This window comes from Aquamicrobium defluvii (assembly GCF_004363725.1).
In the GTDB taxonomy this organism is placed as follows: domain Bacteria; phylum Pseudomonadota; class Alphaproteobacteria; order Rhizobiales; family Rhizobiaceae; genus Mesorhizobium; species Mesorhizobium defluvii.
Window position 1 is genome coordinate 55,415 of sequence record NZ_SNZF01000014.1, and the last position, 52,701, is coordinate 108,115.

The window sequence follows — 52,701 nt, forward strand, 5'->3', positions numbered from 1 at the left end:
CTCTATGCCTATTACGGCATTCTCGTCGCTGCCCGTTCGGACTTCGGATCAGTAATCGCGGAGCGTAACCTGACGGCGCTGTGGACGCGCATGGAAGGCCAGTTGCGCGCTTCGCTCAACGTGCAACCGTGGATCATCTCCAACGGCAACGAGTCGAGCGCCTTCTTCCCCTCCCATCTGGCGACCATGGGGTTCAACCTCTTGCAGGTGCGCTCCAACATCGTGGAACTCCGCTCGATCCTCGACAGGTAAGGCAGGCGGGGCGCGTCGCCGCCCTGTCGTTTTCTGTTTATTGCGCGCCTGTTTTGGAATGGCGAAAGCCGGCTCTCGCGGGTTTCTATCCATGCTCCGGGCAGCCGGTCTCGGTGAGAAGAGAAAACGGGGACACATTTATGGCCGAAGTGAAATCCGACATTCAGATCGCGCGCACCGCAAACAAGAAGCCGATCCAGGAGGTGGGCGCGAAGATCGGCATCCCGGCCGGGGACCTGCTTCCCTTCGGGCACGACAAGGCCAAGATTTCGGCCGGGTTCATCAAGTCCATTCAGGGCAACCAGACTGGCAAGCTGGTCCTCGTCACCGCCATCAACCCCACTCCAGCGGGAGAAGGCAAGACCACGACCACCGTCGGCCTCGGCGATGGCCTCAACCGCATCGGCAAGAAGGCGATCGTCTGCATCCGCGAGGCTTCGCTCGGCCCCAATTTCGGCATGAAGGGCGGCGCCGCCGGCGGCGGCTATGCGCAGGTCGTGCCCATGGACGACATGAACCTGCACTTCACCGGCGATTTCCACGCCATCACCTCGGCCCACAACCTCCTGTCGGCATTGATCGACAACCATATCTACTGGGGCAACGAACTCGGCATCGACACCCGCCGCGTGGCCTGGCGGCGCGTCATGGACATGAACGACCGGGCGCTGCGCCAGATCGTGGTGTCGCTGGGCGGCGTGGCCAACGGCTACCCGCGCGAAGCGGGCTTCGACATCACCGTCGCTTCGGAGGTGATGGCGATCCTGTGCCTGGCGCGCGACCTGAGGGATCTCGAGCAGCGGCTGGGCGACATCATCATCGCCTACCGCCGCGACAAGAGCCCGGTCTTCGCCCGCGACCTGAAAGCCCACCGGCCCATGGCCGTGCTGCTCAAGGACGCGATCCAGCCCAACCTCGTGCAGACGCTCGAGAACAACCCTGCCTTCGTGCATGGCGGCCCCTTCGCCAACATTGCCCATGGCTGCAACTCGGTGATGGCGACCTCGACCGCGCTCAGGCTCGCCGACTATGTGGTGACGGAGGCCGGCTTCGGCGCGGATCTCGGCGCGGAAAAATTCTTCGACATCAAGTGCCGCAAGGCAGGGCTGAAGCCGGCGGCTGCCGTGATCGTGGCCACGGTGCGCGCCCTGAAGATGAACGGCGGGGTGAAGAAGGAGGATCTCGGCGCCGAGAACATCGAGGCGGTCGTCAGGGGCTGCGCCAATCTCGGCCGCCATATCGAGAATGTGAAGCAGTTCGGCGTGCCGGCCATCGTTGCGATCAACCACTTCCACACCGACACCGACGCAGAGATTCAGGCAGTGAAGGATTTCGTCGAGACGATGGGCGAGGAAGCGGTGCTGTGCAGGCACTGGGCGCAGGGCTCGGCCGGCATAGAGGAGCTGGCGCACAAGGTCGTGGAACTGGCCGAATCCGGGCGCTCCCAGTTTGCGCCGCTTTACGCCGACGATCTCGGCCTGTTCGACAAGATCGACACCATCGTCAAGCGCATCTATCGCGGCTCCGGCGCAATCGCAGACAAGTCGGTGCGCGACCAGCTCCACCTGTGGGAAAGCCAGGGCTACGGCAGCCTGCCCGTATGTATGGCCAAGACGCAGTATTCCTTCTCGACCGACCCAAATCTTCGCGGTGCGCCGACCGGACATACGGTTGCGGTGCGCGAGGTTCGCTTGTCGGCCGGGGCCGGTTTCGTCGTGGCGATCTGCGGCGAGATCATGACCATGCCCGGCCTGCCCTCGAAGCCATCGTCCGACAATATCTACCTGAATGAGGATGGCGAGATCGAGGGCCTGAGCTGAGGTTCCTGCGCCCGCTTCATAACCGCATCAGGCAAGGTTCCGGAGCCGGTGCCATCAGGCGCCGGCTTTCTTTCGATGGAGACGATACATGCGCAAGTCGATCGAACGGATAGAGGCGGACACGGAAGGGGTATCCTACGATTTCCCGGTCTATCGGTTCGAGGGTTCGGCACGGCATGCGCCTTCCGCCTATCTTCAGGCCGCCCTTCATGCTGGCGAACTGCCCGGCACCGTCGCCATTGATGCGCTGATGCCTCTGCTCTCAGCCGCGGAAAAAGAGGGCCGCATTCGCGGTGCGATCACCCTCGTGCCATGGGCCAACCCCGTCGGCCGCGCGCAATATCACTTCGCCGCCCATGAGGGACGGTTTCATCTCGGCACCCGCACCAACTTCAACCGGGATTTCCTGCTGCTGGAGAAACCGGACCCGGCGCTTTTGCCGGATGAGTCGACGCTTTCGACCACCGACCAGCGGCTGAAGGCACGGCTGCTGAAGCTCTCGCTCGGTCACGACATCGTGCTCGACCTGCACTGCGACGACGAAGGCGTGCCCTATCTCTACGTGCCCGAACCGCTATGGCCGGCAATGGCGGACTGCGCCGCCACCATGGGCGTGGAGGCCGTGCTTCTGTGGCAGGACGAGTGCGGCTCGGCTTTCGATGAAGCCTCGATCAATCCCTATCTTGGCGGCAACAGGGCCGAGTTGCAACGCAAGGTCGTCGCAACGGTCGAGTATCGGGGCATGGCCGATGTCGATGCCGGTCTTGCCCGGCAGGATGCCGGGGGCCTCTACCGCCTGCTCGTCGCACGCGGTGTGATCGAGGACGCGTCGCTCCCGCCTCCCGGTCCGTTCGGGGGCATCGTCGCACCTCTGGAAAACGTCGAGATGACGGCTGCGCCGAAGGCCGGCGCGGTCCTGTATCACGTGAGGCCCGGCGACCGGGTGGAGCGCGGCGCAAGGCTCGCCACCATCGTGCACGCGCCGGGCGAACCGGATGGCCGCACGGAAGTGATTGCACCGCAGGCGGGCTATATCCTCACCCGGCGCGGCCATCGCATCACGCGCAGCGGCGAAGACCTGCTCAAGCTCATTGGCAGCGAGCGCAGCGCCGACGCCCGCTCCGGAACCCTTGAAGCCTGAACCATCGCGAATCCGCTTGCCGGGCTCCGCGAAGGCCGCTATGGAATGCGCATGAACACGCACTTCTCGACCTTTGCTTGGTGGTGGGCCTGCTGAAAGCGGCCTTCTGAGCGCGTGCGCGTGAAAATGGTGGGTGGCCGCAACGGAAGTCCGGGCGGCCATTTTACGTTTCAGCCCCCGAGGTCCGTTGCCAGACAACAAACGGAGAAGGCAATGACGGTGGAAATTCTCGAGAACGGGGCAGAGCGCTTCACCACGGCAGGGGGTATCGCAATCACCCACCAGCGGCATGAACGGCCCTATGCCGGCGCGATCGAAGCTTATATCGACGGGCTCAATTCACGGCGCGGCGCGGTCTTCTCCTCGAACTACGAATATCCGGGCCGCTACACACGCTGGGACACCGCCATCATCGACCCGCCGCTGGTCATTTCCGCGCGCGGCCGCGCCATGCGCATCGAGGCGCTGAACAAGCGGGGCGAGGCTTTGCTGCCGGTCCTCCAGGCTGCCGTTTCCGGGCTTTCCGATGTCCGGATCACGCGGTCGACCGGCGATCTCATCCTCATCGAGGTGAACAAGCCGGATCGTATTTTCACCGAGGAAGAGCGCAGCCGCGCACCTTCCGTGTTCACCGTTCTGCGTGCCGTCACCGCCCTTTTCCATACGGCCGACGACAGCAGTCTCGGCCTCTACGGTGCCTTCGGCTACGATCTCGCCTTCCAGTTCGATCCGGTCGAGTACAAACTTAAGCGGTCGGAAAGCCAGCGCGATCTCGTGCTATTCCTGCCGGACGAAATCCTCGTCGTCGACCATCATGCAGCCAGGGCATGGACCGACCGCTACGACTACGCAGGCAATGGATTCTCGACCGAGGGCCTGCCGCGCGAGACGCCGGACGCGCCTTTCGTACCTTCCGACCGTATTCCGCCGCGCGGCGACCACCAGCCCGGCGAATATGCGTCTCTGGTTCGCGGCGCCATGGCGAGCTTCAAGCGCGGTGACCTGTTCGAGGTGGTGCCGGGCCAGACCTTCTACGAGCGCTGCGAAACGCAGCCATCCGACATCGCCCGCCGGCTCAAGACCATCAACCCCTCCCCCTATTCCTTCTTCATCAATCTGGGCGAAGGGGAATATCTTGTCGGCGCTTCGCCGGAAATGTTCGTTCGCGTCAGCGGCCGGCGTGTCGAGACCTGCCCGATCTCGGGCACCATCAGGCGCGGCAAGGACGCCATCGAGGATGCGGAGCAGATCATCAGCCTGCTCAACTCCAAGAAGGACGAAAGCGAGCTGACCATGTGCTCGGACGTCGACCGCAACGACAAGAGCCGGGTCTGCGAGCCGGGTTCGGTGCGCGTCATCGGCCGGCGCCAGATCGAGATGTATTCGCGCCTCATCCATACGGTCGACCATATCGAGGGCCGGCTGCGTGAGGGTATGGACGCTTTCGATGCGTTTCTCAGCCATGCATGGGCCGTTACCGTCACCGGTGCGCCGAAATTGTGGGCTATGCGCTTCATCGAGAACAACGAGAAGAGCCCCCGCGCCTGGTATGGCGGGGCCATCGGCATGGTGCATTTCAACGGCGCCCTCAATACCGGCCTTACCCTGCGCACCATCCGCATCAAGGACGGCATCGCCGAAGTGCGCGCCGGGGCCACGCTGCTGTTCGATTCCGTCCCCGAGGACGAGGAAGCCGAAACCGAACTGAAGGCATCCGCCATGCTCTCCGCCATCCGCGACGCAAAAGCCGGCAACGCCACCGCGACCGAACGGACCACCGCCCGCGTCGGCGAGGGACTGAACATCCTGCTGGTCGACCATGAGGACAGCTTCGTCCATACGCTGGCCAATTATTTCCGCCAGACCGGCGCCAATGTCTCCACGGTGCGCACGCCTGTGGCCGATACGCTCTTCGATGAGCTGAAGCCGGATCTGGTGGTGCTGTCGCCCGGCCCCGGCATGCCGAAGGATTTCGATTGCGCCTCCACCATAAAAAAGGCGCGCCAGCGCAAGCTGCCGATCTTCGGCGTCTGCCTTGGCCTTCAGGCGCTTGCCGAAGCCTATGGCGGCGAGTTGCGCCAGCTCGCCGTCCCCGTTCACGGCAAGCCGTCCCGCATCCGCGTATCGAAACCGGGCATCATCTTCTCCGGCCTGCCGAAGGAGGTGACGGTCGGGCGCTATCATTCGATCTTCGCCGATCCGGCCCGCCTGCCGCGCGAATTCGAGGTGACGGCGACCAGCGAGGACGGCACCATCATGGCCTTCGAGCACAGCAAGGAGCCGGTCGCGGCCGTTCAGTTCCACCCCGAATCGATCATGACGCTGGGTGGCGATGCCGGCATGCGCATGATCGAGAACGTTGTGGCCCACCTTCCCCGCAAGGCCCGCGAAAAAGCGGCCTGACCCGCACCGAAGGCCGCCGGAATGGAGATGGAACGCGTGCATCACGACACGAAAGCTTCAAAGCGCAGGGTGCAGACCCTCGCCTTCTGGTCGATCGTGGTCGCGCTCGGCGTCATGGGACTGAAATTCGTCGCATGGCGCATGACCGGCTCCGTCGCACTTTATTCCGACTCCCTGGAATCGATCGTCAACGTCATCACCGCGGGGGCGACGCTGTGGGCCATCCGCGTCAGCCACAAGCCGGCCGACAGCGACCATCCCTTCGGCCACCACAAGGCGGAATATTTCTCCGCCGTGCTGGAGGGCGTCCTCATCGTCGTGGCCGCCCTGCTCATCGTGGCGCAGGTCTGGGAATCGATCCGCGCGCCGCAACCCATGGAGCAGCCGTGGGAGGGTCTTGCGGTAAATGGCGGCGCCGCCGCCATCAACGCGGCCTGGGCGATGCTCCTGATCCGATCCGGCCGCAAGGCCAGATCGCCCGCGCTCGTGGCGGACGGCCAGCACATCATGACCGATGTCGTCACCTCGGTCGGCGTCATCGCCGGCCTTGTGGCCTCGGTCTTCACCGGATGGCATGTGCTCGACCCGCTGCTGGCTCTGATCGTGGCGCTCAACATCCTCTATCAGGGCTGGAAGGTGATGGGGGATTCGCTGAACGGCCTCATGGATCGCAGCGTCGACATGGAGGAGCAGATGCGCATCCGCGACATCATCTCGGTCAATTCGAAAGGCGCACTTGAGGTTCACGACCTCAAGACCCGCATCGCCGGACGGGCGACGTTCATCGAGTTCCATATGGTGGTGGACGCTGACATGCCGGTTGGCGATGCACATGTCATCTGCGACCGCATCGAGGATGCGCTGAAGGCAGAAAACCCCTCCGTACGCGTCACCATCCATGTCGAGCCGGATGACGAGGCGAAGCTGCCAAAGGGCAGCGTTGCGGTTCCCTTCGCCTGAATCGTCTTCCCCGCCGGAACCGGCGGAGCCCTGCAAGGTTATGTCTGGCAAGGGTTATGCTTGCGCATTCCGTCAGGCTGCACGATCCTGTGACGAGCGGGGCATGGCAGGAGAGTGGACCGGCTGAGGAGGCTTCCATGTATGGACTGATCGGGAAATTGCGGGCGGCACCCGGCAAGCGCGAGCAGCTTCTTGAACTCATTCTTCAGGCCACCGGCGCCATGCCGGGATGCCTCAGCTACGTCGTTGCCCGTGACCCGGCGGACACCTCGGCCCTGTGGGTGACGGAAGTCTGGACGGACGCGGAAAGCCACAAGGCGTCACTGCAACTGCCCCATGTTCAGGAAACGATCGCCAGGGCACGGCCGCTGGTGACGGGGTTCGAATTCCAGATCGAGACGGAACCGGCGGGCGGCGTCGGCCTTACCTGAAGCCGCCCACCATTACGGGTTCGCTTTCGCAGCGAAAAGATTCTATCACCGTTTCGCCAACCGGAACCGGCTGACAATCGCGCGGACGCGGCCTGTCGCCACGTCCTTTTATCTCGTTGCCCGCAATCGATTATGGATCAGGTCACCAGACGATCGCAGGATGAAACCGGAACGCCGCGCATGGCGCGGGCGAAACCGGCCACGCAATGGGTGATCATCCTGATCCCCTCGGCCATTGTGGCCATTGTCCTCGAACTTGCAGGCATTCCTGCCGCGCTGTTGATCGGGCCGATGCTGGCCGCGATAGCGGCGGGTGTGAGCGGGTCAACCGTGCGGGTGCCGAGGCCGGCCTTCGGCATCGCGCAGGGGGTTATCGGCTGCCTGATCGCCAACTCCATTTCCGCCGACATTTTCGGACTGCTGTACACACACTGGCTGCCGATCCTGAGCGCGGTGATGGCTACCCTCGCCGCATCGGTCTTTCTCGGCTGGCTGATCAGCCGCTGGCGTATCCTGCCCGGAACGACCGCGCTCTGGGGCTCCGCCCCCGGCGCGGCGGCGGCAATGGTGCTTATGGCCGGCGCTTTCGGAGCCGACCAGCGCCTCGTCGCCGTCATGCAATATCTGCGTGTGATCATCATTTCCGTATCGGCCTCACTCGTCGCCAGTCTGTGGATCGACACCTCGCAGATGGCCGCGCCGGATGTCATCTGGTTTCCGACGCCAGGTCCAACCCTTCTCGCGGCGTTGGCGGTGGCGGCTGTCGGTTCGAGTCTCGGCCAGATTTTGCGCCTGCCCTCTCCGTTCTTCCTTGGCCCGCTGATCATCGGCATGGCGCTTCATCTCGGCGCAGGGCTGGTGTTCGATCTTCCGCCCTGGCTGCTTGGCCTCAGCTATGCGCTGATCGGCTTGCATATCGGGCTGGGCTTCACCAGACAGGCGCTTCAGCACGCCATGCGCGCCTTGCCGCAGATACTCGCTTCGATAGCCGTGTTGCTTGCCTTCTGCGGAGCGCTTGGATGGCTGATGAGCCGCGCCCTCGGCATCGATCCAATGACGGCCTATCTCGCCACCAGCCCCGGCGCCATGGAAACCATCGCCATCATCGCCGCAACCACCGACAATGTCGACGTGGCCTTCGTCATGGCACTCCAGACGACACGGTTCATGATCGTGCTTCTTGCGGGCCCTCCCTTGACACGGCTGTTCGCCCGAAGAATGACGACGTAAACCTGCGGCCGCGCAGGGCCAGACGATGTCACATGCCAGCAAAACGCTTGCCTCTGGCGAACGGCTCCTGTAAGAGATCGCACATGAACAGGCGCTCTGCATCCGCTTCCAACCGTCCGGCCGGGATCTCCGGCGAGACGTTGCGCGCGCTTGCCTCCACTGTCCTTCTTCTCGGCCTTATCGGCGATCGCCGGGTCCGCTGAAGGAGCGCCCGGCGGTCGATAGAGCCGTCCGGCAAGATGCTCCTTGGCAAACCTGTATCCGACGACCCGATTTTTTTAGTAAGGCACCCCTGATCTGATGACAGCCGCGAGGCACGGTCAGCGGGCACCGGAGAAGAAGACAATGAACGCAAGACAGGACATCCGCGCAACTTCCGCCCGCAAGGGCATGCCTGACGCGGCACGCAAATATCAATCCTTTCCGGTTCCGGCCCTGCCGGATCGCACCTGGCCCTCGAAGCGCATCGAGAAGGCCCCCATCTGGTGTTCGGTCGACCTGCGCGATGGCAATCAGGCACTGATTGACCCGATGGGACACGACCGCAAGGCGCGCATGTTCCAGCTGCTGCTGGACATGGGCTTTCCCGAAATCGAGATCGGCTTTCCCTCCGCCTCGCAGACGGATTTCGATTTCTGCCGTTGGGCCATCGAGGAAGGCAACGTGCCGGACGACGTCGATCTGCAGGTGCTGGTCCAGTGCCGGCCCGAGCTGATCGCCCGTACCTTCGAGGCGCTGGAAGGCGCGAAGACCCCCATCATCCATTTCTACAATTCGACCAGCGAGTTGCAGCGCCGGGTCGTGTTCGCCAAGGATGTCGCCGGCATCAAGCAGATTGCCACCGACGCGGCGAAGATGATCATGGACATGGCCGCCAGGGCGGGCGGCGGTTACCGTTTCCAGTATTCTCCCGAGAGCTTCACCGGCACCGAGCTGGAGGTGGCGCTGGAGATCTGCAACGCCGTGATCGAGATCGTCGATCCGACCCCGGACAACAGGCTGATCGTCAACCTGCCGTCCACGGTGGAGATGAACACGCCCAACATCTATGCCGATCAGATCGAATGGATGTGCCGCAACCTCGACCGCCGCGACAGTCTGATCGTGTCTCTGCATCCGCATAACGATCGCGGCACCGGCATCGCCGCCACCGAGCTCGGCCTGATGGCCGGCGCCGACCGTGTCGAAGGTACCCTCTTCGGCAATGGCGAGCGCACCGGCAATGTCGACATCGTGACGCTGGCGCTCAACATGTACACGCAAGGCGTCGATCCGGAGCTGGACTGCACCGACATCAACCGGATGAAGGACGTCTACGAATATTCGAACCAGCTCCGGATTCCAGAGCGCCACCCCTATGTCGGCGAACTGGTCTACACCGCCTTCTCCGGCTCGCATCAGGATGCGATCAACAAGGGCATGAAGGCGCTCAAGACGGCCAATTCCCCCGTCTGGGAAGTGCCCTACCTGCTGATCGATCCGCAGGATGTCGGCCGTTCCTACGAGGCCATCATCCGCATCAACTCGCAGTCGGGCAAGGGCGGCATCGCCTACATCATGCAGACCGACTACGGCATCAACCTGCCGCGCAACCTCCAGGTCGAGTTCCGCGACGTGATTCAGGAGATCACCGACGAGGAAGGCAAGGAACTGCCCTCCAAGCGGATTCACGACGAGTTCCGGCGCATCTATGTCGACCAGCCCGGCGGCCGCTTCAGGTTCGTCGACCATCACACCTACCCCGACACCGAGGTGAAGGGCCGGCGCATCCTCGAGGCGACAATCGACGACAACGGCGTGGAGACGAAGATCGAGGGCGTCGGCACCGGGCCGATCGACGGATTCGTCGATGCGCTCTCGCGCCATGTCGGCGTGGAGATGTCGGTGCTCGACTATTCCGAGCATTCCCTGCAGAGCGGTTCCAACGCCTCCGCCATTTCCTATGTCGAGATGGAGCATCCCGGAGGACGCCTGTTCGGAGTCGGGATAAACACGAACATCGTCGCTGCCTCGCTCGAAGCGATCGTATCGGCCGCAAATCGTATCGTGGCGGGTAAGTAACCGTTAACCAACCGGCCGGTTACCACTGGGTAACCGGCCGCCTTTCCTGCCGTGTCTCGTTAGCCAGTGCTTGTCCGAACTGGCCGGAACTCTATATGATCGACCTTCTCGCCGGCCGATGAGAGGTTCGACATTTGCAATCCGAAACGCCTGCCGCCCCCGCAGTGCGCAAGACGCTTGAACGGGTGCTAGCCAGCAACGCGTTCAGCCGCTCGGAGCGCGCGCGCGACCTTCTTCGCTATCTCGTCGAACGTGAGCAGGCCGGTCAGGCAGATCGCCTGAAAGGTTTCGCCATTGCCGTCGACGTCTTCGGCAAGGATGCTGATTTCGATCCCTCGACCGATGCGGTGGTTCGTGTTCAGGCAGGGCGCCTGCGCGACCTCCTCCAGCAATATTCCGTATCCGAGGGCGCATCCGACCCGTTGCGCATCGTCATTCCGCGCGGCAGCTACATACCCGAATATGTGCCGAACGGAGCCGAACCGTGCCCGGCCGACCCGGAAGAGGAGCAGGTTTCGAACCCGGAACCAGCCGCGGCAGCCGGCTCTGGCCCCTCCCTTTCGCGCCAGATGAATTTCATGTGGGCGGCGATCGGCCTGGTCGTGGTCTTGCTGGCGGCGCTGTATCTGCGCCAGACACAGCCGGCAGGCACGCAGCCGGAGGTGCCGTTGACAGGCAGCATCGGCACGCGGGCGCCGGACACGCTTCCTGTGATCTACATCAGCACGACCGGTGACGAACCCGAGCAGGCGGCCATGCTGGCGACACTGCGCAGCGGCCTGTCCGGCTTCGACACCATCGACTTCATCGGCCGCGATTTCGAAGGCAAATCCGATCCGGTGTCACAGGCGATGAGCTTCGTGTTCAGGATCGGGCCCGCGCGCCAGCCAGGCGGCGTCACCGTGGAGCTGCAGAACATCGGAAACGACCGCGTGCTGCTTTCCCATACATTCGATGCCGACGAGATCAGTTCCTCACGCATAGAGGACAGCGTTGCGGCCCTGCTCAGCACCACCACGACGGCTTCCGGCACGATCTATGCCTATATCGAGCAGGCCGGCGTCCAGACCGGTCTCACACGCTGTCTGCTTCTGAATGACGATTACTATCAGGACCCGATACCCTCGGTGCACAAGGCTGCCTACAGCTGCTTCGAAAGGCTGGTCGGGGAAGGCGGGAAATCACCGCTCATCTACTCTGAAATGGCGGTGCTGCATTTGCAGGCGGTGACCAGCCGCTACGACTATCCTGAAAACGCATCCCGCGAAAAGGCGCTCTACATGGCTCATCGCGCCGTGCAGATGGGCGCCACCAGCCCCTATGCCCATCGGGCCTATGGCTATCTGAATTCACGCCTCGGCAACACCGAGGAATCCATACGCTGGATGCGGAAGGCATACGAGCTCAACACCTACGACCTGTCGATGGCGGCAGCCTATGGATACGGCCTGATCTTTGCCGGCGATTACACGCAGGGCACCCCGATCATGGCGCGTGCTGTCGACGGCTCCAGCTCGCGGCCGTCATGGTGGGACTTCGGATTGTTTCTCGGTCAGTTCATGCTTGGCAACAAGAAAATGGCCGCCAATGCGGCTGAATCGCTCAAGCCGGCCTCGCCCCGCTCGCACTATCTGGCGGCACGGCTGATTGCAGCTGACTATATGAAAGACACGAGGACGCGCGACCAGCTCATCGCCACCCTTTCCGAAAAATATCCGCGTTTCGTCGCCAATCCGCGACGGGTATTTGAACAGCGGGAATATCCGCCGGACATGGTGGAGAAGCTCGTGGAAGCCCTGCGGGTGGCGGGCCTCGCCAAGGCGAGCTGAAGCGCGTCGATATTGCCGCACCCATTCCGCTTTCGACGCACAATTGCTATGTTAACGGCAGCTTAACCATGCGCGGAGCGGACGCCCATGAAGGATGCCAGCGAAAACGCCGCGCCGCGCAAGCTCGCGACCGCTATTCGCGAGGTGAAGAACGGTCTTGCCGACCGTGACGATGTCGTCGTCGACATGCGCGAGGCGCACCGCATGCGCCTCGAACTCATGGCTGCGGAACTCGCGGGCGTATTCGAAGATGTCCCTGACGATCTCGACATGTTCGATTTCGCGATATCGTCCGGCTTGCAGCCGCGCCTTTGGATCGACGCGGTTGCGCATGTCGCCATGGGGCGTGACCGCCGCACCTATCGCTTCGTTCGCGACACGCGGCAAGGCCGGGTGGTGCTGGCCGAATCCACCGCCATCGAACCGGTCGCGAACCAGGTGACACGCTACATCGCCGAGCGGATCGTCGAGCGCCAGCGCATGCTGGATGCCGGCACAGAAACAGGCGTTTTGGCCGGTTCATCCGGTGTCGCAACCAGCGGGCAGGATATGGAAATTCCAGCGAAGCGCAGCCGCTGGCCGGCGTTTCTGTCCGGCCTCGCCTTCGTGGGAGCCGGGGCTGTGGCGGGACTTGTCCTGTCGCTCATCCTGTTCTGGGACCGGATCAGGGCTCTCGGCCTCATCTTCTGAGCGAAACCACCTTTTCGCTCGAAGATGCCGTGAGATCGCGGGTCTCGAAGTCGACGGGCGGCAGCGAAGCGCCTTCCAGCCCGCGCCGCGTCAGTTTGAGGCGCCATCCCGCGCCGTCCGTCTCGATATCTATGAGATTGTACTGGGCCGGCGGCCGCTTTCCGCCCGGCGACTGCCCGGCTGCCGCAACGCCGACCACGGGCACCGGGCCATTGGCCCCTTCAAGATAGTAAAGGCTCGGAATATGCGAATGGCCGTGCAGCACGAGTTCGGCTCCATGGCGCGCCATGAGCCGCCCAAAGCGCCTGATGCCGAACAGCCGCTTGTGCTGCGGCACCGCGTGACGCACCGGCGGATGATGGATCATCACGACGCGGCAAAGCCCCCTCGCCGCAGTTTCTTCCAGCAGCGCCGCCAGCCGCTTTCCCTGGCCTTCGCGCAGATAGCCGTTGGCCATGAAGGGAGCCGTCGCGCGCGCCGTCGAAACCCCGATCAGCGCGACCTGTCCCCTTACCCGCAGATAGGGAAAGCTGTGCCTGTCCACCGGGTGCGACTGACCGTCGCCGCTCATCCACGGTGCCCAGGCCCGGCACGTCTTGTCGAAAGCGCCCGGCACATAGGCGTCGTGATTGCCCGGAACCACGGAGACATCTTCCGGCGCGCCAAGCGTCTCCAGCCACTGCCGCGCCAGCTCGATCTCGCCGTCGAGAGCCAGATTGACGAGATCGCCCGTCACCGCAATGTGGTCGGGCATCATGGCCTTCATGTCGCCGACAATGGTGTCGATGACCGCATCGTGCATGTGGCGGCGGCGATTGCGCTGCCAGTTTATATAGCCGACGGCCCGCTTGGAGGCGAGTTCGCGATAGGTTACATCGGGAAGCGGGCCCAGATGGGCGTCGGACAGATGCGCAAGCCTGAACATGGTCGCCTTCATAAGCGAGGCCAGCGCCTCTTTCCATAGAGTGCCCCCGAAAAACGGCCCCGCAGGAAACGGAAAGCACGATGCAGGGTTCCAGTCCGAAAGGCGCCACGGAAGAAAAAAGCCGCCCGCTCCTGCGGGTCCGGCTTTTCCATTTCTTCTTCATGCTGCGCAGGCCGATGACGCTCGGCGTGCGCGGGCTCGTGCATGACCGGAAGGCGGGAACCGTATTCCTGATCCGCCACACCTACCTGCCCGGTTGGCAATTGCCGGGAGGGGGCGTGGAGGTCGGCGAAACGATGGAAGCGGCTTTGGGGCGCGAACTGTCGGAGGAAGGCAACATCGCGATTTCAGGGGTACCGGTCCTGAAATCCATGCACCACAACCGCCAGGCAAGCCGGCGCGACCATGTCGGGCTCTATCTGGTCGAAGAGTTCAGCCAGCCGGCACCCAAACTGCCTGACAGCGAAATCGCCGAAGCAGGCTTCTTCCCGCTTCATGCGCTGCCTGAAATGACGACGCCTGCCACACGCCGGCGCATCGCAGAGGTTTTCGAAGGCGTCACGCCCTCTCCCTACTGGTAGGCCGGGGACCGAAACGGTCGCGGTCATGCGCCGCCGTATGGTCGACGTCAGGCCCGAGCGGCACAATACCGCTCGGGTTGATCGTCTTGTGGCTGCCGTAATAGTGCCATTTGATGTGTCGCATATCGACCGTGCCCGCCACGCCCGGAACCTGATACAGATCCCGCACATAGTTCGACAGGTTGCGATAGTCGGCGATGCGCTGCCGGTTGCATTTGAAGTGCCCCACATAGACCGGATCGAAACGCACCAGCGTGGTGAAAAGCCGCCAGTCGGCTTCGGTGATGCGCTGGCCGGTCAGGTAACGCTGGCTTGAAAGCCTCTCTTCCAGCTTGTCCAGCATGGCGAACACTTCGCCAAATGCCTCCTCGTAAGCGTCCTGCGTGGTGGCGAACCCGGCCCGGTAGACGCCATTGTTGAGCGCCGGATAGATTTCGTCGTTGAGCACATCGATTTCCGTGCGCAGAGGTTCAGGATAGAAATCGACGCCCGCATCGCCCCACTCATCGAACTCCGAATTGAGCATCCGGATGATCTCGGACGACTCGTTGTTGACGATGGTCTGGCGCGTCTTGTCCCACAGCACCGGCACCGTCACCCGCCCCGAGTAGAACGGATCGGCGCGCGTATAGATTCGGTGCAGGAAATCGAGCCCGTACAGCGTATCGCCCGTGGCTCCGTCGCCGGTCTGGAACGTCCAGCCGTTTTCGCCCATGTGATAATGGACGACCGAGACGGAGATGGCGTCCTCCAGCTTCTTCAGCGTTCGGAAGATCAGCGTGCGGTGCGCCCAGGGGCAGGCCAGAGAAACGTAGAGATGATAGCGTCCGGGCTCTGCCCTGAAACCGCGCTCGCGGCCCTGTGCCGGAGCGCCGTCGACCGTGATCCAGTCGCGCCACTGCGATTGCGCGCGTTCGAACCTGCCTCCGCTCTTGCCGGTATCGTACCAGCGATCCTGCCACTTTCCCTCGACCAGCAATCCCATGAGATATCCTTTCGCTGGCCCGATATTAGAGCACGGAAACGCAATCCGCAGCGTGCTGGGCCCGAAACAGTGCGTCAACCGCACCGGGGTTGCAAAAGGCCGATTGCAGAGGCCGGTTTTTGATGCTAGCCGGAGCCACCATGTTGGATTTCTTTGCAGCCATACGGTTCGACCGACGACGAAAGGACGCCCGCGCCTGAGCGCATTGGCGAACGCTGCCCCTGGCAGCGCCTTTTTCTCGCATACCGGACTGCAAAGACATGAGCCTTGCCGACGTCGCATACCTGCCGGAAACCCCGGCGCATGACCTCGAGATCGATTCCCTGAATGACGAAGCCTTCGGGCCCGGCCGCTTCGCGCGCGCCGCCTACAAGATTCGCGAAGGCGGGCCGCATGAACGCGCCCTCTCCTTCGTGGCGGTCAGGCAAGGCGCGGTCATTGCCTCGGTCCGCATGACGCCCATCGCTGCGGGAAAGGGCCGCTCGCTGATGCTCGGCCCGCTGGCGGTTCGCCCGGCATACAAAAGCCTCGGCATTGGCCGGCGGCTGGTGGCGATGGCCCTGGAGGCCGCCACAGGGGCCGGATGGCCCTCGGTGATACTGGTCGGAGACCAGCCCTATTACGGCCCGCTTGGCTTCACCAGAATACCGTATGGGCAGATTTCCATGCCACGCCCCGTCGATCCCGACCGGTTGCTGATCCATGAGATCGTTCCGGGCTCGGCGAGCGGCCTGACCGGCGATGTCGTTCACGCCGCGATGGCGCCACCCTGAAACCCGCATCCATTTTCAGGTCTGCTGCCAGTTGCAAATCAATCTCTGCCCGGCCAACACATGCTTTGGTAGCATAGTGTTTGATATGGTTGCAGCCGCGCGGCGGACCTCGTAAAGCAGACGCAGTTCTTGACAGAGAGGAGCCTGCCCATGAATGCCGAAGGCCAGATCGCAATCGTAACCGGTGCCGGCTCCGGCCTTGGCGAAGCCACCGCCCGCGCGCTGGCGGCAAAAGGCGCTCGCGTCGCCATCTTCGACGTCGGCATGGAGCGGGCGCAGGCGGTTGCGGCGGATATCGGCGGAATCGCGGTGAAATGCGACGTAAGCGACGCCGACAGCGGCGTTGCGGCAATGGCCGAAGTGCAGCAGAAACTCGGCGCGGCCCGCATTCTGGTCAACTGCGCGGGTATCGCCATCGGGGTAAAGACCATCGGCAAGGAAGGCCCGCACCCGCTCGATCAGTATCGCCGGGTAATCGAGATCAACCTTGTCGGAACCTTCAACATGATCCGGCTTTTCGCCGATGCGGCGGCGAAGCTGGAACCGCTGCACGGCGGCGAGCGCGGCGTCATCGTCAACACGGCTTCGGTCGCCGCCTATGACGGCCAGATCGGACAGGCGGCCTATTCCGCCTCCAAGGGCGGCGTGGTGGGCATGACGCTGCCGGTCGCGCGCGACCTTGCCCGTTCCGGCATCCGTGTCTGCACCATCGCGCCCGGCATCTTCAAGACGCCGATGATGGCGGCCATGCCTCAGGAAGTGCAGGATTCGCTCGGTGCCGCCGTGCCTTTCCCGTCACGCCTGGGTGAGCCGTCCGAATACGCCGCGCTGGCGCTCCACATCGTCGAGAACCAGATGCTCAACGGCGAGACGATCCGGCTTGACGGCGCAATCCGCATGGCACCCAGATAATCGCGCCGCAGACAGGCGGGCACCGGGTCTTCAAAAGCCCCGGCCCGCTTACAGGATGCCCCTTGCGCACGGAAAAGCCGAAAGGCATTTCCTGACGCACAATCCTGTTGCAGGAGACTGGCTTTGGAAGAAAAGGAAAAGGACGTCATCCGGAAAACGGATGACGAGGCTCGCCGGCTGGCGAAGGCGCTGGTCCGCAGCGCCCGCTTCGCCGCACTCGCGTTCAACGAAAAGGACACTCTTGTACCGATGGTCAGCCGTATCGGTCTGGCCACCGACCTCGACGGGACACCGGTCACGCTGATTTCCGGCCTTTCCGCACACACGCAGGCGCTGGATGCCGACCCCAGATGCGCCCTGCTCGTGGGCGAACCCGGCAAGGGCGACGCCATGGCTCACCCACGCATCAGCCTCGTCTGCCGGGCGCGGCGCATCGAGCGCGGCACGCACGAACACGCACGCATTGAGCGCCGCTACCTCAACCGCAATCCCAAGGCGAAGCTCTATGCCGGCCTGGGCGATTTCGCGTTCTTTCGCCTCGAAATCGAGCGCGCCAGCATGAATGGCGGCTTCGGCAAAGCCTACCTGCTCGATCGCGCCGACATCATCGCGGACAATGCGGTGAACGAAGCCTTTGCGGCCCGCGAGCAGTCCGCGATCGATCACATGAACGAGGACCATCGCGATGCCATCGCGGTTTATGCCCGTCATTTTGCAATGGCAAAGGACGGCGACTGGACCATCAGCGGCCTCGATTGTGAAGGCATGGACCTTGTTTCGGGCGACAAGTGCCTGCGGGTGTTTTTCCCCGAGCCGCTGGGCGCCGCAGAGGATTTGCGCCGCGTTCTGGCCGAAATGGCGAGGGCCGGTCGCGCGGCGGAGACGGCTCAGGGCGAGACCGGACAGGATCAGGGCCAAGCTTGAGATTTGACGCGGATGGCTTAGGCTGCCACTGCAACCGGGCTGGCCTGGAACTGATCGTCCTGAAGTTGCAGGCAGGGTTCTTGCCGAGCCCAAGCCCGGTGGGCAGGGCCGGCACGAGGGAGGGCGCATGCGTTCGACACAGAGGATCGTGACGGATCAGGCGGCGGCGTTCCTGGCGCTCATGGCCAACAGCAAGCGGCTGGAGATTCTTCAGCTCATCGTGCACGAGGAACTTTCGGTCAACACGCTCGCCGGACTGGTGGGGCTCAGCCAGTCGGCACTTTCCCAGCATCTGGCAAAGCTGCGCAGCAGCGGGCTGGTCGAGACACGCCGCGATCGGCAGACAATCTACTATTCCTGTCCCTCCCAGGCGGTGGCGCGCCTTCTGTGCCTGCTCGAGGATCTGTTTGTCGAGGCTGCCGCCGGAACCGCCCTTGCCACCTCGTCCTGATCGAGCGCCAGACCGGGTTCCCCGCTCCAGCCCCACGGCTTTATGCCATCATTGAAACCGCGAAGACTGAAATGAACCCGATCCGCATCGAAGACCCGCAAGACGAGCGCGTCGCGGCCTATGTCGACATTCGCGAGCGCGATCTCGTCGGGCGGCAGGGCCGTTTCGTCGCCGAGGGCAAGGTCGTTCTCGAAGCGCTGGCAGCAACAGGCCGGTTCGGGATCGAATCGGTGCTGGTGCTGGAAAACCGGCTGGCCGGACTGCAACCGATACTGGAACGCCTGCCGCCGCATGTTCCCGTCTACGTCGCCGGCCGGGATGTTCTGGACCGCATTGCCGGCTTCCACATGCACAGGGGCATTCTGGCGATCGGCAAGCGCGGTGAACTGCCCGCTGCGGCCGATCTGCTGGGCACCCTGTCCGCCAACGCGCTCGTTGCCGTGCTGGTCGGCATTTCCAATCATGACAATGTAGGTTCCATCTTCCGCAACGCTGCGGCTTTCGGAGCCGGCGCCGTTTTGCTCGACCGCACCAGTTGCGATCCGCTCTACCGCAAGGCGATACGGGTGTCGGTCGGGGCGGTGTTCAAGGTGCCGTTCGCCATCTTCGATGATGCGGCGGCATTGGCCGATACGCTCGATGCCGGGGGCTTCACCCAGCTCGCGCTTTCACCGCGCGGCGAACTGGATATTCGCGATGCGGTGTGCGAAGGCCCGCTGGCCCTTTATCTCGGCACCGAAGGCGAAGGGCTCCCCGAAGCGATCCTGTCCAGGATAAGGACCGCCCGCATCGCGATGGAGCCGGGCTTTGACAGCCTGAACGTCGCTGCCGCCTCCGCCATCGCCCTGCATCGCTTTGCGAGGATCGCGCCGGAGAAGCCGCGGCTTCCCTGACAGGCCGGTCAGCTGCCAGTCCCGGTTTCCTGCAAGCTGCGAACACGCTCCGCCAGGCTGCGCGTTCCCGACTGTGTGTTTTCCGTTGCGGAAAGAAGCTGGGCGATGGGCGATGCCGTTCCTTCGCGAACGGCAGTCATATGCACCACCTCTGCCGCCAATGCCGCCATCTGCTCGCGCAATTCTGCGTCCTTGCCGGCACCTGAGACATTCTCCTGCATCAACTGCCGCTCGAGCCGCTCGCTGCCGGCCTTGAGGCTGGCGAACTGCGCTTCATCCTTCGCCTGCGCGGACTTCCGCTTTTTTGTGGAGGCTCTGGCCGGCGCACGCTTGCTCCCCGTCACTTCCGCAGCCTTGCCCTTGTCACGCATCCGTGCAAGCTCACGCTCGCGCCGTTCCAGCTTTTCATCACGGTCGGCAACCGTGGAAAGCAGTCGCTGGACCCTGTCGTCCAGTCCGGCGGAACGTTCCCGTTCAACCTTGAGCGCCTCCCGTGCGCTGTCAGCCTGCGCCTTCGCCTCGCGCGCGCGCTGTTCCATGTCCCTCATCTGACTGCGAAGCTGGGCAATGTCCGCGGCTTGCTTGTCCAGTTCGGACTCGCGCCCCACCAGCTCGATCTGACGGCTGCTGGCCAGGAACGAAGCTTCCTCATACTGGCGCGCCAGCTTGCCAATCTCTTCCTCAAGCTCCCGGATTTTCTCGCGCATCCCGGCCAGAAGGGCGTCCTGCTTCGCCGCCTTCGCCTGCTCGTCGCCAATCTGCGAGGTCAGTTCCCCGATACGGTCTTCCAGCGCCGAAATGGTTTGCGACAGCCCGGCCTTGTCGGCATCGATGGCGCTGGCCCGCTGCTCCAGCCGCGCGATCTCGACCTTCTGACCGGCCTCCGTCTCCTGCAAGGCCGCGATCGTCATTTCCAGACGCCGCGCCTGCATGGCAAATTCGGCACGCACCCTGTCCTTGTCGGCCTGGAGTTCGGCGCGGGTGAGAGGCAACGCCGCCTCCAGACGCCTGTTCGTCAATTTCACCGCACGCCGCCAGATGGGCGGCGCGATCAGAAGCGCGATGAAGCCCGCGCACAGAAAGCCAAGCAGGAAGAAAAGGATCGACTGGACCAAGATGCGCTATCCGTTCCAAATTCCGCCGGCAGCGGCCCAAGGAGCAGCGATCCTTCGGATTCGCATCCCGCTCTTCAGGTCATCGCTTCCACGCGTGTCGTTACACCGAAACCGGCTCCCGCTTCCGGTGACGTGCCTGGAGCATCTTGCAGTCTGACAGAACCGTCTGACATCGCATAAATGCGGCCAGTAAAAGAAGCCGGAGCAGCGGACGCAGCGTTCGTCAGAACGCCCGCTGCGCTAGGCATGAACCAATTCCCATGGCCCGGCAAGATCGATTCGCGTCTTGCCGGAAGGAAACGGGTTCAGAAGGGATTCCAGGTCGGCGACTGCGTGAGTTTCAGATAGCCCATATTGATGCCAAGCCGGGCGCCCACCCCGGTGCGGATCGGCACAAGCAGCATCTGGTTGGACTTCAGCACATTGAACCCCACGCCGGCGATGACATAGGCCGAGCCGGCGACCCCGCCGAAACGGGTGTAGAGGTTGCTGATGTCATCGAGATTGTAGACCAGAACCATGACGCGCGAGCCCTGCCCGCCGAAGTCCCAGCCAAGCGAGGGGCCCTGCCAGAACACCTTATGGTCGCCCGCATTCTTGGTGTAGAGCGTACCTTCGCCATAGGTAAGCCCGCCGATCAGCGCGCCGGACCCCTCCTCGCCCAGAATATATCCGTTTGGCAACCCGTAGGACGAGAACACTTTCTCGACAACGCTGGCGAGGCCGCCAGAAGTGGAACCGAAAAAGCGGTGTCCGGAATCCACGATCTCCTGAGCCGTGTATTCCTGAGCTCGCGAGGCCGACACCGAAACGGCGAGCGCACTCGCGATGATGATGGTCGTAGCCAGAGCCCGGATGAAACCCAGCTCGCGGATTCGGGAAAACATGCAGTCAATCTCCGTAACGGAGCACCTTGCCTGCGCCTCTTGCATCCGCGATTCTGTGCCGACCGCTTATGATGCCTGTCACGGCAAACTATGCCGTAATCCTTTTTCAACCATTAACCTTTCAGATGAAGATGGCAGTTCGAAGGCTAAAACTGCCATTTTGGGGACATCCGCCTTGCGCGCACGATAGGATTTGCGGTCACGACGGCGCATCGGCCGGCAGCGATTCCGCAGGGTATATGGTGTTGGCGCAAGGTGGCGTATGCACGTCGACAGACTGATTCTTGCAGGGACCGCCGCTCATGACAGACCTTTTCACGCTTTCCGCGCCTGATCTCGCCGCCCTTCTGTGCAGCCGCGTCTGTCACGACATCATTTCCCCGGTGGGTGCCATCAACAACGGGCTGGAACTGCTCGACGAGGGCGGCGCCGACGAGGACGCCATGAACCTCATCCGCCAGAGCGCGCGCAACGCCTCGGCCCGCCTGCAATTCGCGCGCATCGCCTTCGGTGCGGCCGGCTCCGCCGGAATGCAGATCGATACCGGCGATGCCGAGGCCGTCGCGACGGCCTTCCTCAAGAACGAGAAGCCGGAACTGACGTGGACGGGCGGGCGCGCGTTGCTGCCCAAGAACAAGGTCAAGCTGCTGCTCAACCTCATCCTGATCGCCAACGCGGCCATCCCGCGCGGCGGCAGGATTTCGGTGACGCTGGAAAAACTTGAAACGGAACCGCGCTTCGTCATCTCGTCCAGCGGCCCGATGCTGCGCGTGCCGCCGAAATTCCTTGAGCTTCATTCCGGCAACAAGCCCGAAGAACCGATCGATGCCCATGCCGTTCAGCCCTATTACACACTGCTTATGGCACGCGAGGCGGGCATGACGATCTCGATCCACGCCACCGCTGACGAAATCACCCTGACCGCAACCTGAACCTTATCTTTGCGCGACAGCTTCTCCGGGCACGCATGCCGGAGAAGCTTTCGCGCGCAGGTTGCGGACCGGGAAATTTTGAAGAAAATTTTATTTGACAAATTTCCCGCTTTTTTACCCCTGCCCGCTACCATGTGCCAAAGCTCGCCATGGCCTTAAGCGCCGAAGCGCGGTTCGGGAAGAAAAATGAAGCAATTCTGCATGTTCGCTGACGGGTCCAATGTGATCCGTCGCGTCGCCAAACGCATCCTCGCCACTCCTGAACTCACCGTTCTGGAAAGCGGAACGGGCGCTGAGGCACTGGAAATCTGCCGCAGGACCATGCCGCACATCGTCGTCGTGTCCACCAACCTGCCCGATATGGAGGCCACCGACCTCATTCGCGAAATCCGCGCGATCAAAAATGCCCTGACGCCGAGGATATTGATTTCGCTGGTGGAAATGGATGTCGGCACGATCATGCGGGCAAGGCGCGCCGGTGCCGAGGGCTATCTGCTGAAACCCTTCGATCGCAACCATCTGCTGGGCTGCCTCCAGACGATGAAGATCGCCGCCTGATTCGCGCTGGCAGGCCATCGGCCTTTTCCAGATTCCAGTGTTGGCTTCAGGCGATTGTTTTTACGCCTCTATTTTCTTCACGACAGCTTCCTTCACGGGCAGACAAGCCCGGAGAAAAGAAAAGACCCGGCATTGCCGGGTCTTTTTCGGTTTGACGGAAAAGCGCCAGGTCAGGCGCTTTCGCGGATATCTTCCGGCTCGCGCAGCACATAGCCGCGGCCCCAGACCGTTTCGATGTAGTTCTGTCCACCCGAGCACGCGTCCAGCTTCTTGCGAAGCTTGCAGATAAAGACGTCGATGATCTTCAGTTCCGGCTCGTCCATGCCGCCGTAAAGGTGGTTAAGGAACATTTCCTTGGTGAGGGTGGTGCCTTTGCGCAGCGAAAGCAGCTCGAGCATCTGATATTCCTTGCCGGTCAGATGCACCCGCTGTCCGCCGACTTCGACCGTCTTGGCATCGAGATTAACCACGAGATCGCCGGTGGTGATAACCGACTGGGCGTGGCCCTTCGAACGACGCACGATGGCATGGATGCGGGCGACCAGTTCGTCCTTATGGAACGGCTTGGTCATATAATCGTCGGCGCCGAAGCCGAGTCCGCGAACCTTGTCCTCGATGCCGGCCATGCCGGAAAGGATAAGAATCGGCGTCTTCACCTTGGAAAGACGAAGAGTTCTCAAGACCTCATAGCCCGACATATCGGGGAGATTCAGGTCAAGGAGAATAATATCGTAGTCATAGAGCTTTCCGAGATCGACGCCTTCCTCACCGAGATCGGTGGTATAGACATTGAAGCTCTCGGATTTGAGCATGAGCTCGATGCTCTGTGCCGTTGCACTGTCATCTTCTATCAGCAGAACGCGCATCTCATTCCCCTTTTCTGCCGCCGAACCTCTTCACGACCCGTCCTGGTCCGCGGCAGCGATTGCCTGAATCGAAAACTGCCACCGAATGGTTAACAAATCCTAATTTCGTGCTTCGGACGATATCAGAATTTTTAACCTCTTTCCACACCCTGTTGAATCCAAAGATGATTCGGGGAAAGCCCAAATTCATCCACTACGTCAGAAAACTGCCGTAAGTGACTCATGGGACTCTCTCGCCGGCACAAAATCCGAAGCGGAATTTTTACCGGGTCTTAAGCCCTGCCGCGTATGATTAACAATGCCCGTAAACGAATGGTTACCGGGCGCAAAAAATCTTAGGACTTTGTTTTCCATTGGCGTGGTCCGGTGGAAAACAGCTGGTGGAGGGCCCGGGCCGTTCCGCCACAGCAGTGAGCGTTAAGAGTATGTGCGGAGTTGAGGGTCATGAAGTCACGTGAAAGCCTCGTTCGTCTGAAACAGTTCCAGGTGAACGAGAAACGGCGGCAGCTGGCACAGCTCGACGCGATGATCGCCGAATTCGATCGCATGGCCGGGGAACTGGAGCTTCAGATCACCGCCGAGGAAAAGAAAGCCGGCATCACAGATATCAATCATTTCGCCTACCCAACCTTCGCCAAGGCCGCGCGCCAGCGCCGCGACAATCTCAGGGATTCACAGGCCGATCTGGCAAAGCAGCGCAGCACCGCCGAAACCCTACTTGCCGAGGCTGAAGCGGAGCTTGCCAAGGCCGAATTGCTGGAAATGCGCGACGGCAAGACCCGGGAGGCCGAAGCACCTCCCCGCAGCGCAATGATCGGCTGATCCCGGAAATCCTCTGCGATTTCAACGGCCCCACAGCCAGCCTGCGGGGCCGCTTTGCATTTCAGGGACAAGGTGGCGGCGCAACAGCCTTGATGGGCCGACCCCTTCGGGTCCGGCCGGGACGGAAAAAGGCCCCGACCTTTCAGCCGGGGCCTTTCAATCCAATCCTCTTTCCCCCAGGAACCCGGGGATGCGGGTTGCCCGCCAGCAAAAGGCGAATTTCGCCCACTCTGCCCGTCAAAAAACCGATGACCGGAGAGCGCCGCGCAGCCGGGTAGTCCGGGCTGCGGCTCAGCTCGTTTGCTTTCATCGCATTTTGTCGCGACCTCAGCCGAGATCGCCTGACTTCAAAATGCGTTAATGTCTGTATTGCTGGATGCGCGTGGTACGCAGGCCCGCCAGTCCGTATTCGTCGATCGACGCCTGCCAGGACAGGAATTCCTCCGTCGTCAGGGCATAACGCTGGCATGCTTCCTCAAGGCTCAGCAGGCCGCCGCGCACGGCTGCCACCACCTCTGCCTTGCGCCGGATAACCCAGCGCCGCGTATTGCTTGGCGGCAAATCGGCAATTGTAAGCGGGCTGCCGTCCGGCCCGATTACGTATTTGACTCGCGGTCTAACAAGATCGGTCATCATACTCTCTACTAAAAACACGCAAGAACCAATCGCTGCCACACTACCGCCACAGCTTTAAAAATTGCCTAAGCAGTTCCTAATGGATAGGTAACGAACATGAACATCACGTTAGGGAATACGCTGGCATTTATTTCAAAGATGGTTCAAATGCCGTGAAAGCTGTTTGCCCGATCCCCGGTTCGTGGGAAAACCGGTCTGGCAAGCCATCGATGCCTGTCCTATATTCGCGTGCCAGGCCCGTATCCGGCGAACCGGAATGCAATGCCCTCGTATCCTGTTTGGAATGAAGAGATGAACAGCCTTGACCTTCCCGCACGCCCGCAGGACACGCGCGTCGTCGTCGCCATGTCCGGCGGCGTCGATTCCTCGGTGGTGGCCGGGCTGCTCAAACGCGAAGGTTACGATGTCATCGGCGTGACGCTGCAACTCTACGATCATGGCGCAGCCACCCACCGGCCGGGCTCGTGCTGTGCCGGACAGGACGTTGACGACGCCCGCCGGGTGTCGGAAACGCTGGGCATTCCCCATTATGTGCTCGATTATGAACGGCGTTTCCGCGAAGCGGTGATCAACCCCTTCGCCGAAAGCTATGTACATGGCGAAACGCCGATTCCATGCGTTTCCTGTAACCAGACCGTCAAGTTTGCGGATCTTCTGACGACAGCCAGGGAACTGGGCGCCGACGCGCTGGCTACCGGCCACTATATCCGTTCGCGCCCCAACGGCTCCCATCGCGCGCTCTACCGCCCGCTCGACGCCGACCGCGACCAAAGCTATTTCCTGTTCGCGACCACGCAGGAGCAACTGGATTACCTGCGCTTTCCCCTGGGCGACCTGCCCAAGCCGGCTGTGCGCGCCATGGCCGAGGAAATGGGGCTGTCTGTCGCAACCAAGCAGGACAGCCAGGACATCTGTTTCGTACCGCAGGGAAAATATTCGGACATTATCGCCAGGCTGAAGCCGGGAGCCGCCAGCCCCGGCGACATTGTCCATATCGACGGACGCGTACTTGGCCGGCACGACGGCATTTTGCGCTACACGATCGGACAGCGCCGCGGCATAGGCGTCGCCTCCGGTGAACCGCTCTATGTCGTCCACCTCGATTCCGAGCGCTCGCGCGTCATCGTCGGACCGCGCGAGGCGCTGGAAACGCACAAGGTCTACCTGCGCGACATGAACTGGCTGGGCGACACACCGCTGGCGGAAATCCCGGCCGAGGGCGTGGAGCTGTTCGCCAAGGTGCGCTCGACCCGTCCTCCCCGCCCGGCCGTGCTGCGCCAGTGCGAAGGCGCGGTCATGGTCGAACTGGTCGACGGCGAATCTGGCGTCGCCCCCGGTCAGGCCTGCGTGCTCTATTCCGACGACGGCAACGAGGCGCGGGTTCTGGGCGGTGGCTTCATCGGCCGGTCCGAACGCGGCGCGGAAGCCGAGGCCATGTTGTCGCGCCTTGGCGCCGTACCGGCACAGGCGCACGGCTGACCGCACACGCAAACGCCGGGAGCCGGGGAACGAACGCTCCCTACGATGCGCGCTGGTGGCGCACCGTGCCCGCTGTCAGCACCTGAAGGACACGGATGGCCTCCTCGCCATTCGTGCGCGGCTCTTCCCGCGTCTGGATGCAATGGATGAAGTGCTCCAGTTCGCGCGTCAGCGGCATGCCCTGCTCCACCGCAATGTAGTGCGGCTCATCGGCAGTGAACGCCCACTGGCCGCTGTCCTGCCAGATGGAGTGATGATAGACAGCCAGCTTGCGCTCCCATGGCTCGACATCGTCGAACACCGCCATGCCTTTCGTGCCGACGACCGTCAGCCGCCGCTCGCGATAGGGATTGAGGCGCGAGGCGAACAGGTGTCCGCGCAGATTGCCCGGGAAGCGCATATGCAGATGCGCAAAATCGCTCAGATGATCGAGCGCCGCCGCCCCTTCCCCATGAACTTCCACCGGGGCGGCGCCCGTTATGGCGAGGATCATCGACAAATCATGAGGGGCGAGGTCCCACAGCGCATCGTTCTCGGTGTGGAACTTGCCGAGTCCGAGACGGTGCGAATGGATGTAGCGCACCTCGCCAAGCTCGCCGGCATCGACGAGGGCCTTGAGCTTTTCGAAAGCCGGATGGAAACGCAGAACATGGCCGACCATGTAGACGCGGGAATTGTCCTGCGCCGCCTTCACCGCGCGCCCGGCATCCTCGACGGTGAGCGCCACCGGCTTCTCGACCAGCACATCCTTGCCCGCCTCGACGGCGCGGATGGCAGTCTCGGCATGGAACTGCGGCGGCAGGGCCATCACGATCGCGTCGATCTCTTCGCGTTCGAAAAGCTCGTCGGGAGCGAGCGCCAGGCATTCCTGTTCGCTGGCAAAGCCTTCGGCGCGATCGCGATTTGCATCGGAGACCGCGTAAAGGGCTCCGAGCGCCTTGAGGGTGCGGACATGGTTGCTGCCCCAGTATCCGCATCCAAGGACGGCAATACGCGGTTTCATCAATCGTGGACTCGAAATTTTCGTGGCTGACACATAGCGGCGGGGCGATCCGAACTCAACCCCGCGCATTCACGGCGGCGTGGCTCAATACATTACAAAAAATAGGTTGTCTTGCCTGTAGAACAAGTCGTTTGCGTGCTTGACAGGCCAGCCATGCCCCCCTTATATCCGCCCGACCTTGCGAGGGTTCGGCGGCAACCGGCCGCAAATCGAATCCTGCGCGCCGGGGCGGAGTAGCTCAGTCGGTTAGAGCAGAGGAATCATAATCCTTGTGTCGGCGGTTCGAATCCGTCCTCCGCTACCAACGGTCCCCGTTCATGAGTGTGCGTAACGGCCGATACGGTTATCTGTTGCCATATATTATTGATTTTATTGAATAATTTCGTATTCGGTGCAAATCTCGCGGCAAGTTGCTTTCATTGAAAGGCAGTCATCGAGCGAGCGGGGCGCCTGCAAAGGCAAAAATTCCACGTTCCGGCGCAGCGCTGCGGTTGCCTATTGATGGGGGGTTATCCAGCCTTTTGCGGCGCGTGTTTCTCTGCGGGATCGGCGTGCAATTCTCACCCGATGGATCAAAAGAGCGACATGGTCCCACCGGGATTCTGACAGCGCCTTGCACTATCGGGTATCGCTTTTCCATAACTCAAATCGCCCACCGTCCGCGAAAGATGTCTTCCGCTGCGCGACGGGCTATGCACGCTCTTTTAAAAGCGATCTTGTGCGGAACGCTCCGCGTCACCTTTTTCGAAAGCGCGTCAGTGTGAAAGAGCGCATCTCGTGCTTCGGGCGCTTTTCCTCAACCAGATCGGCCACGACCGCCGCCATTCCCGGACCGATGCCGAAGCCATGGCCGCTCATGCCGGTCGCAATCGTCAGGCCGGCGATCGCGGCTTTGTCGACGATGGGCACAACGTCCGGCATCGTGTCGATCATGCCTCCCCAGGATTGCCTGATCCCCGGCCGGCCCGCGCCCGGGAATGCCTCGGCGAAGAAGGTCAGCACCCGCTCCAGTTCCTTGCGGTTCGGTTCCGGATCGAGAATCCTGCACTGTTCAAACGGCGTTGTTTCGTCGGAACGCCAATGCCGCGCGGTTTGCCATGCATCGGGAAAGGTTCGCGGGGCGGCAAGCCTGAACCGCGTGCTTCCGAACTCCTCCTTCAACGCAGGAAGATAGGAGAAGAAATTCCGGAAGGCGTCGGGACCGATGAAAAAGTCATGCGCCTCCCATGGCGTAATCGTGTAGCCCCCGTCTGCCCGCCGGCGAAATGCGAACCGGCCGTCTCCGGCCGCAGCATTGGAAAACTCCGCCATGGGTTCGGTGCGCATCACGGATGACAGGACCGAAAGCTGCGGGATCCGGATGCCGTGCGCGGCAAGAAACAGTGAACTCCATGCTCCGGCCGCCACGACCACACGATCGCAGTTCACCCTGCCCTTCTCGGTGATGATCCCCTGCAGCCGCTCCCCGGCGATTTCGAGCGCCCGCACCGCGCAGTTCTCGCGAATGATGACGCCGTCTTCCGTGGCGGCCTGCGCCAGTGCCGGCACGGTCGCGAACGGTTCCGCCATGGCATCGGAAGGCGTCGTCATGCCTCCCAGCCAGCCGGCGGCATTGGGCAGCATGGCTTCGGTTTCGCTTCGGGAAAGCATGCGCGTATCGACGCCGTAAGCGCGCGCGCCTTCAAGCCAGCTTTCATACTCGCGAAGCTTTGCGGCATTCCGGGCCAGATAGGTGATGCCGTTCTGGCGAAAGCCGATGCGCGCGCGCAGCTTTTCAGGCAGGCCTTTCCAGATCTGCAGCGACTCCATCATGATCGGCAATTCCGCATAATCGCGCCCCTGCTGGCGTACCCACCCCCAGTTGCGGCTGGACTGTTCGCCGGCGACGCGCCCCTTTTCGCAAACCAGGACCCTGCGCCCCCGCCGCGCAAGCTCCCATGCGGTCATCACGCCAATGATCCCGCCGCCGATGACGACGACATCGACGGCTTCAGGCAGCGTGCCGTCGAATTGGGGAGGATTGCTCAGGTTGATTGGAAAGACGGACATGGGCAGTCAAAATCTCGCGGGACGATAGGGATGGAGATCGATGGCGGCAGGCCGCCCGCCGATGAGATCGGCGATCAGTTGCGCCGTTACCGCGGACAGGGTAACGCCGAGGTGGCCATGCCCGAAAGCGTAGACGACGTGCGGCGACGAGCGCGCACGACCGATGACGGGCAGCGTGTCCGGCGTTGAAGGGCGGTGCCCCATCCATTCCGACACCGGATGCGCGCCCTCAAGCGAGGGCACGGCTTTCGCCGCCTCGGGCAGCAGGGCGCGGATGCGCCGGTAGTCCGGAACTGCATCGAGGCCCGCCAGTTCATCGCCGCTGATGAGGCGCAAACCATCATGCATGGGCGAGAGCACGAAGCCACTGCCGGGGAATACAACCGGTCCGCGCAGAAGCTTTTCCGATTCGGGCCGGAAACGCAGATGATAACCGCGCTCGCTTTCAAGGCTGACCCTGTCGCCCAGTTGCTTTGCCAGTATCGCGGACCACGCTCCCGCCGCTATGACGACCCGGTCGAACCGATGGTCGCCGGTTGCGCCGGACAGGCTGACACCGCCGGCCGCCACAGGTTTCACACCGTGGATTTCGTCGCGAACGAATGTTGCCCCGGTCCGGCAGGCGGCTTCCAGATAGGCATTGGCCAGCCCGCCGGGACAACGGACATTGCCCGCGTCGGGCTGATAAACGCCGCAATGGCAATGATGCGGATTGAGGGCAGGTTCGAGATTGAGCAGGGCCGCCCGGTCGAGCACGGCATGAACGACGCCCAGCCTCGTCATCAGTTCTCGCTCCAGCGCGGAGTTGGCGAAATCGCGCTCGCCGGTATAGACCTTCAGCCAGCCCTCCTGCGTCAGCATATCGCTGGCCGATGCCATCTGCGCCAGTTGCCGATGCGCTGCCAGCGCGCGGGAAACGAGAGGAAACATGGCTGCGGCGATGCGGTTGACGCGCGCCGGGGTCCCGGCGGCCACAAAGCGGGCAAGCCATGGCAGCGCGGCAAAGGCATGCCCCAGCCGAAGGGTTGCGGGCGCCTGGCGATCCAGCAGATATGCAGGCAGGGAGCGGATGACGGCCGGTGTCGATATCGGCAGCACCGAGCCGGTGACGATGGCTCCCGCGTTGCCATAGGAGGTGCCCGACGCGGGCTCCTCGCGGTCGAACACGGTGACGCGATGTCCTTCCGCCGCAAGAGCCAGCGCCGTGCTGCATCCAACTATACCCGCCCCCACAATGGCGACAGAAAGCCCTGCATCGTTTTGCCCACGATGGTCCATGGTGTGATGTGCCTTGCTCGTCTGCCTTGGGCAACGGCTTCAGTGGTGAAGAATCTTGCTCAGGAAATCGCGCGTGCGCTCATTCTGAGGGTTTTTGAAGAAGTTTTCCGGTTTGCCGCTTTCGATGATCGCACCGCGATCCATGAAGACGACGCGGTCGGCAACCTTGCGGGCAAAACCCATTTCGTGGGTGACGACGATCATGGTCATGCCTTCCTTTGCAAGGCTGACCATGACATCGAGAACCTCATTGATCATCTCGGGGTCGAGCGCGGATGTCGGTTCGTCGAACAGCATGACCCGTGGCTGCATGCACAGGGATCGCGCGATGGCGACACGCTGCTGCTGGCCGCCTGAAAGCTGGCCGGGATAGTTCTGCATCCGGTCCGCCAGCCCAACCTTGGCAAGAATCTCCCTGCCGCGCGCTTCCGCCTCGGCCTTCGGCAGCCCGCGCACATGTATGGGCGCCAGCGTCACATTTTCCAATGCGGTCTTGTGCGGATAAAGATTGAACTGCTGGAAAACGAAGCCGACCTCCATGCGCAGCTTTCTCAGGGGTGGCGATTTGCTGCCAAGATCGACACCATCGACGACCAGCCTGCCCGATTGAAACGGCTCCAGGCCGTTCACGCAGCGGATCAGCGTGCTTTTCCCGGAACCGGAGGGACCGCAGACGACCACGACCTCGCCCTTGCTGACATGCAGGTCGATGTCTCTCAGCACATGCAATGCGCTGCCAAACCATTTGTTCAGACCTTGAAATTCGATCATCGCACTGTCCGGTTAGAGAATGGGAGATTGCGTGCCGCGCTCCATGCGGCGCGAAAGATAGATCATCGGATAACAGACGATCAGATATCCGAGACCGACGACGCCGAATACCAGAAGGCCGTTTGGAATGTTCTGCACGATCATCCAGCCCGAGCGGGTCAGGTCCATGATCCCGATCGCGGAGACAACCGACGAATCCTTGACCAGCAGGATGAACTGGCCGACCAGCGTGGGGCGCACGATCTGAAGCGCCTGCGGCAGGATGATCAGCCGAAGCTTCTGCGAATGGGTGAAGCCCGACGCGATTGCGGCTTCATTCTGCCCGCGCGGAACGGCGTTGATGCCGGCGGCGATGATCTCGCCGATGAAGCAGGCCGAAAGGTTGGAGAGGGCCAGAACGCCCGCGCTGAAGGCGGAAAGCTCGATCCCGACGGCCGGCAGGATAAAGAAGCAGATGAACACCTGCACCAGAAACGGCGTGCCGCGGAACAGATCTATATAGAAGCCGCAGATTCCCGAGAGCCACCGGTTGCCGCTTGTGCGCGCAAGGGCGAAAATCAGCCCGACAATCATGCCCGCGACAAGCGACAGCAGCGACAGGGACACCGTCATGCCGAGCCCCTTCAGCAGAACGGGCCAGTAGTTCCACAGGCGCTCGATTTGAAACCAGATCATGCCGCCCCCCTCACTGCGAGTTCGTGCGATTGAAGTGCGACCAGGACGCGGCCAGCGCCTTGAGCAGATAGTAGATCACCAGAAAGCCCACCGCCGTGGCCACCAGCCCCTCGACGGGCATGAAGCGGTCGAGCGCGATCTTCTGGCCGACACGGGTCAGTTCGACCACCGAAATCAGCGACAGCAGCGAGGAATCCTTCACGAGCACGATGGCCTGCCCGATCAGCGGCGAGATGGTTGGCCGGATCGCCTGCGGCAGCACGATGAGCCTCATGCGCTGCACATAGGTGAAGCCCGAACTGAGAGCAGCCTCGAATTGTCCGCGCGGGATCGACAATATGCCCGAGCGGATGATCTCCGCGATGTAGGCGCCCGAATTCAACGCCAGCGCGATGATACCGATGGTGAATTCCGGCAGCAGAACGCCCAGGCGCGGCAGCCCGAAATAGAGGAAGTAAAGCTGCGCGAGCAGAGGCGTCGAGCGGATCAGATCGATATAGGCGACGCCCACGCCGCGCAGCCAGCGCACCGGCTGTATGCTGAGCCCGCAGGCGATGATGCCAATGATGAAAGCCCCGGTGAAACCGGCTGCCGAAAGCATCAGCGTGTTCAGGAAGCCTTCCCACAGATCGGGCAGGTACTCCGAAATGACGCGTATATTCAGATTGCCGAGCATAGTCAGCCCATCACCTCCCGTGCATGGCGACGGGGCGCGGAGGCAATGAGCCCCGCGCCCCTGCCGGCCTCAGTGGTCGGCCTGCCATTTGCTGGAATTCACCCAGTAGTCGAGGTTCTGCTTCAGGCGGCCATCAAGCTCTATCGTGTCGATGAACAGGTTGGTCCAGTTCAGCAGATCCTGCGAGTCATAGCGCACGGCATAGGCAAGCGGCTCGGCGGTCAGCATCTCGTCGAACACGGTGAAGGTGCCCTCGGGATAGTTGAGGACCTGCCCGGCCACGGCGGTGTTGTCGTTCACGCCGCACTGGGCCTGGCCTGAAGCCACGGCGTCCAGCACGATTGTGCCGCCGCCCTTGTAGGCTTTGACTTCCGCTTCCGGGAAGAAGTTCGGAACGCTCTTCTCGGCGGTCGACCCAAGCAGAACCGCAACTGTGGTGCCGGGCTTCTTGCAGTCCTCGAGGCTTGCAAATTCGCCGCCGGTTTTCACGAAGGCAACGGCGCCGACATGTATCCATGGCTTGGTGAAGGCAACCTTGGTTGCGCGCGCCAGCGTGGCGGTCATGTCGGCGGCGAGAATGTCGGCCTTGCCGGAAAGCAGCGCGGGGATCAGGCCGTCCCAGTCGAAATCGAGATAGGTGATCTTGACGCCCATTTCCTTGGCCATCAGTTCAGTCAGCTCGATGGCGCTGCCGGTTCTTTTGCCGTTCTTGTCCATGAACGAGAACGGAGGGCCCTGCGTCTGCACGGCGACGCGCAACTCGCCACGCGCCAGAATATCGTCGAGCGTTCCCGCAAAGGCACTCACAGTGCTTGCGGCATTGCCGGCCAGCGCAAGGAACACCGTGGATGCCAGAAGAGCCTTAACTTTACCGATCATTTCTATCGTCCTCCCTTTGAGTAAAGAAATGCAATAATATCCATCAAGGAATCATATATACTTATGATTCCATATATTACTTATCCTCCCACACACCGCGCGGCAGGCTGAGCCATTTGTTGTGCGCCTTCATCACGACGAAAGTTTCGCTGCCCCTGATTACGCCTGGCTCCGCCAGCCCCGGCAGCACCTCGCTCGTAACCCGGTAGAGCTCCTCCATGTCCCCCTCGAACAACACTTCGCAGATGAGGTCGTACCTGCCGGTCACGATGCTGACCGAAGTGACGAAAGGAAGCTCCGACATCTTCTTCGCAATTTCGTTCAGCCGGCCGTGCCCATTGGCATGAATACCGAGGATGGCGACGATCAGCTCGGGCCGCTCCGCCACATTGACGACACCGGCAATCCGGAAAAGCTTGCTTTCAATAAGCGCCTTCAGGCGGGCGCGGACGGTCGGGGGGCTCAAATCCAGCCGCTCCGCTATCTGGTTTGCGCCCTCCCGCGCATCGTCCGACAAAAGCTTCACCAGCTTCCTGTCGATCTTGTCGAGCAATGCACGCATTGCCGGCCCCCTCGCTATCCGATCAATCCTATTTTCAATATGCAACGAATGTCAATTCAAATTTTTCCATTCGAAAATATTACGGATTATTTTTATTCTATACAGAAAATCCCTCGCGAAGCCGCAGAGAGGCAACGGGTAGAGAATCCACATTCAGGCAGACCCGATGATCGCGGGTGGCTGCGGCGCTGAAAGCGCTCCCCGCGCCCGTCTGGATGCGCGATGGTTTCCTGAATGGACAGGCCGGCTGACCGGCGCCCTCACCTGTGGGTGAGCTTCGCACCGGTTCCTGCTTCCCGACCTGCCCGCCATTGCGAGGATAAAGGCGCCATGAGCAGAAAGGCTCTGGCGCTGTGTGCTGGCAAACCCGCCGACAGGGGTTCGCAGGCGAGGAAAAAAATAGCGCTTCAGCTTGCTGGCGCCGACGCCGTGCTGACGTGCGAACCCTCCCGGCGACCCGGCAATTTCCGACCGGCTTTCAAGCAGGCATTACTGTTCAGCGGCGCTCGAACCCGCTCCCGTTGTGCTCGCCGAGATGCGGCGACCTTTGGGACACGGAAAGTTCGGCTTCGGAGAAGCGGATCGGCGACCGCACGCCCTTCACGCCGTCGTTCTCGACCACCATCGCCCGGTGGACGATCTGCGGATCGGAAAACACGTCTTCGAGCGTGTTGATCGGCCCGGCCGGAACGCCAACCTTTTCCAGCGCCGCCAGAAGCTCGTCGCGCTTCCAGCTTGCGGTCCGGGCTTCAAGAATCTCCGTCAGCGCCGCGCGATTGTGGACGCGCAGCGGATTGGTGGAGAACCGTTCCTCCGCAGCGATGTCGCCCACTCCGAGCGTTGCGGTGAGCTTGGCGAACTGGCTGTCGTTGCCACAGGCAATGATGAGGTAGCCGTCCGAAACCGGAAACACCTGATAGGGTGCGATATTGGGATGGGCATTGCCGAGACGCTTCGGCGAAACCCCGGAAGTCAGATAATTCATGGCCTGATTGGCCAGCACGCCAACCGTGCTGTCGAACAGCGCCATGTCGATGTGCTGCCCGCGCCCGGTGGTCTCGCGCATGATCAGCGCGGACTGGATCGCGATCACCGAATAGAGCCCCGTGAAGATGTCGGCGAAGGCGACGCCCACTTTCTGCGGCTGGCCGTCCGGCTCGCCGGTCAGATGCATGAGACCGGCCATGCCCTGAATGATGAAGTCGTAGCCGGCGCGGTGCGCATAAGGGCCGTTCTGGCCGAAACCGGTGATCGAGCAATAGATCAGGCGCGGGTTGACCGCCTTCAGCGTTTCGTAATCGAGCCCGAATTTCGCGAGGTTTCCGACCTTGAAATTCTCTATGACGACATCGGCCTGGGCGATCAGGTCCTTCACGCGCTGAAGGTCTTCCGGCGATTTGAAGTCCGCGGTGATGCTCTTCTTGCCACGGTTGCAGGCATGGAAATAGGCAGCGGCCTTGTCGTCGCCGGCTTCTATGAAGGGCGGGCCCCAGCGGCGCGTGTCGTCGCCCTCGGGCGCCTCGACCTTGATCACCGTGGCGCCAAGGTCGGCCAGCGTCTGGCCAGCCCACGGGCCAGCGAGAATCCGCGCCAGCTCAACGACGCGCACACCTTCGAGCGGATATTTCATGCTGCCTGCCCCGGTTGAAACGCGGGGGCCGGCACCGTCATGGCGCCGGCCCCGCCTGTTCTCAGAAAAATGCCTGCAGACCGGTCTGGGCGCGGCCGAGGATGAGGGCATGCACATCATGCGTGCCTTCATAGGTGTTGACCGTCTCCAGGTTCTGCGCATGGCGCATGATGCCGAATTCGATCTGGATGCCGTTGCCGCCGTGCATGTCACGGGCCAGCCGCGCGATGTCCAGCGCCTTGCCGCAATTGTTGCGCTTGACGATGGAGATCATTTCGGGAGCGAACTTGCCCTCGTCCATCAGGCGGCCGACGCGCAGCGAGGCCTGAAGGCCCAGCGCGATCTCGGTCTGCATGTCGGCCAGCTTCTTCTGGTAGAGCTGCGTTGCCGCCAGCGGACGGCCGAACTGATGCCGGTCGAGCCCATACTGGCGCGCGCGCGTCCAGCACTCTTCGGCGGCGCCGAGAACGCCCCACGAAATTCCGTAGCGCGCCCGGTTGAGACAGCCGAACGGCCCCTTCAGGCCCGACACGTTGGGCAGCAGCGCATCCTCGCCCACTTCCACATCCTCAAGCACGATCTCGCCGGTGATCGAGGCGCGTAGCGAAAGCTTGCCGCCGATCTTCGGGGCGGAAAGGCCCTTCATGCCCTTTTCCAGCACGAAGCCGCGAATGGCGTCCTTGCCGTCCTCGCCCTTCAGCTTCGCCCAGACCACGAACACGTCGGCGATCGGGGAGTTGGAAATCCACATCTTGGAGCCGTTGAGGCGATAGCCGCCGTCGATCCTTTCGGCGCGGGTCTTCATGCCGCCCGGATCGGAGCCGGCATCCGGCTCGGTCAGGCCGAAGCAGCCGATCCACTCGCCCGAAACGAGCTTCGGCAGATATTTCCTGCGCTGCCCTTCCGAGCCGTAGGCATAGATCGGATAGATGACGAGCGAGGACTGCACGCTCATCATCGAGCGGAAGCCGGAATCGACGCGCTCGATCTCGCGCGCTACCAGCCCGTAGGAGACGTAGTTGGCGTTGGCAGCGCCATATTCTTCCGGCAGCGTGACGCCGAGCAAACCCGTCGAGCCCATTTTGGCGAACAGCTCGGGGTCGGTCTTTTCCTCCATATAGGCGTTTTCGATGATCGGCCGCAGCTCCTCGTCGGCGAAGGATTTCGCGGTGTCGCGGATCATCCGCTCTTCATCGCTCAGCTGATCGTCGAAAAGGAACGGATCGTTCCAGATGAAGGATGTCTTGCTCATGGCTGCTCCCGATTATGTGCGTGCGCGATTTTGCCGGCGACACTGGACTTTGACGAACTGGCGCACAAGCCATATTTACTCAAGCCACTTTGAGTTTTATGCAAACCGAATGAGCAATCTGCAACGCCGCCTCATACCATCCACGGCTTCGCTCACCGCATTTGACGCCGTGGCGCGGCTCGGCAGCTTTTCCGCGGCCGCCGAAGCGCTCAGCCTCACGCCCGGCGCCATCAGCCGCCAGATCGCGGCGCTGGAGGAGCAGCTGGGGGTGACGCTCTTCGTCAGGAACAACAAGGGCGTGGCGCTGACGGGGCGCGGAGAACGCTACGCAAGAGGCGTCGCGGATATCATCGAACGCATGCGCGTGCTGTCCCTGCAAGCCATGGCGCAAGGCGCTTCAAGCGTCCTGAGGCTGGCGTTTCCGCCAACCTTCGGCACGCGCTGGCTGCTGCCGCGCATCCCCGATTATGTGCGAAGCCATCCGGAAATGACGCTCAGCTTCTCGACCCGGATCGGCCATTTCGATTTCGACAAGGAGGATCTGGACGCTGCCATTCATGTCGGCACGGCGGACTGGCCGGGATGCGACTGCCGTCTGCTCCTGAAGGAAATGGTGGTGCCGGTTTGTAGCCCGGATTTCCTCTCACAGAACCCGATTTCCGGCCCGGCCTCCCTGCTGAAGGTGCCGCTGCTGGAAATGGCCTCGCGCCCTCATGCATGGAAACTCTGGTTTTTACATTTCGGCATAGCGGAACACTACCGTGAAGGCATGCGCTTCGAACAGTTCATGAACGTCTCGCAAGCCTGCCGTGCCGGGCTCGGCGTCGCGCTGATGCCGTCCTTCCTCATCGACAGCGAACTGGCCAGCGGCCAGCTCGTCAAGGCGCTCGACCTGCCCGTGGAGAGCGCCAGCGCCTACTACTTCGTCACCCCGAACGAAAAGACCGCCGACGCCGGCGTGAGATATTTTCGCAACTGGCTGACCGGACAGATCGATCTGTTCAAGAAGGGCGGACAATAGCTCCGCCACAGGGGGCGGCGCTTGCCGGCCGGATGTTCCGGAAGTGCGTGAGAGCGCCCGGCAGGCCGGCCTCCTGCACGGCGAGCCCCGCCCGGAGGCGGGGCCTTTTCATTGCCTGCCGATATTGCCGTTGGAGGCAGACACCTGCGAAGCGGCAAGGAACATGAGCGTGGATGCCACTGTCCGGCGGCTCCAGCCCGCCTCCGCCGCCTTGTCCAGAAGCTGCTCCAGAAGCGGCAGAAACACTTTCCTGCATTCCGATTCATGCGCCATGAACTCGCTTGGCGGGTGTTCTGGCGCGGGAACGGTATCGAAACCCGGCATGATCGTCATGACAGTTCCCGAATTGTCGTCTGAAGCCGTGCCCGCTCCCGGTCAGGGAGCGGGCTTTGTGTCGGCCGCTCAGAAGTCCATGCCGGCGCCGGCAGGCATGGCCGGGGCAGCCTCCTTCTTCGGCTTCTCGGCGATCATCGCCTCGGTGGTGACCAGCAGGCCGGCGACGGAAGCCGCATCCTGAAGCGCGGTGCGCACCACCTTGGCCGGATCGATGACGCCCTGTGCGAACAGGTCGCCATATTCGTCTGTCTGGGCGTTCCAGCCATAGGAGAACTCCGGCTTCTCGCGCAGCTTTCCAACGATGATCGAACCTTCCGCGCCGGCGTTCTCGGCAATCTGGCGCACCGGCGCCTCGATGGCCTTGCGCACCACCTCGACACCGTACTTCTGGTCCTCATTGTCGGCGCTCACGCTGTCCAGCACCGTCGCGGCGCGCAGCAGCGCGACACCGCCGCCGGGCAGGATGCCTTCTTCCACCGCCGCGCGGGTGGCATGCAGCGCGTCGTCGACGCGGTCCTTCTTCTCCTTGACCTCGACTTCGGTGGAGCCGCCGACGCGGATGACGGCAACGCCGCCCGAAAGCTTGGCGAGCCGTTCCTGGAGCTTCTCGCGGTCGTAGTCGGAAGTGGTCTCCTCGATCTGCGCCCTGATTTGCCTGACGCGGCCCTCGATCTCCTCCTTCCTGCCGGAGCCGTCGACGATGGTGGTGTTCTCCTTCTCGATCACCACCTTCCTGGCGCGGCCGAGCATCTCCAGCGTGACGTTCTCCAGCTTGATGCCGAGGTCTTCGGAGATGACCTGACCGCCGGTGAGGATGGCTATGTCTTCCAGCATCGCCTTGCGGCGGTCGCCGAAGCCCGGGGCCTTGACGGCAGCGATCTTCAGACCGCCTCGCAGCTTGTTGACCACCAGCGTGGCCAGCGCCTCACCCTCGACGTCCTCGGCGATGATGAGCAGCGGCTTGCCGGACTGGACGACCGCTTCGAGCACGGGCAGCAGAGCCTGAAGGTTGGAAAGCTTCTTTTCATGGATCAGGACATAGGGCTCTTCCAGTTCCACCCGCATCTTCTCCTGATTGGTGATGAAGTAGGGCGACAGGTAGCCGCGGTCGAACTGCATGCCTTCCACGACTTCCAGCTCGGTCTCGGCGGTCTTGGCCTCCTCGACGGTGATGACGCCCTCATTGCCGACCTTCTGCATGGCTTCGGCCAGGAAGCGGCCGATTTCGGTATCGCCATTGGCGGAGATGGTGCCGACCTGTGCGATCTCGTCGTTCTTCGTCACCTTGCGGGCATTGGCCTTCAGTTCGGCGACGACCGCATCCACGGCCTTGTCGATGCCGCGTTTCAGGTCCATCGGGTTCATGCCCGAGGCGACGGCCTTGGCCCCTTCCCTGACGATGGCCTGTGCCAGAACGGTCGCGGTGGTGGTGCCGTCGCCGGCCAGATCGTTGGTCTTGGAGGCAACCTCGCGCACCATCTGCGCGCCCATGTTCTCGAACTTGTCCTCAAGCTCGATTTCCTTGGCGACGGAAACGCCGTCCTTGGTGATACGCGGTGCGCCGAACGACTTGTCGATCACCACGTTGCGGCCCTTGGGACCCAGCGTTACCTTCACCGCATTGGCCAGAATGTCGACGCCGCGCAGCATCTTCTCGCGGGCTTCGGTGTTGAACTTGACTTCCTTGGCAGCCATTGGATCACTCCTTCAGTAGGCAGCTTACTTTGACTGTTTCTTTTCGCGTCCCGCTCAGGGACTGTTTCTTTTCGCGTCCCGCTCGGGGACTGTTTCTGCTCACGGCCCCGCTCGGGGACTGTTTCTGCTCACGGCCCCGCTCAGGCGGCCTTCTTGACGGCGGCGGTCTCCTCGATCACGCCCATTACGTCGCCTTCCTTCATGATCAGAAGGTCCTCGCCCTTGAGCCTGATCTCGGTGCCGGACCACTTGCCGAACAGGATGCGGTCTCCCACCTTCACGTCGAGCTCGACCAGCTTGCCGCTTTCGTCGCGCGCGCCCGGACCGACGGCGATAACCTCGCCTTCCTGCGGCTTCTCCTTCGCGGTATCGGGAATGATGATGCCGCCGGCCGTCTTCTCGTCGGCTTCGATGCGGCGCACCAGAATGCGGTCATGCAGGGGACGGAATGTCATGTCTTTGTTCTCCTCTCAAGGACAAACGGACTGCGCCGTTCCACCCGGATCGTGCAGAGCGGAACGGCACGCGCGACCCTTTCCGGCGTTGCGCGGCTATCGATCTGGTTTCGCCGTTTCACGGTTTCAAGAGGGATCGGCAAAAATTTTGGCACTCGCAGCACATCACTGCTAGTGCCATGAAATCACGAAGTTTTTTATCCGCCAAACCATTCGGCACTTGATTTTACGGGATGCCGGCGGCACCTTTTTGAAATGCGGGTGGCCGCGTGCAAACAGGCGGCGCAAGGGGCATATGGAACGCTGCGACCGCTCCGGAGCGTCGCGGGACCGGGGCTTCGCACCGCCCGCATCCAACCGTCGCCTGGCGGCCGGGGTGCAGGCGCGGTTTCTTCGGAACCAGCCCCGGCCATGTGGAAGGATGCGCAAATGGCAACCACGGCCAGCAGGGATTTCCAGCTTCAGATGAACGGCTACGGGCTCACCACGGCTGAAATCCATTATCATATGCCGGATCATCCCAGCCTGCTTCAGCTTTACATCTGGCAGGAATACGATCTCGCGCCGCACTTTCCCGAGTTGAAAGGCTTTCTCGACTACTGGACGAAGGAACTGGATGGCCCGCTCCATTCCGTGCGCGTCGCCCACCACCATCTGATCAGACCCTCGGAATGGCGCGCGGTTGAAGGCATCATAACCATCCACTGAATGCCGTGCGGCAGCGCCGCCTTGCCCTCGATGACGGGCCTCGCCGCCACTGCCGCGGCCCGTCAGGCTTCACGCCTCCTCGCCGTCGGGCTCCAGCAGATCGATCAACGCCGCAACGCGTGAGCCCGGCAGGGGCCGCCCGCCCCCATCAGCGCCTCGTCGCTGTGCAGCCAGGCCCATGCTTCCCTGAGGTCCGCAACCGACGCACCCGTCGCCATCAGGTCAGCGATGACTTCCTCGTCCGCAGGTCCAACAACGGATATGATTTCCTCGCGTGTCATCGTCATGCCTTGTCTCCCCGATTTCATGGCTGGCATCCCGATGAAACGGGGATTGCGGCTTCGAGGTTCCCCGGCGTCGCGGGAATGCGCGGGACCAGCGCCTCGCCGTTCACGCAAATGTGGCCGTGGGACAGGGAGATTTTTGCGCGGCATCGTCTAGAAGCTATGGTCTGGACCCAGATGACCGCAGAAGGAGAGATCCGATGAGTTCAACCCGCCTCTTCATCCTTCGCCGGCCCTTTCTTCTGGCATTTTCGACCGCGATTGCCGTCGTTCTGGCCTCCGGTGCGGTTGTGTGGACCCGCGACTTCAATTCTGCCGGACCGAACACCGATTATCGCCCTGCCTTCGAAGGCCAGACGCGGGCTCCGGTCATCGCCGACGGGATCAGGCTCGACCGCACAGTGATCGCCGAAGGTCTGGAAAATCCGTGGGGCATGGCCGAACTGCCGGACGGCCGCTGGCTGGTGACCGAGAAGGCGGGACGCCTGCGTATCGTTGGGACGGACGGCACGATCTCCGATCCCGTCGCAGGCTTGCCGGACGTGTTTTCAACCGGACAGGGCGGGCTTCTGGATGTGGAGATACGCGACGATTTCGCCGAAACCCGGCGCGTGTGGTGGAGCTATGCCGAACCGCGGGCGGACGGGCTAAACGGAACGTCGGTCGCCACCGGCACGCTGTCGCCCGACGGGCGCGAGATGACGGACGTCCGCGTCATCTTCCGGCAGGAGCCGGGATGGCGGTCGGAGGCCCATTTCGGCTCCCGGCTGGTGTTCGACGATCAGGGCGGACTCTTCGTGACGACCGGCGACCGGTCGGTGACGGATGCGCGGCCACTGGCTCAGGACGTCGCCACGCATATCGGCAAGGTCCTGCGCATCGATCCCGAAGGCGGGCCTGCGCAGGGCAATCCGGCCATCGACGGCGGCCGGCCGGAAATCTGGTCCTACGGCCATCGCAACCTGCAATCCGCGGCCATCGGCCCCGACGGCGCGCTGTGGACCGTGGAGCACGGGCCGCGCGGCGGCGATGAGCTGAACCGCCCCGAGGCCGGCAGGAATTACGGATGGCCGGTCATCAACTACGGGATCGAGTATCGGGGCGGCCCGATCGGTGAGGGCCTGACGCAGAAGGAAGGCATGGAGCAGCCGATCTATTACTGGGACCCGGTGATCGCCCCCAGCGGGCTCGTATTCTACGACGGCGACGTCTTTCCCGAATGGAAGGGCAGCGCCCTGATCGGCGCCCTGCGCGGGCAGGCGCTGGTGCGGCTCACGATAGAGAACGATCGCGTCACCGGAGAAGCGCGCTATCTGCAGGGATATGCGCGCGTGCGCGATGTTGCCGTCGCAAGGGACGGGGCCGTGATGATCCTCACCGACGAAACGAATGGCGAGTTGATCCGCCTCACGCCCGCCCGCGACTGATCGCCCTGCTCCGGAATGAACCGCAACCGTGCACGGTTGTTTCCCTTCCGGCTCCCTGAAGGCGTCACGAAGCTTTCAGAAGGTCCGGATAGTGCCGCTCGGCCACGTCCGGATGCGAACGCAAGCGGCTCTTGAGCACATTGACTCCGACATCGCGAAACAGCGGATTGGCGGGATCGCTGGCCGGACCTTTCGCTTCAGCCGCCAGTTCTTCAGGCAGATTGAGCAGAGGTATCGTCGCGTCAAGACGCGCCCCGAAGAAGAACGGCACCGAATAGCGCTCCGCACCGCGCGACGGGGTTACCACCCGATGCAGCGTGGCGCGCAGATAGCCGTCGGACGCCAGTTCCAGAAGCTCGCCTATATTGACCACCAGCGTTCCCGGAACGGGCTCCACATCGACCCATTTGCCGTCATATTCGACCTGCAACCCTCCGACATTGTCCTGCAACAGGAGGGTGAGGAAGCCGCCATCCTTGTGCGCGCCAACCCCCTGGTCGTCATCCGTCTGCTCGCGGCCCGGATAGCGCACGATCTTCATGCGGTGATTGGCGCCCTCGCCATAGATCGGCTCGAACACATCCTCCGGCTGCTCCAGCGAAAGCGCGAACGCCTTCAGCAACCGGATCGCCACCTCGGCCACCCTGACCTGCCAGTCGAGGATCACGGGACGCAGTTGCGGCAACGCTTGCGGCCACTGGTTCGGGCCATGCAGCCTCGTCCAGGCCGGCTGCCTGCCGTTCTGGGGCACGGGGTCCCGCTCGATGCCGAAGTCGAGTTGCTCGCGCCAGTCGGCCTGCCCGCGCGTGCGCTCGCCCGCCACCCGCGTATAGCCGCGGAACTGCGAGGAATTCACCATTTCGATGCGCTGCTTCTCCTGCACCGGCAGGTCGAAGAACTGCCGGGAAAGCTCGAACAGGCGCTCGATCTCGTCCAGCGAAATGCCATGCCCGTCGAGATAGAAGAAGCCGACATCGCGCGCCGCATAGCGCAGGTCCCGCAGGAACATGGCGCGCGCCGCCGGGTCCTGCTCGAAGGACGAGAGATCGAGAATGGGGAAAAGACGGGCCATGGGTGCCTCCTTCCGCTGTCTGTCCGATGAAACCAACAAATGGCGTGGCGACCTGTGGGCGTATGATCCCGGACGGCCGGCATCGAGAAAAGAAACAGCAGGCGCGCCATTGCCGCCATACGCGACAATGGCTCCTAATCAGGCCGCCCGCCATGGAAGCGGTTTTCTTGCGGAGCGAATGAACCGTTCCGTCTCATGCCGCTTGCCAGGGCAATCAGGCTGATGCCGGAGCCGATCCACAGCAGTTCCGCCGAACAGCGTTTGATGCCCAGGAACTGCCATTCCTTGCACAGCGATATGGCGAGTGAACACACGTCCGGGGCTCTGAAAAGCTGCGCTCGCCACGGGGAATGCTTCATTCGTCATGCCCCATAATGGAAAGGATATCGTGACGCAGACGCACGATACGGGACATGGCCGGCAGCAGAATGCGCAGGCAGTGTGCAACCTGCCTGCGGGTTCCGCACGCTCATGCAGGCGAACGGACGGACGGCCTGCCCGCTGTGAAGGAAGACACCCGCTTGCAGCCTCCGGAAGGGGGGGGGCGGCAATCTCTCCTTATATGTTGCGGCGCTTGCCTTCCATGAGGTCGAGCACGGCGCGCGCGGCGTCCAGAACGTTGGTTCCGGGACCGAAGACGGCGGCCACGCCATGGTCGAGCAGGAACTGGTAGTCCTGACGCGGGACGACGCCGCCCACCACGACGATGACCTCGTCGGCACCCCGCGCCTTCAGCGCCTCGACCAGTTGCGGCGCCAGCGTCTTGTGGCCGGCCGCCAGCGACGACATGCCGACGACCTGCACCTTGGACTTCACCGCAAGGTCGGCCGCTTCTTCCGGCGTCTGGAACAGCGGGCCTGCGATCACCTCGAAGCCGAGGTCGCCGAAGGCCGAGGCGATGACCTTGGCGCCACGGTCGTGCCCGTCCTGGCCGAGCTTGGCCACCATGATGCGCGGCGCGGAGCCGAGCACCCTGGCGAACTGGTCGAGCCGGTCCACCAGATTTTCGTATTCGGGTTCGCCCTCATAAGCGGGGCCATAGACCTTGCTCACCACTTTCGGCACCGCCGAATGGTCGCCGAAGGCATCGCGCATGGCATCGGAAATTTCGCCGAGCGTGGCGCGGGCCCGCGCCGCCTCCACGGCGGCTTCGAGGATGTTGCCCTGCCCCGAGCGCGCCACCTCGCGCAGCCGGTCCAAGGTCTCCCCGGCCTTCTTCGGATCGCGCTGGCGTCTGGTGCGCTCGATGCGGGCGATCTGCGCCTCGCGAACAGCCTTGTTGTCGATGTCGAGAATGTCGATCTCGTCCTCGGTTTCGAGGCGGTATTTGTTGACGCCGACGATCACCTCGTCGCCGCGGTCGATGGCCGCCTGCTTGCGGGTCGCGGCCTCCTCGATGAGGCGCTTCGGCAGACCGTCATTGACCGCCCTGGTCATGCCGCCCATCGCCTCGACCTCCTCGATCAGCTTCCAGGCGGCGTCGGCGAGTTCCTTCGTCAGGCTCTCGACATAGTAGGAACCGGCCAGCGGGTCGACGACCCTGGTCACGCCGGTTTCGTGCTGGAGGATGAGCTGGGTGTTGCGGGCGATGCGGGCCGAGAATTCAGTCGGCAGCGCGATCGCCTCGTCGAAGGAATTGGTGTGCAGCGACTGCGTCCCGCCGAGCGCCGCCGACATGGCCTCGAAAGCGGTGCGCACGATGTTGTTGTAGGGGTCCTGTTCCTGCAGGGACACGCCGGAGGTCTGGCAATGGGTGCGCAGCATCAGCGAGGAAGGCTTCTTCGGCTCGAACTCCTGCATGATGCGGGTCCACAACAAGCGCGCAGCGCGCAGCTTTGCGGCTTCCATGAAGAAGTTCATGCCGATGGCGAAGAAGAACGACAGCCGTCCGGCGAACTCGTCGACGTCGAGGCCCTTCTTCAGCGCCGCGCGCACATATTCGCGCCCGTCGGCCAGCGTGAAGGCCAGCTCCTGCACCAGCGTCGCGCCCGCCTCCTGCATGTGATAGCCGGAGATGGAGATGGAGTTGAACTTCGGCATCTCCTTCGAGGTGTATTCGATGATGTCCGCGATGATCCGCATCGAAGGCTCGGGCGGATAGATATAGGTGTTGCGGACCATGAACTCCTTGAGGATGTCGTTCTGGATGGTGCCCGACAGCCTGGCGCGCGGCACGCCCTGCTCCTCGCCGGCGACGATGAAGTTGGCGAGCACGGGAATGACCGCGCCGTTCATGGTCATCGACACGGAAATCTGGTCGAGCGGGATGCCCTCGAACAGGATCTTCATGTCCTCGACGGAATCGATGGCGACGCCTGCCTTGCCGACATCGCCGACGACGCGCGGATGGTCGCTGTCATAGCCGCGATGGGTGGCGAGGTCGAAGGCCACCGACACGCCCTGCTGGCCCGCCGCCAGCGCCTTGCGGTAGAAGGCGTTCGATTCCTCGGCCGTCGAGAAGCCGGCATACTGGCGGATCGTCCACGGACGCCCGGCATACATGGTGGCGCGCGGCCCGCGCACGAACGGCGCGAAGCCCGGCAGGCTGTCCAGATGCGTGGCACCTTCCAGATCGTCGGCCGTGTAGAGCGGCTTGACCGGAATGCCTTCCGGCGTATTCCACACCAGCGTGTCCGGATCGCGCTTGACCTCCTTCTCGGCCAGCGTGCGCCACTTCTGGATATTGGGGTCGGGTTTCGGATCGTTCATCACAATTCCCTGCCTACTCGAATTCGAGGATCAGTTCGTCGACGGCAAGGCTGGCGCCCGGCTCGACGGCAACGCGTTTGACCTTGCCGCTCTTTTCGGCGCGCAGCACGTTTTCCATCTTCATCGCCTCGACGGTGGCAAGCGCCTGTCCTTCCTGCACCTCGTCGCCTTCCTGAACGGCGATGGAGGTGACCACGCCCGGCATCGGGCACAGCAGCATCTTCGACGTATCGGGCGGAAGCTTGACCGGCATCAGCCGCGCAAGCTCCGCGACGCGGGGGCTGCGCACATAGGCTTTTGCATCGATGCCGCGCCAGCGCAGGCGCATCGAAGAACCGTTAAGCGTGACCTTGACGCCCATAGCCTCGCCATCCACCACGAAGGCTGCATGGCTGGCGCCGGGCAGCCACTCGCTCGAAACAGAGACATTCTCACCATCCGCGAAGGCTATCGTGTCGCTGGCCGCACCTTCCGTCACGGCGAGCGCAAATTCGTGATCGGCAACAGTCGCCACCCAGTCTGCGCCGATGCTGCGCGGATGGTTGGCGAGCACGCCGGAAATCTGCGCCGCGCGGCGTGCAAGCCGCAGATGGATGAAGGTGGCGACTGCGGCCAGCCGGCGTGCCTGCCCCTCGCTTGCCGTCACCCCGGCAAAACCGTCCGGAAATTCCTCGGCGATATAGGCCGTGGTCAGCCGCCCGTCCCGGAAACGCTGCTGATCCATCACCGCCGACAGGAACGGCAGGTTGTGGCCGATGCCCTCGACCTCGAAATCGTCCAGCGCGCGGCCCATGGCGTCGATAGCGCCAATGCGGTCGGGGGCCCATGTGCACAGCTTGGCGATCATGGGGTCGTAATGCATGGAGATTTCACCGCCCTCGAACACGCCGGTGTCGTTGCGGATGACGGTGCCATCCGGCTGCCCGCCTTCCGCCGGCGGACGGTAGCGCGTCAGCCGGCCGATGGAAGGCAGGAAGTTGCGATAGGGATCCTCGGCATAGAGACGGCTCTCGATGGCCCAGCCGTTCAGCTTCACGTCTCCCTGCGCGATGCGCAGCTTTTCGCCGGCCGCAGCCCGGATCATCTCCTCCACCAGATCGATGCCGGTGATCAGTTCCGTCACCGGATGCTCGACCTGAAGGCGGGTGTTCATTTCGAGGAAGTAGAAATTGCGCTCGCCATCGACGATGAACTCGACCGTGCCGGCCGAAAAATAGCCGACTGCACGCGCCAGCGCCACGGCCTGCTCGCCCATGGCCTTGCGCGTCGCCTCATCGAGGAACGGCGACGGGGCCTCCTCGATCACCTTCTGGTTGCGGCGCTGGATCGAGCATTCGCGCTCGCCCAGATAGAGAATGTTGCCATGCTTGTCGCCCAGCACCTGAATCTCGATATGGCGCGGCTGGGTGACGAACTTCTCGATGAAGATGCGGTCGTCGCCGAAGGAGGATTTCGCCTCGTTCTTCGACGACTGGAAGCCTTCGCGCGCCTCGGCATCGTTCCACGCAATGCGCATGCCCTTGCCGCCGCCGCCGGCCGAAGCCTTGATCATCACCGGATAGCCGATCTGGGAGGCAATCCGCACCGCCTCATCGGCATCTTCAATGAGCCCCATATGGCCGGGCACGGTGGAAACGCCCGCTTCCGCCGCCAGCTTCTTGGAGGTGATCTTGTCGCCCATCGCCTCGATGGCCTTGACCGGCGGACCGATGAAGGCGACGCCCTCCTGCTCCAGCGCCTCGGCGAAAGCCGCGTTTTCGGACAGGAAACCGTAGCCGGGGTGGACGGCATCGGCACCTGTCTTGCGGATGGCCTCAAGAATCTTGTCGATGACGATATAGGACTGCGACGAAGGCGCAGGGCCGATATGCACTGCCTCATCGGCGAGCCGCACATGCAGCGCGTCGCGGTCGGCGTCCGAATAGACGGCGACGGTTTTGATGCCGAGCTTCTTCGCGGTGCGGATGACCCGGCAGGCGATTTCGCCGCGATTGGCGATGAGGATCTTCTTGAACATCAGCCCGTCTCCAGTCCCCAAAACTTCAATCTTTGAATTTCTTTTCGTAAGGCATCGTCAGAAGCGCCGAAGCCGTGACCACGCCGCCGAACACGAAGGCGAAAGGCGCAACCAGCAGCAATATCGGAATGACCGGATTTGCCGCCCGCTCGATGCGCGCGCCGATGCCTCCTATATCGAGCCAGATGATGGCGATGGCCGTCAGCGTCCCGATCAGCGCGCCAAGCGCTGCGTTCAGCGCCATGAAGCGCAGCATCTGCCAGTGGTCCTTGCGGGCCTCCTCCGGCGTCAGCTTCGGCTTGTTCATCGCTCCTCCGGCCCCGCTCTCACAGAGGCATCGTGTCGTGCTTGCGCCATGGGCCTTCCACGCGCTTGGTGCGCAGCGCGGCAAAGGCGCGCGCGATGCGGCGGCGCGAGGAATGCGGCATGATCACCTCGTCGATGAAACCGCGCTCGGCCGCCACGAAGGGATTGGCGAAGCGCTCTTCATACTCGGCGGTGCGCGCGGCGATCTTCTCCGCATCGCCCAGTTCCGAGCGGTAGAGGATTTCGGTCGCGCCCTTGGCGCCCATCACCGCGATCTCGGCGGTCGGCCAGGCATAGTTGATGTCGGCGCCGATATGCTTGGAAGCCATGACGTCATAGGCCCCGCCATAGGCCTTGCGGGTGATCAGCGTCACCATCGGCACGGTGGCCTGCGCATAGGCGAACAGAAGCTTGGCGCCATGCTTGATGACGCCGCCATATTCCTGCGCCGTGCCGGGCAGGAAGCCGGGCACGTCCACCAGCGTCAGAAGCGGAATGTTGAAGGCGTCGCAGAAGCGCACGAAACGGGCGGCCTTGCGCGATGAATCGATGTCGAGGCAGCCGGCGAGCACCATCGGCTGGTTGGCGACGACGCCCACCGTCTGACCCTCGATGCGCATCAGGCCGGTGACGATGTTCTTCGCGAACGCTTCCTGAATCTCGAAGAAATCGCCCTCGTCGGCGATGGCCGCGATCAGCTCCTTCATGTCGTAGGGCTTGTTGGCCGAATCCGGCACCAGCGTGTCGAGCTTCATGTCGATGCGGGCCGGATCGTCATGGAAGGGGCGGACCGGCGGCTTCTCGCGGCTGTTCAGCGGCAGGTAGTCGAACAGCTTGCGCACGCCCTCCAGCGCCTCGACGTCGTTCTCGAACGCGCCATCCGCCACCGAAGACTTCTGCGTATGGGTGCGCGCGCCGCCCAGTTCCTCGGCCGTCACGATCTCGTTGGTGACGGTCTTCACCACATCCGGCCCGGTGACGAACATGTAGGACGAGTCGCGCACCATGAAGATGAAATCGGTCATGGCCGGCGAATAGACCGCGCCGCCCGCGCACGGCCCCATGATCACCGAAATCTGCGGCACCACGCCCGACGCATCGACATTGCGCTTGAACACGTCGGCATAGCCGGCGAGCGAGGCGACGCCTTCCTGAATGCGCGCGCCGCCGGAATCGTTGAGCCCGATCACCGGCGCGCCGTTCTTCACGGCCATGTCCATGATCTTGCAGATCTTCTGCGCATGGGTCTCCGACAGCGAACCGCCGAGCACGGTGAAGTCCTGAGAAAACACATAGACCAGCCGGCCGTTGATGGTGCCCCAGCCCGTCACCACGCCGTCGCCCGCCACCTTCTGGCTCGCCATGCCGAAATCGGTGGCGCGGTGGGTGACATACATGTCGAACTCCTCGAAGGAGCCCTCGTCCAGCAGCACCTCGATGCGCTCGCGCGCCGTCAGCTTGCCCTTGGCGTGCTGGGCGTCGATGCGCCGCTGGCCGCCGCCGAGGCGGGCTTCGGCGCGGCGCGCCTCCAGTTGCTCGAGAACGTTGCGCATCAGCGGCTCTCCCCAACGGATCGGAGAACGGGCACGAAAAGCAGTATCGGCATGGTCTCTCCCTGACCGGCACAGTGAGCCGGCTTCTTTCACGCTCCCCTAGACGGAAGCGGCGCCCAAGAAAATGCTGGAACGGGTGGATTTGCATAGTATAGAATTTTGCAAATTGCGAATTGTGGGAATGCGAACATGTCAACAGGCAAGCTCTATATCGGCCGCAAGGTGCGCGAATCCCGCCTCGCCCATGGCCACACGCAAGCCGCTTTCGCCGAGCGTCTGGGCATCTCGACCTCCTATCTGAACCAGATCGAGAACAACCAGCGCCCGGTTTCGGCCACGGTGCTGCTGGCGCTGGCCGAGAAATTCCAGATCGAGATGTCCGAGCTTTCGGCCGGCAGCAGCGACCGCCTGCTGTCGGCGCTTTCGGAAGCGCTGGCCGATCCGCTGTTCGAAAACTATTCGCCCGGCATGCAGGAGCTCAAGCTTGTTGTTCAGAACGCACCCGGCCTCGCGCATGCCCTGATCGCCTGCCATCAGGCTTACCGCCGCAACAGCGAGCAGCTTGCCGGCTTCGACCAGATGTCGCGCACCAGCGGGCTGACCGATCCCACCCCATACGAGGAAGTGCGCGATTTCTTCCATTTCATGGACAACTACATCCATGAGATCGACATGGCCGGCGAGAAGCTGGCGCAGTCAATCGGCATTCCCGATGCGGAAACGGGTGCGGCACTCACCGCTCATCTGGAGATGCGGCATGGCGTGCGCATCCTCAAGGCGGCGGAAGGCGAGGACGTTCTGCGCCGTTACGATCCCGCCTCGAAGCTGCTCTATCTCAACGCCTATTCGCCGGCATCGACGCGCCATTTCCAGATGGCCTACCAGATCGCCGCTCTGGAACTGAAGACGGAGATCGACACCATCGCGCGCCGCGCCGAGTTCCGCTCGCCGGAATCGGTCGAGATCTGCCGCATCGGCCTGCGCAACTATTTCGCCGGGGCCGTCACCCTGCCCTACCAGACCTTTCTCAGCGCCGCCCGCGAGCTGCGCCACGATCTGGAACTGCTCGCCGCCCGCTTCGGTGCGAGCCTCGAACAGGTGGCGCACAGGCTCTCGACCCTGCAACGCCCCGGCATGAAGGGCGTGCCGGTGTTCTTCGCCCGCTTCGACCGGGCCGGCAACATCACCAAGCGCCACAGCGCCGCCAAGCTGCAATTCGCCCGCTTCGGCGCGGCCTGCCCGTTGTGGAACGTGCATCAGTCGTTCGAGCTGCCCGGCCGCATCATCAGGCAACTTGCCGAGACCCCGGACGGCGTGCGCTATCTGTGCGTGGCGACCGAAATCGCCAAGTCGGGCGGCGGCTTCAATGCCTCGCGCCGTCGCTATGCCATCGCGCTCGGCTGCGAGATCGCCTATGCGGGCGACTTCGTCTATGCTGACGGGCTCGACCTCACCAACCGCGCCGCCTTCGATCCGATCGGCATTTCCTGCCGCATCTGCGAGCGCGCCAGTTGCGACCAGCGCGCCAGCCCGCCCTTCAAGCGGCGCCTGCTGGTCGACCACGATCTGCGCTCGCCGGTGCCCTACCGGCTGGAATGAAAAAGGCGGCGCAATGGCCGCCTTTTCGTTTCCGCCTGTCCGGCCCCTCATTCGATATCGAAGGAGACGCCCTGGGCGAGGGGGAGGGCTTTGGAGTAGTTGATGGTGTTGGTTGCGCGGCGCATATAGGCCTTCCAGGCGTCGGAGCCGCTCTCGCGCCCGCCGCCGGTCTCCTTCTCGCCGCCGAA

49 protein-coding genes and 1 tRNA gene (1 of these 50 running past the window's edge) are annotated in these 52,701 nt (G+C 62.9%); 25 read left to right on the top strand and 25 right to left on the bottom strand.

What is annotated here, in order from left to right; translation table 11 throughout:
• The 10 genes from DES43_RS12250 to DES43_RS12300 form a co-directional block, all read left to right on the top strand.
• Positions 1-252: the final stretch of a DUF2333 family protein gene (locus DES43_RS12250; RefSeq protein WP_035028372.1), read on the top strand. 882 nt of this gene lie to the left of the window's left edge; the window shows 252 of its 1,134 coding nt (coding positions 883-1,134); its start codon lies beyond the left edge, outside the window; the stop codon is at positions 250-252.
• 140 nt (positions 253-392) lie between these two features.
• Complete coding sequence (locus DES43_RS12255; RefSeq protein ID WP_035028375.1) at positions 393-2,072, top strand: formate--tetrahydrofolate ligase; 1,680 nt, start codon at positions 393-395, stop codon at positions 2,070-2,072.
• Positions 2,073-2,160: 88 nt separating this feature from the next.
• Positions 2,161-3,213 carry a M14 family metallopeptidase gene (locus DES43_RS12260; protein WP_035028378.1) on the top strand — a complete coding sequence of 351 codons (1,053 nt, stop codon included), beginning with the start codon at positions 2,161-2,163 and terminating at the stop codon, positions 3,211-3,213.
• Positions 3,214-3,426: 213 nt separating this feature from the next.
• Positions 3,427-5,616 (top strand): anthranilate synthase, encoded by a 2,190-nt coding sequence (locus DES43_RS12265; RefSeq protein WP_035028380.1) that lies wholly within the window; start codon positions 3,427-3,429, stop codon positions 5,614-5,616.
• 27 nt (positions 5,617-5,643) lie between these two features.
• Positions 5,644-6,576, top strand: a complete 933-nt coding sequence (locus DES43_RS12270; protein WP_051520648.1) for a cation diffusion facilitator family transporter — start codon at positions 5,644-5,646, stop codon at positions 6,574-6,576.
• A gap of 137 nt (positions 6,577-6,713) precedes the next feature.
• Positions 6,714-7,007: a putative quinol monooxygenase gene (locus tag DES43_RS12275; RefSeq protein ID WP_035028525.1), complete on the top strand. Its 294-nt coding sequence runs from the start codon at positions 6,714-6,716 to the stop codon at positions 7,005-7,007.
• A gap of 180 nt (positions 7,008-7,187) precedes the next feature.
• A complete protein-coding gene (locus DES43_RS12280; protein WP_166647746.1) occupies positions 7,188-8,237 on the top strand; it encodes an AbrB family transcriptional regulator in 1,050 nt (349 codons plus the stop codon).
• A gap of 345 nt (positions 8,238-8,582) precedes the next feature.
• Positions 8,583-10,298, top strand: a complete 1,716-nt coding sequence (leuA, locus tag DES43_RS12290) for a 2-isopropylmalate synthase (protein ID WP_035028384.1) — start codon at positions 8,583-8,585, stop codon at positions 10,296-10,298.
• A gap of 134 nt (positions 10,299-10,432) precedes the next feature.
• Positions 10,433-12,127, top strand: coding sequence for a tetratricopeptide repeat protein (locus DES43_RS12295; protein ID WP_035028387.1), 1,695 nt, complete (start codon positions 10,433-10,435; stop codon positions 12,125-12,127).
• An 87-nt stretch (positions 12,128-12,214) separates the two neighbouring features.
• Positions 12,215-12,817: a hypothetical protein gene (locus DES43_RS12300; protein WP_035028390.1), complete on the top strand. Its 603-nt coding sequence runs from the start codon at positions 12,215-12,217 to the stop codon at positions 12,815-12,817.
• Here DES43_RS12300 and DES43_RS12305 read toward each other — a convergent pair.
• Positions 12,807-13,742 carry a metallophosphoesterase family protein gene (locus tag DES43_RS12305; protein ID WP_035028528.1) on the bottom strand — a complete coding sequence of 312 codons (936 nt, stop codon included), beginning with the start codon at positions 13,740-13,742 and terminating at the stop codon, positions 12,807-12,809. The genes DES43_RS12300 and DES43_RS12305 overlap by 11 nt on opposite strands.
• Before the next feature lie 80 nt (positions 13,743-13,822).
• Here DES43_RS12305 and DES43_RS12310 point away from each other — a divergent pair, with 80 nt between their 5' ends.
• The gene (locus tag DES43_RS12310; protein ID WP_035028393.1) at positions 13,823-14,323 is read left to right on the top strand and encodes an NUDIX domain-containing protein; all 501 of its coding nucleotides are present in this window, start codon (positions 13,823-13,825) and stop codon (positions 14,321-14,323) included.
• On the opposite strand, the gene DES43_RS12315 is transcribed toward DES43_RS12310, so the two are convergent.
• The gene (locus DES43_RS12315) at positions 14,301-15,308 is read right to left on the bottom strand and encodes a glutathione S-transferase family protein (protein ID WP_035028396.1); all 1,008 of its coding nucleotides are present in this window, start codon (positions 15,306-15,308) and stop codon (positions 14,301-14,303) included. The two genes, DES43_RS12310 and DES43_RS12315, sit on opposite strands and share 23 nt — an antisense overlap.
• Before the next feature lie 260 nt (positions 15,309-15,568).
• Here DES43_RS12315 and DES43_RS12320 point away from each other — a divergent pair, with 260 nt between their 5' ends.
• The 5 genes from DES43_RS12320 (at position 15,569) to DES43_RS12340 (ending at position 19,261) form a co-directional block, all read left to right on the top strand.
• Complete coding sequence (locus DES43_RS12320) at positions 15,569-16,081, top strand: GNAT family N-acetyltransferase (protein WP_035028399.1); 513 nt, start codon at positions 15,569-15,571, stop codon at positions 16,079-16,081.
• A 150-nt stretch (positions 16,082-16,231) separates the two neighbouring features.
• Positions 16,232-16,993, top strand: coding sequence for a 3-hydroxyacyl-CoA dehydrogenase (locus DES43_RS12325; protein WP_035028403.1), 762 nt, complete (start codon positions 16,232-16,234; stop codon positions 16,991-16,993).
• A gap of 123 nt (positions 16,994-17,116) precedes the next feature.
• A complete protein-coding gene (locus DES43_RS12330; protein ID WP_035028406.1) occupies positions 17,117-17,917 on the top strand; it encodes a HugZ family pyridoxamine 5'-phosphate oxidase in 801 nt (266 codons plus the stop codon).
• Positions 17,918-18,044: 127 nt separating this feature from the next.
• Positions 18,045-18,368 carry an ArsR/SmtB family transcription factor gene (locus DES43_RS12335; protein ID WP_035028407.1) on the top strand — a complete coding sequence of 108 codons (324 nt, stop codon included), beginning with the start codon at positions 18,045-18,047 and terminating at the stop codon, positions 18,366-18,368.
• A gap of 71 nt (positions 18,369-18,439) precedes the next feature.
• The gene (locus DES43_RS12340; RefSeq protein ID WP_035028408.1) at positions 18,440-19,261 is read left to right on the top strand and encodes a TrmH family RNA methyltransferase; all 822 of its coding nucleotides are present in this window, start codon (positions 18,440-18,442) and stop codon (positions 19,259-19,261) included.
• 8 nt (positions 19,262-19,269) lie between these two features.
• On the opposite strand, the gene DES43_RS12345 is transcribed toward DES43_RS12340, so the two are convergent.
• The gene (locus DES43_RS12345; RefSeq protein ID WP_035028409.1) at positions 19,270-20,376 is read right to left on the bottom strand and encodes a coiled-coil domain-containing protein; all 1,107 of its coding nucleotides are present in this window, start codon (positions 20,374-20,376) and stop codon (positions 19,270-19,272) included.
• A gap of 305 nt (positions 20,377-20,681) precedes the next feature.
• Entirely contained in the window at positions 20,682-21,263 is a 582-nt protein-coding gene (locus DES43_RS12350) for a DUF1134 domain-containing protein (RefSeq protein WP_035028410.1), read from the bottom strand.
• 302 nt (positions 21,264-21,565) lie between these two features.
• On the opposite strand from DES43_RS12350, the gene chpT reads away from it, so the two are divergent.
• Positions 21,566-22,195 (top strand): histidine phosphotransferase ChpT, encoded by a 630-nt coding sequence (gene chpT, locus DES43_RS12355; RefSeq protein WP_035028411.1) that lies wholly within the window; start codon positions 21,566-21,568, stop codon positions 22,193-22,195.
• A 186-nt stretch (positions 22,196-22,381) separates the two neighbouring features.
• Positions 22,382-22,753, top strand: a complete 372-nt coding sequence (locus DES43_RS12360; protein WP_035028412.1) for a response regulator — start codon at positions 22,382-22,384, stop codon at positions 22,751-22,753.
• A 170-nt stretch (positions 22,754-22,923) separates the two neighbouring features.
• Here the strand turns inward: DES43_RS12360 and ctrA are convergent, their stop codons facing one another.
• Positions 22,924-23,619 carry a response regulator transcription factor CtrA gene (ctrA, locus tag DES43_RS12365; protein ID WP_035028413.1) on the bottom strand — a complete coding sequence of 232 codons (696 nt, stop codon included), beginning with the start codon at positions 23,617-23,619 and terminating at the stop codon, positions 22,924-22,926.
• 444 nt (positions 23,620-24,063) lie between these two features.
• Between ctrA and DES43_RS12370 the strand changes: the two genes are divergently transcribed.
• On the top strand, positions 24,064-24,441 hold the full coding sequence (locus DES43_RS12370) for a flagellar export protein FliJ (protein ID WP_035028415.1): 378 nt from the start codon (positions 24,064-24,066) through the stop codon (positions 24,439-24,441).
• Positions 24,442-24,798: 357 nt separating this feature from the next.
• On the opposite strand, the gene sciP is transcribed toward DES43_RS12370, so the two are convergent.
• Positions 24,799-25,074 (bottom strand): CtrA inhibitor SciP, encoded by a 276-nt coding sequence (sciP, locus tag DES43_RS12375; protein ID WP_035028531.1) that lies wholly within the window; start codon positions 25,072-25,074, stop codon positions 24,799-24,801.
• Positions 25,075-25,368: 294 nt separating this feature from the next.
• Here sciP and mnmA point away from each other — a divergent pair, with 294 nt between their 5' ends.
• Positions 25,369-26,556 (top strand): tRNA 2-thiouridine(34) synthase MnmA, encoded by a 1,188-nt coding sequence (mnmA, locus tag DES43_RS12380; protein ID WP_035028419.1) that lies wholly within the window; start codon positions 25,369-25,371, stop codon positions 26,554-26,556.
• A gap of 40 nt (positions 26,557-26,596) precedes the next feature.
• Here mnmA and DES43_RS12385 read toward each other — a convergent pair whose 3' ends face one another.
• On the bottom strand, positions 26,597-27,559 hold the full coding sequence (locus DES43_RS12385) for a Gfo/Idh/MocA family protein (RefSeq protein WP_035028422.1): 963 nt from the start codon (positions 27,557-27,559) through the stop codon (positions 26,597-26,599).
• A 227-nt stretch (positions 27,560-27,786) separates the two neighbouring features.
• Between DES43_RS12385 and DES43_RS12390 the strand changes: the two genes are divergently transcribed.
• Positions 27,787-27,863: transfer RNA gene (locus DES43_RS12390), tRNA-Met, on the top strand.
• A gap of 431 nt (positions 27,864-28,294) precedes the next feature.
• Here DES43_RS12390 and DES43_RS12395 read toward each other — a convergent pair.
• The 9 genes from DES43_RS12395 to DES43_RS12435 all read right to left on the bottom strand — a co-directional run bounded on the left by DES43_RS12395 (position 28,295) and on the right by DES43_RS12435 (position 37,331).
• Complete coding sequence (locus DES43_RS12395) at positions 28,295-29,608, bottom strand: NAD(P)/FAD-dependent oxidoreductase (RefSeq protein WP_035028425.1); 1,314 nt, start codon at positions 29,606-29,608, stop codon at positions 28,295-28,297.
• 6 nt (positions 29,609-29,614) lie between these two features.
• Positions 29,615-30,886: an NAD(P)/FAD-dependent oxidoreductase gene (locus tag DES43_RS12400; RefSeq protein ID WP_035028428.1), complete on the bottom strand. Its 1,272-nt coding sequence runs from the start codon at positions 30,884-30,886 to the stop codon at positions 29,615-29,617.
• 39 nt (positions 30,887-30,925) lie between these two features.
• Positions 30,926-31,657 carry an amino acid ABC transporter ATP-binding protein gene (locus DES43_RS12405; protein WP_035028431.1) on the bottom strand — a complete coding sequence of 244 codons (732 nt, stop codon included), beginning with the start codon at positions 31,655-31,657 and terminating at the stop codon, positions 30,926-30,928.
• A 12-nt stretch (positions 31,658-31,669) separates the two neighbouring features.
• Positions 31,670-32,332, bottom strand: coding sequence for an amino acid ABC transporter permease (locus DES43_RS12410; RefSeq protein ID WP_035028434.1), 663 nt, complete (start codon positions 32,330-32,332; stop codon positions 31,670-31,672).
• A 10-nt stretch (positions 32,333-32,342) separates the two neighbouring features.
• Entirely contained in the window at positions 32,343-33,008 is a 666-nt protein-coding gene (locus tag DES43_RS12415) for an amino acid ABC transporter permease (RefSeq protein ID WP_035028438.1), read from the bottom strand.
• A 69-nt stretch (positions 33,009-33,077) separates the two neighbouring features.
• The gene (locus DES43_RS12420) at positions 33,078-33,887 is read right to left on the bottom strand and encodes an ABC transporter substrate-binding protein (RefSeq protein WP_035028442.1); all 810 of its coding nucleotides are present in this window, start codon (positions 33,885-33,887) and stop codon (positions 33,078-33,080) included.
• Positions 33,888-33,963: 76 nt separating this feature from the next.
• Positions 33,964-34,449: an Lrp/AsnC family transcriptional regulator gene (locus tag DES43_RS12425; RefSeq protein WP_035028445.1), complete on the bottom strand. Its 486-nt coding sequence runs from the start codon at positions 34,447-34,449 to the stop codon at positions 33,964-33,966.
• A gap of 496 nt (positions 34,450-34,945) precedes the next feature.
• Complete coding sequence (locus tag DES43_RS12430; protein WP_035028448.1) at positions 34,946-36,079, bottom strand: CaiB/BaiF CoA transferase family protein; 1,134 nt, start codon at positions 36,077-36,079, stop codon at positions 34,946-34,948.
• A 61-nt stretch (positions 36,080-36,140) separates the two neighbouring features.
• Positions 36,141-37,331: an acyl-CoA dehydrogenase gene (locus DES43_RS12435; protein WP_035028452.1), complete on the bottom strand. Its 1,191-nt coding sequence runs from the start codon at positions 37,329-37,331 to the stop codon at positions 36,141-36,143.
• 109 nt (positions 37,332-37,440) lie between these two features.
• On the opposite strand from DES43_RS12435, the gene DES43_RS12440 reads away from it, so the two are divergent.
• Positions 37,441-38,352 (top strand): LysR substrate-binding domain-containing protein, encoded by a 912-nt coding sequence (locus DES43_RS12440; protein ID WP_035028455.1) that lies wholly within the window; start codon positions 37,441-37,443, stop codon positions 38,350-38,352.
• Positions 38,353-38,460: 108 nt separating this feature from the next.
• Here the strand turns inward: DES43_RS12440 and DES43_RS12445 are convergent, their stop codons facing one another.
• The 3 genes from DES43_RS12445 to DES43_RS12455 all read right to left on the bottom strand — a co-directional run bounded on the left by DES43_RS12445 (position 38,461) and on the right by DES43_RS12455 (position 40,838).
• Positions 38,461-38,685 (bottom strand): hypothetical protein, encoded by a 225-nt coding sequence (locus DES43_RS12445; protein ID WP_035028458.1) that lies wholly within the window; start codon positions 38,683-38,685, stop codon positions 38,461-38,463.
• Positions 38,686-38,754: 69 nt separating this feature from the next.
• Positions 38,755-40,383: a chaperonin GroEL gene (gene groL, locus DES43_RS12450; protein WP_035028460.1), complete on the bottom strand. Its 1,629-nt coding sequence runs from the start codon at positions 40,381-40,383 to the stop codon at positions 38,755-38,757.
• Between the two features lie 140 nt (positions 40,384-40,523).
• A complete protein-coding gene (locus DES43_RS12455) occupies positions 40,524-40,838 on the bottom strand; it encodes a co-chaperone GroES (protein ID WP_035028463.1) in 315 nt (104 codons plus the stop codon).
• Positions 40,839-41,267: 429 nt separating this feature from the next.
• Here DES43_RS12455 and DES43_RS12460 point away from each other — a divergent pair, with 429 nt between their 5' ends.
• Positions 41,268-41,546, top strand: coding sequence for an usg protein (locus tag DES43_RS12460; protein WP_035028534.1), 279 nt, complete (start codon positions 41,268-41,270; stop codon positions 41,544-41,546).
• Between the two features lie 104 nt (positions 41,547-41,650).
• Here DES43_RS12460 and DES43_RS12465 read toward each other — a convergent pair whose 3' ends face one another.
• A complete protein-coding gene (locus DES43_RS12465; protein WP_342585393.1) occupies positions 41,651-41,833 on the bottom strand; it encodes a hypothetical protein in 183 nt (60 codons plus the stop codon).
• Positions 41,834-42,030: 197 nt separating this feature from the next.
• Here DES43_RS12465 and DES43_RS12470 point away from each other — a divergent pair, with 197 nt between their 5' ends.
• Positions 42,031-43,257, top strand: coding sequence for a PQQ-dependent sugar dehydrogenase (locus DES43_RS12470; protein WP_051520645.1), 1,227 nt, complete (start codon positions 42,031-42,033; stop codon positions 43,255-43,257).
• Positions 43,258-43,321: 64 nt separating this feature from the next.
• Here DES43_RS12470 and DES43_RS12475 read toward each other — a convergent pair whose 3' ends face one another.
• The 5 genes from DES43_RS12475 to DES43_RS12495 form a co-directional block, all read right to left on the bottom strand.
• A complete protein-coding gene (locus tag DES43_RS12475; RefSeq protein ID WP_035028466.1) occupies positions 43,322-44,329 on the bottom strand; it encodes an isopenicillin N synthase family dioxygenase in 1,008 nt (335 codons plus the stop codon).
• 558 nt (positions 44,330-44,887) lie between these two features.
• Positions 44,888-47,038, bottom strand: a complete 2,151-nt coding sequence (scpA, locus tag DES43_RS12480) for a methylmalonyl-CoA mutase (protein ID WP_035028480.1) — start codon at positions 47,036-47,038, stop codon at positions 44,888-44,890.
• Positions 47,039-47,051: 13 nt separating this feature from the next.
• Entirely contained in the window at positions 47,052-49,055 is a 2,004-nt protein-coding gene (locus DES43_RS12485) for an acetyl-CoA carboxylase biotin carboxylase subunit (protein ID WP_035028482.1), read from the bottom strand.
• A 25-nt stretch (positions 49,056-49,080) separates the two neighbouring features.
• Complete coding sequence (locus tag DES43_RS12490) at positions 49,081-49,362, bottom strand: hypothetical protein (RefSeq protein ID WP_245264739.1); 282 nt, start codon at positions 49,360-49,362, stop codon at positions 49,081-49,083.
• A gap of 19 nt (positions 49,363-49,381) precedes the next feature.
• A complete protein-coding gene (locus DES43_RS12495) occupies positions 49,382-50,914 on the bottom strand; it encodes an acyl-CoA carboxylase subunit beta (RefSeq protein WP_035028484.1) in 1,533 nt (510 codons plus the stop codon).
• 189 nt (positions 50,915-51,103) lie between these two features.
• Here DES43_RS12495 and DES43_RS12500 point away from each other — a divergent pair, with 189 nt between their 5' ends.
• A complete protein-coding gene (locus DES43_RS12500; RefSeq protein WP_035028486.1) occupies positions 51,104-52,513 on the top strand; it encodes a helix-turn-helix domain-containing protein in 1,410 nt (469 codons plus the stop codon).
• The last annotated feature ends 188 nt before the right edge of the window (positions 52,514-52,701 follow it).

Excerpts from the sequence above, each read along its gene's own strand:
- DES43_RS12255 (WP_035028375.1), top strand. The coding sequence starts at position 393 with ATGGCCGAAGTGAAATCCGACATTCAGATCGCGCGCACCGCAAACAAG.
- DES43_RS12260 (WP_035028378.1), top strand. The coding sequence starts at position 2,161 with ATGCGCAAGTCGATCGAACGGATAGAGGCGGACACGGAAGGGGTATCC.
- DES43_RS12265 (WP_035028380.1), top strand. The coding sequence starts at position 3,427 with ATGACGGTGGAAATTCTCGAGAACGGGGCAGAGCGCTTCACCACGGCA.
- DES43_RS12270 (WP_051520648.1), top strand. The coding sequence starts at position 5,644 with ATGGAACGCGTGCATCACGACACGAAAGCTTCAAAGCGCAGGGTGCAG.
- DES43_RS12275 (WP_035028525.1), top strand. The coding sequence starts at position 6,714 with ATGTATGGACTGATCGGGAAATTGCGGGCGGCACCCGGCAAGCGCGAG.
- DES43_RS12280 (WP_166647746.1), top strand. The coding sequence starts at position 7,188 with ATGGCGCGGGCGAAACCGGCCACGCAATGGGTGATCATCCTGATCCCC.
- leuA (WP_035028384.1), top strand. The coding sequence starts at position 8,583 with ATGAACGCAAGACAGGACATCCGCGCAACTTCCGCCCGCAAGGGCATG.
- DES43_RS12300 (WP_035028390.1), top strand. The coding sequence starts at position 12,215 with ATGAAGGATGCCAGCGAAAACGCCGCGCCGCGCAAGCTCGCGACCGCT.
- DES43_RS12305 (WP_035028528.1), bottom strand. The coding sequence starts at position 13,742 with ATGTTCAGGCTTGCGCATCTGTCCGACGCCCATCTGGGCCCGCTTCCC.
- DES43_RS12310 (WP_035028393.1), top strand. The coding sequence starts at position 13,823 with ATGCAGGGTTCCAGTCCGAAAGGCGCCACGGAAGAAAAAAGCCGCCCG.
- DES43_RS12315 (WP_035028396.1), bottom strand. The coding sequence starts at position 15,308 with ATGGGATTGCTGGTCGAGGGAAAGTGGCAGGATCGCTGGTACGATACC.
- DES43_RS12320 (WP_035028399.1), top strand. The coding sequence starts at position 15,569 with ATGAGCCTTGCCGACGTCGCATACCTGCCGGAAACCCCGGCGCATGAC.
- DES43_RS12325 (WP_035028403.1), top strand. The coding sequence starts at position 16,232 with ATGAATGCCGAAGGCCAGATCGCAATCGTAACCGGTGCCGGCTCCGGC.
- DES43_RS12335 (WP_035028407.1), top strand. The coding sequence starts at position 18,045 with ATGCGTTCGACACAGAGGATCGTGACGGATCAGGCGGCGGCGTTCCTG.
- DES43_RS12340 (WP_035028408.1), top strand. The coding sequence starts at position 18,440 with ATGAACCCGATCCGCATCGAAGACCCGCAAGACGAGCGCGTCGCGGCC.
- DES43_RS12350 (WP_035028410.1), bottom strand. The coding sequence starts at position 21,263 with ATGTTTTCCCGAATCCGCGAGCTGGGTTTCATCCGGGCTCTGGCTACG.
- chpT (WP_035028411.1), top strand. The coding sequence starts at position 21,566 with ATGACAGACCTTTTCACGCTTTCCGCGCCTGATCTCGCCGCCCTTCTG.
- DES43_RS12360 (WP_035028412.1), top strand. The coding sequence starts at position 22,382 with ATGAAGCAATTCTGCATGTTCGCTGACGGGTCCAATGTGATCCGTCGC.
- ctrA (WP_035028413.1), bottom strand. The coding sequence starts at position 23,619 with ATGCGCGTTCTGCTGATAGAAGATGACAGTGCAACGGCACAGAGCATC.
- DES43_RS12370 (WP_035028415.1), top strand. The coding sequence starts at position 24,064 with ATGAAGTCACGTGAAAGCCTCGTTCGTCTGAAACAGTTCCAGGTGAAC.
- sciP (WP_035028531.1), bottom strand. The coding sequence starts at position 25,074 with ATGACCGATCTTGTTAGACCGCGAGTCAAATACGTAATCGGGCCGGAC.
- mnmA (WP_035028419.1), top strand. The coding sequence starts at position 25,369 with ATGAACAGCCTTGACCTTCCCGCACGCCCGCAGGACACGCGCGTCGTC.
- DES43_RS12385 (WP_035028422.1), bottom strand. The coding sequence starts at position 27,559 with ATGAAACCGCGTATTGCCGTCCTTGGATGCGGATACTGGGGCAGCAAC.
- DES43_RS12395 (WP_035028425.1), bottom strand. The coding sequence starts at position 29,608 with ATGTCCGTCTTTCCAATCAACCTGAGCAATCCTCCCCAATTCGACGGC.
- DES43_RS12400 (WP_035028428.1), bottom strand. The coding sequence starts at position 30,886 with ATGGACCATCGTGGGCAAAACGATGCAGGGCTTTCTGTCGCCATTGTG.
- DES43_RS12405 (WP_035028431.1), bottom strand. The coding sequence starts at position 31,657 with ATGATCGAATTTCAAGGTCTGAACAAATGGTTTGGCAGCGCATTGCAT.
- DES43_RS12410 (WP_035028434.1), bottom strand. The coding sequence starts at position 32,332 with ATGATCTGGTTTCAAATCGAGCGCCTGTGGAACTACTGGCCCGTTCTG.
- DES43_RS12415 (WP_035028438.1), bottom strand. The coding sequence starts at position 33,008 with ATGCTCGGCAATCTGAATATACGCGTCATTTCGGAGTACCTGCCCGAT.
- DES43_RS12420 (WP_035028442.1), bottom strand. The coding sequence starts at position 33,887 with ATGATCGGTAAAGTTAAGGCTCTTCTGGCATCCACGGTGTTCCTTGCG.
- DES43_RS12425 (WP_035028445.1), bottom strand. The coding sequence starts at position 34,449 with ATGCGTGCATTGCTCGACAAGATCGACAGGAAGCTGGTGAAGCTTTTG.
- DES43_RS12430 (WP_035028448.1), bottom strand. The coding sequence starts at position 36,079 with ATGAAATATCCGCTCGAAGGTGTGCGCGTCGTTGAGCTGGCGCGGATT.
- DES43_RS12435 (WP_035028452.1), bottom strand. The coding sequence starts at position 37,331 with ATGAGCAAGACATCCTTCATCTGGAACGATCCGTTCCTTTTCGACGAT.
- DES43_RS12440 (WP_035028455.1), top strand. The coding sequence starts at position 37,441 with ATGAGCAATCTGCAACGCCGCCTCATACCATCCACGGCTTCGCTCACC.
- DES43_RS12445 (WP_035028458.1), bottom strand. The coding sequence starts at position 38,685 with ATGACGATCATGCCGGGTTTCGATACCGTTCCCGCGCCAGAACACCCG.
- groL (WP_035028460.1), bottom strand. The coding sequence starts at position 40,383 with ATGGCTGCCAAGGAAGTCAAGTTCAACACCGAAGCCCGCGAGAAGATG.
- DES43_RS12455 (WP_035028463.1), bottom strand. The coding sequence starts at position 40,838 with ATGACATTCCGTCCCCTGCATGACCGCATTCTGGTGCGCCGCATCGAA.
- DES43_RS12460 (WP_035028534.1), top strand. The coding sequence starts at position 41,268 with ATGGCAACCACGGCCAGCAGGGATTTCCAGCTTCAGATGAACGGCTAC.
- DES43_RS12465 (WP_342585393.1), bottom strand. The coding sequence starts at position 41,833 with ATGACGATGACACGCGAGGAAATCATATCCGTTGTTGGACCTGCGGAC.
- DES43_RS12470 (WP_051520645.1), top strand. The coding sequence starts at position 42,031 with ATGAGTTCAACCCGCCTCTTCATCCTTCGCCGGCCCTTTCTTCTGGCA.
- DES43_RS12475 (WP_035028466.1), bottom strand. The coding sequence starts at position 44,329 with ATGGCCCGTCTTTTCCCCATTCTCGATCTCTCGTCCTTCGAGCAGGAC.
- scpA (WP_035028480.1), bottom strand. The coding sequence starts at position 47,038 with ATGAACGATCCGAAACCCGACCCCAATATCCAGAAGTGGCGCACGCTG.
- DES43_RS12485 (WP_035028482.1), bottom strand. The coding sequence starts at position 49,055 with ATGTTCAAGAAGATCCTCATCGCCAATCGCGGCGAAATCGCCTGCCGG.
- DES43_RS12490 (WP_245264739.1), bottom strand. The coding sequence starts at position 49,362 with ATGAACAAGCCGAAGCTGACGCCGGAGGAGGCCCGCAAGGACCACTGG.
- DES43_RS12495 (WP_035028484.1), bottom strand. The coding sequence starts at position 50,914 with ATGCGCAACGTTCTCGAGCAACTGGAGGCGCGCCGCGCCGAAGCCCGC.
- DES43_RS12500 (WP_035028486.1), top strand. The coding sequence starts at position 51,104 with ATGTCAACAGGCAAGCTCTATATCGGCCGCAAGGTGCGCGAATCCCGC.